Annotated in this window: 47 protein-coding genes and 1 pseudogene (2 of these 48 only partly in view); 15 read left to right on the forward strand and 33 right to left on the reverse strand. The window is 62.0% G+C overall.

Going from position 1 to position 57,671, the window contains the following annotated elements; genetic code table 11:
• The 6 genes from BT199_RS14510 to BT199_RS14535 form a co-directional block, all read right to left on the reverse strand.
• A protein-coding gene (locus BT199_RS14510) for a fimbrial protein (protein WP_057702707.1) crosses the window boundary here: on the reverse strand, window positions 1–368 show its 5' portion. 148 nt of this gene lie to the left of the window's left edge; only the first 368 of its 516 coding nucleotides appear in the window; its start codon is at window positions 366–368; the stop codon falls past the left edge of the window.
• Between the two features lie 18 nt (window positions 369–386).
• Window positions 387–1,343: a fimbrial protein gene (locus BT199_RS14515; RefSeq protein ID WP_072434783.1), complete on the reverse strand. Its 957-nt coding sequence runs from the start codon at window positions 1,341–1,343 to the stop codon at window positions 387–389.
• Window positions 1,343–3,931 carry a fimbria/pilus outer membrane usher protein gene (locus tag BT199_RS14520; protein ID WP_072434785.1) on the reverse strand — a complete coding sequence of 863 codons (2,589 nt, stop codon included), beginning with the start codon at window positions 3,929–3,931 and terminating at the stop codon, window positions 1,343–1,345. Before BT199_RS14520 ends, BT199_RS14515 begins: the two co-directional genes overlap by 1 nt.
• Window positions 3,932–4,076: 145 nt before the next feature.
• On the reverse strand, window positions 4,077–4,835 hold the full coding sequence (locus BT199_RS14525) for a fimbrial biogenesis chaperone (protein ID WP_072434787.1): 759 nt from the start codon (window positions 4,833–4,835) through the stop codon (window positions 4,077–4,079).
• A 5-nt stretch (window positions 4,836–4,840) separates the two neighbouring features.
• On the reverse strand, window positions 4,841–5,614 hold the full coding sequence (locus tag BT199_RS14530) for a fimbrial biogenesis chaperone (protein ID WP_072434789.1): 774 nt from the start codon (window positions 5,612–5,614) through the stop codon (window positions 4,841–4,843).
• A gap of 53 nt (window positions 5,615–5,667) precedes the next feature.
• Window positions 5,668–6,246: a fimbrial protein gene (locus BT199_RS14535; RefSeq protein ID WP_072434791.1), complete on the reverse strand. Its 579-nt coding sequence runs from the start codon at window positions 6,244–6,246 to the stop codon at window positions 5,668–5,670.
• 338 nt (window positions 6,247–6,584) lie between these two features.
• Between BT199_RS14535 and BT199_RS14540 the strand changes: the two genes are divergently transcribed.
• The gene (locus tag BT199_RS14540; RefSeq protein ID WP_256575966.1) at window positions 6,585–7,280 is read left to right on the forward strand and encodes a response regulator transcription factor; all 696 of its coding nucleotides are present in this window, start codon (window positions 6,585–6,587) and stop codon (window positions 7,278–7,280) included.
• A 6-nt stretch (window positions 7,281–7,286) separates the two neighbouring features.
• Here the strand turns inward: BT199_RS14540 and BT199_RS14545 are convergent, their stop codons facing one another.
• From BT199_RS14545 to BT199_RS14590, 10 genes are all read right to left on the reverse strand, one after another.
• A complete protein-coding gene (locus BT199_RS14545; RefSeq protein ID WP_057702491.1) occupies window positions 7,287–7,907 on the reverse strand; it encodes a TetR/AcrR family transcriptional regulator in 621 nt (206 codons plus the stop codon).
• Between the two features lie 27 nt (window positions 7,908–7,934).
• Window positions 7,935–9,617: a class II poly(R)-hydroxyalkanoic acid synthase gene (phaC, locus tag BT199_RS14550; protein WP_019820033.1), complete on the reverse strand. Its 1,683-nt coding sequence runs from the start codon at window positions 9,615–9,617 to the stop codon at window positions 7,935–7,937.
• Between the two features lie 90 nt (window positions 9,618–9,707).
• Window positions 9,708–10,553, reverse strand: coding sequence for a poly(3-hydroxyalkanoate) depolymerase (gene phaZ, locus BT199_RS14555; protein ID WP_019820034.1), 846 nt, complete (start codon window positions 10,551–10,553; stop codon window positions 9,708–9,710).
• Between the two features lie 159 nt (window positions 10,554–10,712).
• Window positions 10,713–12,392 (reverse strand): class II poly(R)-hydroxyalkanoic acid synthase, encoded by a 1,680-nt coding sequence (gene phaC / locus BT199_RS14560; protein WP_072434793.1) that lies wholly within the window; start codon window positions 12,390–12,392, stop codon window positions 10,713–10,715.
• Window positions 12,393–12,641: 249 nt separating this feature from the next.
• Window positions 12,642–13,019, reverse strand: coding sequence for a gamma-butyrobetaine hydroxylase family protein (locus BT199_RS14565; RefSeq protein WP_072434795.1), 378 nt, complete (start codon window positions 13,017–13,019; stop codon window positions 12,642–12,644).
• Window positions 13,020–13,179: 160 nt separating this feature from the next.
• Entirely contained in the window at window positions 13,180–14,517 is a 1,338-nt protein-coding gene (gene hslU, locus BT199_RS14570; protein WP_003171208.1) for an ATP-dependent protease ATPase subunit HslU, read from the reverse strand.
• A 37-nt stretch (window positions 14,518–14,554) separates the two neighbouring features.
• Window positions 14,555–15,085 carry an ATP-dependent protease subunit HslV gene (hslV, locus tag BT199_RS14575; RefSeq protein ID WP_003171209.1) on the reverse strand — a complete coding sequence of 177 codons (531 nt, stop codon included), beginning with the start codon at window positions 15,083–15,085 and terminating at the stop codon, window positions 14,555–14,557.
• A 220-nt stretch (window positions 15,086–15,305) separates the two neighbouring features.
• Window positions 15,306–16,007, reverse strand: coding sequence for an SPOR domain-containing protein (locus BT199_RS14580; RefSeq protein ID WP_003187899.1), 702 nt, complete (start codon window positions 16,005–16,007; stop codon window positions 15,306–15,308).
• Between the two features lies 1 nt (window position 16,008).
• Entirely contained in the window at window positions 16,009–17,745 is a 1,737-nt protein-coding gene (gene argS / locus BT199_RS14585; protein WP_014716573.1) for an arginine--tRNA ligase, read from the reverse strand.
• A 204-nt stretch (window positions 17,746–17,949) separates the two neighbouring features.
• Window positions 17,950–20,169 (reverse strand): primosomal protein N', encoded by a 2,220-nt coding sequence (locus BT199_RS14590; RefSeq protein WP_072434797.1) that lies wholly within the window; start codon window positions 20,167–20,169, stop codon window positions 17,950–17,952.
• 337 nt (window positions 20,170–20,506) lie between these two features.
• Here BT199_RS14590 and rpmE point away from each other — a divergent pair, with 337 nt between their 5' ends.
• The 3 genes from rpmE to BT199_RS14605 all read left to right on the forward strand — a co-directional run bounded on the left by rpmE (window position 20,507) and on the right by BT199_RS14605 (window position 23,009).
• Window positions 20,507–20,737: a 50S ribosomal protein L31 gene (gene rpmE, locus BT199_RS14595; RefSeq protein ID WP_014716575.1), complete on the forward strand. Its 231-nt coding sequence runs from the start codon at window positions 20,507–20,509 to the stop codon at window positions 20,735–20,737.
• Window positions 20,738–20,751: 14 nt separating this feature from the next.
• Window positions 20,752–21,558 carry a thermonuclease family protein gene (locus BT199_RS14600; protein WP_014716576.1) on the forward strand — a complete coding sequence of 269 codons (807 nt, stop codon included), beginning with the start codon at window positions 20,752–20,754 and terminating at the stop codon, window positions 21,556–21,558.
• Window positions 21,559–21,740: 182 nt separating this feature from the next.
• Complete coding sequence (locus tag BT199_RS14605; RefSeq protein WP_014716577.1) at window positions 21,741–23,009, forward strand: malic enzyme-like NAD(P)-binding protein; 1,269 nt, start codon at window positions 21,741–21,743, stop codon at window positions 23,007–23,009.
• Between the two features lie 212 nt (window positions 23,010–23,221).
• Here BT199_RS14605 and BT199_RS14610 read toward each other — a convergent pair whose 3' ends face one another.
• Entirely contained in the window at window positions 23,222–25,684 is a 2,463-nt protein-coding gene (locus BT199_RS14610; RefSeq protein ID WP_371914261.1) for a penicillin-binding protein 1A, read from the reverse strand.
• Window positions 25,685–25,917: 233 nt separating this feature from the next.
• Between BT199_RS14610 and pilM the strand changes: the two genes are divergently transcribed.
• The 10 genes and pseudogenes from pilM (at window position 25,918) to hemE (ending at window position 40,359) form a co-directional block, all read left to right on the forward strand.
• Complete coding sequence (pilM, locus tag BT199_RS14615; RefSeq protein ID WP_032873526.1) at window positions 25,918–26,574, forward strand: type IV pilus assembly protein PilM; 657 nt, start codon at window positions 25,918–25,920, stop codon at window positions 26,572–26,574.
• Window positions 26,571–27,122, forward strand: coding sequence for a PilN domain-containing protein (locus BT199_RS14620; RefSeq protein ID WP_014716579.1), 552 nt, complete (start codon window positions 26,571–26,573; stop codon window positions 27,120–27,122). Before pilM ends, BT199_RS14620 begins: the two co-directional genes overlap by 4 nt.
• Window positions 27,119–28,090 (forward strand): pilus assembly protein PilP, encoded by a 972-nt coding sequence (locus BT199_RS14625; protein ID WP_072434801.1) that lies wholly within the window; start codon window positions 27,119–27,121, stop codon window positions 28,088–28,090. Before BT199_RS14620 ends, BT199_RS14625 begins: the two co-directional genes overlap by 4 nt.
• A 138-nt stretch (window positions 28,091–28,228) precedes the next feature.
• Window positions 28,229–29,485 (forward strand): annotated as a pseudogene (locus BT199_RS14630) (type IV pilus secretin PilQ); the annotation flags it as partial.
• 4 nt (window positions 29,486–29,489) lie between these two features.
• The gene (aroK, locus tag BT199_RS14635) at window positions 29,490–30,008 is read left to right on the forward strand and encodes a shikimate kinase AroK (RefSeq protein WP_003187914.1); all 519 of its coding nucleotides are present in this window, start codon (window positions 29,490–29,492) and stop codon (window positions 30,006–30,008) included.
• 126 nt (window positions 30,009–30,134) lie between these two features.
• Window positions 30,135–31,235, forward strand: coding sequence for a 3-dehydroquinate synthase (aroB, locus tag BT199_RS14640; RefSeq protein ID WP_072434803.1), 1,101 nt, complete (start codon window positions 30,135–30,137; stop codon window positions 31,233–31,235).
• 9 nt (window positions 31,236–31,244) lie between these two features.
• Window positions 31,245–32,819 carry an SPOR domain-containing protein gene (locus tag BT199_RS14645; protein ID WP_014716583.1) on the forward strand — a complete coding sequence of 525 codons (1,575 nt, stop codon included), beginning with the start codon at window positions 31,245–31,247 and terminating at the stop codon, window positions 32,817–32,819.
• A gap of 352 nt (window positions 32,820–33,171) precedes the next feature.
• Window positions 33,172–37,617: a glutamate synthase large subunit gene (gene gltB / locus BT199_RS14655; protein WP_072434805.1), complete on the forward strand. Its 4,446-nt coding sequence runs from the start codon at window positions 33,172–33,174 to the stop codon at window positions 37,615–37,617.
• Window positions 37,618–37,649: 32 nt separating this feature from the next.
• Window positions 37,650–39,068 carry an FAD-dependent oxidoreductase gene (locus BT199_RS14660; protein WP_046070563.1) on the forward strand — a complete coding sequence of 473 codons (1,419 nt, stop codon included), beginning with the start codon at window positions 37,650–37,652 and terminating at the stop codon, window positions 39,066–39,068.
• 223 nt (window positions 39,069–39,291) lie between these two features.
• Complete coding sequence (gene hemE, locus BT199_RS14665) at window positions 39,292–40,359, forward strand: uroporphyrinogen decarboxylase (protein WP_032893941.1); 1,068 nt, start codon at window positions 39,292–39,294, stop codon at window positions 40,357–40,359.
• A gap of 155 nt (window positions 40,360–40,514) precedes the next feature.
• Here hemE and BT199_RS14670 read toward each other — a convergent pair whose 3' ends face one another.
• Window positions 40,515–41,729: an MFS transporter gene (locus BT199_RS14670; protein ID WP_044482889.1), complete on the reverse strand. Its 1,215-nt coding sequence runs from the start codon at window positions 41,727–41,729 to the stop codon at window positions 40,515–40,517.
• Between the two features lie 184 nt (window positions 41,730–41,913).
• On the opposite strand from BT199_RS14670, the gene BT199_RS14675 reads away from it, so the two are divergent.
• Window positions 41,914–42,807 carry a LysR family transcriptional regulator gene (locus BT199_RS14675; protein WP_014716587.1) on the forward strand — a complete coding sequence of 298 codons (894 nt, stop codon included), beginning with the start codon at window positions 41,914–41,916 and terminating at the stop codon, window positions 42,805–42,807.
• 101 nt (window positions 42,808–42,908) lie between these two features.
• Here the strand turns inward: BT199_RS14675 and BT199_RS14680 are convergent, their stop codons facing one another.
• The 15 genes from BT199_RS14680 to BT199_RS14750 all read right to left on the reverse strand — a co-directional run.
• Entirely contained in the window at window positions 42,909–43,328 is a 420-nt protein-coding gene (locus tag BT199_RS14680; protein WP_020301670.1) for a hypothetical protein, read from the reverse strand.
• 26 nt (window positions 43,329–43,354) lie between these two features.
• Window positions 43,355–44,581 carry a beta-ketoacyl-ACP synthase gene (locus BT199_RS14685; protein ID WP_003187928.1) on the reverse strand — a complete coding sequence of 409 codons (1,227 nt, stop codon included), beginning with the start codon at window positions 44,579–44,581 and terminating at the stop codon, window positions 43,355–43,357.
• Window positions 44,581–45,309 (reverse strand): 3-oxoacyl-ACP reductase FabG, encoded by a 729-nt coding sequence (gene fabG / locus BT199_RS14690; protein ID WP_014716589.1) that lies wholly within the window; start codon window positions 45,307–45,309, stop codon window positions 44,581–44,583. Before fabG ends, BT199_RS14685 begins: the two co-directional genes overlap by 1 nt.
• Window positions 45,306–45,767, reverse strand: a complete 462-nt coding sequence (locus BT199_RS14695; RefSeq protein ID WP_072434807.1) for a hotdog family protein — start codon at window positions 45,765–45,767, stop codon at window positions 45,306–45,308. Before BT199_RS14695 ends, fabG begins: the two co-directional genes overlap by 4 nt.
• Window positions 45,764–46,930, reverse strand: a complete 1,167-nt coding sequence (locus tag BT199_RS14700; RefSeq protein ID WP_072434809.1) for a beta-ketoacyl-[acyl-carrier-protein] synthase family protein — start codon at window positions 46,928–46,930, stop codon at window positions 45,764–45,766. The genes BT199_RS14695 and BT199_RS14700 overlap by 4 nt, the downstream gene beginning before the upstream one ends.
• Entirely contained in the window at window positions 46,927–47,409 is a 483-nt protein-coding gene (locus BT199_RS14705) for a hypothetical protein (protein WP_072434811.1), read from the reverse strand. The genes BT199_RS14700 and BT199_RS14705 overlap by 4 nt, the downstream gene beginning before the upstream one ends.
• Window positions 47,406–48,155, reverse strand: coding sequence for a class I SAM-dependent methyltransferase (locus BT199_RS14710; protein ID WP_014716593.1), 750 nt, complete (start codon window positions 48,153–48,155; stop codon window positions 47,406–47,408). The genes BT199_RS14705 and BT199_RS14710 overlap by 4 nt, the downstream gene beginning before the upstream one ends.
• Window positions 48,152–49,399 carry an NAD(P)/FAD-dependent oxidoreductase gene (locus BT199_RS14715; RefSeq protein WP_038448572.1) on the reverse strand — a complete coding sequence of 416 codons (1,248 nt, stop codon included), beginning with the start codon at window positions 49,397–49,399 and terminating at the stop codon, window positions 48,152–48,154. Before BT199_RS14715 ends, BT199_RS14710 begins: the two co-directional genes overlap by 4 nt.
• A gap of 33 nt (window positions 49,400–49,432) precedes the next feature.
• On the reverse strand, window positions 49,433–51,763 hold the full coding sequence (locus BT199_RS14720) for an MMPL family transporter (RefSeq protein ID WP_072434813.1): 2,331 nt from the start codon (window positions 51,761–51,763) through the stop codon (window positions 49,433–49,435).
• Complete coding sequence (locus tag BT199_RS14725) at window positions 51,735–52,418, reverse strand: outer membrane lipoprotein carrier protein LolA (protein ID WP_256575967.1); 684 nt, start codon at window positions 52,416–52,418, stop codon at window positions 51,735–51,737. Before BT199_RS14725 ends, BT199_RS14720 begins: the two co-directional genes overlap by 29 nt.
• Window positions 52,415–52,840, reverse strand: coding sequence for an acyl-CoA thioesterase (locus tag BT199_RS14730; protein ID WP_014716597.1), 426 nt, complete (start codon window positions 52,838–52,840; stop codon window positions 52,415–52,417). Before BT199_RS14730 ends, BT199_RS14725 begins: the two co-directional genes overlap by 4 nt.
• The gene (gene hutH / locus BT199_RS14735; RefSeq protein ID WP_072434815.1) at window positions 52,833–54,374 is read right to left on the reverse strand and encodes an HAL/PAL/TAL family ammonia-lyase; all 1,542 of its coding nucleotides are present in this window, start codon (window positions 54,372–54,374) and stop codon (window positions 52,833–52,835) included. The genes BT199_RS14730 and hutH overlap by 8 nt, the downstream gene beginning before the upstream one ends.
• Complete coding sequence (locus BT199_RS14740) at window positions 54,358–55,293, reverse strand: LpxL/LpxP family acyltransferase (RefSeq protein ID WP_038448578.1); 936 nt, start codon at window positions 55,291–55,293, stop codon at window positions 54,358–54,360. Before BT199_RS14740 ends, hutH begins: the two co-directional genes overlap by 17 nt.
• Window positions 55,290–56,024 (reverse strand): glycosyltransferase family 2 protein, encoded by a 735-nt coding sequence (locus BT199_RS14745; protein WP_072434817.1) that lies wholly within the window; start codon window positions 56,022–56,024, stop codon window positions 55,290–55,292. Before BT199_RS14745 ends, BT199_RS14740 begins: the two co-directional genes overlap by 4 nt.
• Before the next feature lie 149 nt (window positions 56,025–56,173).
• Window positions 56,174–57,671, reverse strand: partial view of an acyl-CoA synthetase family protein gene (locus BT199_RS14750; protein ID WP_072434819.1) — the 3' portion only. It continues 173 nt past the right edge of the window; 1,498 of the gene's 1,671 nt are visible here — the last part of the coding sequence; its start codon lies off the right edge, out of view; it ends in the stop codon at window positions 56,174–56,176.

Raw genomic sequence — 57,671 nt, forward strand, 5'->3', positions numbered from 1 at the left:
TTGGCGGGGATGATGCCGGTGCTGGCCAGCCACAGTGCGGTGCCGCCCGATGTTCCCGTGTTGGCAAAGAGCTCGGCGTTGCCGGCAGAGGGGGTGCCGGCGAACTGGAAGATCACGTTCTTGACGTCCGAGTCGCAGTCGGCGGCAAGTTCAAAGTCGTGCTCTCCCGCAGAGTCGGTAGTGTCGAAGTCCGATACTTTGACCGCAGGCAAGGTAATCGTGCGGTTTACATCGCCGGCGTTAAGGTTGCAGGTGCCAGCATTGACCACGCCTTGAAATGTCAGGGTGCCAGTAGTGGCAGCGAGCGCGGCGGGGATGTCCAGGCTTGCGGTGATTGCCAGTAGCAGGGGCAGTGTAGGTAGACGCATCATGAGTCCTCAGGGGGTTCAGTTGTAGGTGATGTTGACGGTGGCAGTACTGGTCAGCGTGCCTTGGCCGACCGTGCCGCTCTTGTGGTACGCCGCGCCGAGTGGCAATACCGCGCGATTGCCGGTCACAACCAGCGTGCGTTCGTTGTCGCTGCCATTGGCAGGAATGGTTCGGTGAGTGCCGTCGATCCGCGAGTACAGCCACAGCGCCACGCCGTTGGCCGTGCCGGTGTTGGCAAAGAGCAGGTTGTTGTCAGTCGATGGCTGGCCGGAAAAACGAAAGGTGACGTTGGTGGCGTCGCTGCAATTGGCCGTCAGCTCAAAATGGCGCGCGCCGGCGTAGGGGCCGCTGTTGAAAGCACTGACCTGCACGGGGTCGAGCGTGATGGTGCGGTTGACATCACCGGCGGCGAGGTCGCAAGTGGCGACGGGGCTGACGAAAGTAACCGAGTTGTCGAGCTTGAGCTCAAAGCGCCCCAGAATCTGGCCGATGCGGGTCAACATCGTGTAATGGTAGACCCTTCCCGCAGGCACCTCCCCTCTGGTCACCGGCCCGATCTTGTAGAAGATTGCCTCGGCATTGGTGAAGATGGGGTGGCTTCCGCTGGGCAGGTAACCCACGGAATTGTCAAACGCATAGAAATTGCTCGCTGGACGGGCATCGGTAATCCTTATACGGATGCCGATGCCGGGAACCTCGGTTTGATTGATCGTGGTGGCCTGGTGATGCAGGTAATTGCGCGATGCAATTTGTATCAACGTCACGCTGTTGCAATTCATGAAGCGGGCCGCAGCCACACCGCTGAACGGTTGCTCGGTGATCACGCTGCCCACCGGCAGGTCGCGCGGTACGGTGATAGTCGTCGGAAGGGAGAGGCCGTGGGTGGAGTTCATATAGCTGTCGCACTCCGCTTGCGCAGCGATCGGCAGGCCAAGCACCAGCAATGTTGGGATGAGTCTGATCAATGTCTTCATCATGCATTCCGAGCAGTCACGAGGTATTTGTCGACAGGCGCTGCATGTGCGGCAACGGGTGTTTCGCTCCGGCAGATGCCTGCGTTCAGATGGCGTACGCGGTGGGCCGCGTCTGGGTGGGGGCGCGCACTTAGCGCGTAATGCAGCTTGCATGAAGCATTAGCTTGCGGGCCCCATTTGACGGTCAGTCGCCCTTCTGTGCGCGCCACGCGAACAAAGGCTTTACCGCCCTGGCCAACGATGCCGACGCTTGCGCCGTCTTCATCGAATACATCCGCACCGAATGGCAGCGGGTTGCCATCCTCACGCTGCGCCGTGATCAATACGGCTTGCCCACTGACCGTTTCGAACTGCAACTGCACCACCGAGCCGGCCCGAGGGGCGACGTTCTGCGCGGCGGTCTTGAGCTCTACATCGACGGACAGGTCCTTGGGGTCCAGCTCGACCACGTTCTGGCGGTAAGGGGTGAGATGCGGCACCACGGCATAACCGCTCTTACCGATCTGGGCGCTGTGGTTACCGTTGATCCTTGCGCCCAGAGCGTCGGGGGCCTGGACGAGGCCGATGGTGTCGCCCAGCTCCGGTGCAAAGGTCACGCCGCCACGGTGGGCGACGATGCCGCCAGTCATGCCCAGGGAGGTCGATTGGTACGCGTTGCTCTGGCCGTAGCTTGCCGATAGCGCGCCCTGGGACGTCTGGTATTTCAGGTCGGCGCTGGTGGCGTAGCCGCTGCCCTGGGCACGGCTGCTGCTCAGGCCGTAGCTCAACTCACTGCGCTCGCCAAGGGTGCCACCCAGGCCCAGACGCTCACCTGAGCTTTGGCCGCCTCGGTAAGCTGTGGTCGTCAGGGTGGGCGTGCGGGCACCGCTGCCCAGCGGCAGGCTCACGGTAAAATCCAGCTGCTTGTCCACATGCTCAGTCAGCAAGTCACGGGTACGCTGCGCGCTGACTGTGTAGTGCAGCCCGTTCCATGTGCCGCTGTAGCCGGCGGTGAATGTCAGGTTGCCATTGTTACGGTTCCAATAGTTTTGCGAGGAGCCGGTGAGGTACACCGAGCCGTCGCCCACGCGTTGATTGAGGCTGATGTCCATCCGGTCGCGCAGGCGCGACACACGGTCAAGCTTGAGCCCGTCCAGGGCGAGGTCGCGGATGTGCGCCGCATCGCTCACGCTCAAGAAGCCTTCGGTGGAGTAGCGGTAGGCACCCAGGGCGAAGTGAGTACCGGTGTGGGCGAAGTTTTTGCTATAGCGTAGCTGCACGCTTTGCCCATCGCGTGAGCCATGCCCCGGCAGGTGGGCGTTGGACTGGGTCATGTCCAGCGACAGTGCACCGAACGGCGTGTTGAACGCAGCGCCCAGTAACTGCGAGCGGTAGTCCTCGCCTATCACGGCGCCGGTATAACCGGTCAGCAAATTGCTCAGGCCGTGTTGGTAGGTAGCCTGCATCACTCTGGGCGGATGGTGCAGGCCGATTTCATCGAGCAGTCCGGCACTCAACGAGTAACGGCTGTAGCCGGGGCGCAGCAGGTGGGCGTTGGCGGCAAAGGGGACGATGAACTCGCGGGTACGGCCATCGGCTTCGGTCACAGTGACGTTCAGATCGCCGCCATACCCGGTGGGGAACAGGTCCTTGAGCACGAACGGGCCGGGCGCCACGGAGACTTCATCGAGCAGTACGCCACGCTGGCGCACAGTGACCCGTGCGCTGGTTTCGGCGACACCGCGCACCACCGGCGCAAAGCCGGTCAGCGAGTCGGGGAGCATCCGGTCATCGCTGGACAGGCTGGCGCCGCGCAGGCGCACGCTGTCGAACAGCTCGCCGGGGGTATAGATTTCGCCGAGCACCAACTGGGACTTCAAGGCGCCCAACTCCCGCTGTACATACGTGGCGCTGCTTTGATAGCCCGAGGCGGTATGGGTACGGCTGTAATTGCCATTGTGGCGCCAGTGCCAGTCGCCCAGGTTGAGCCCGGTATTCAAGCCCAGGTAGCTGGAGCCCAGGGTGCGCCCGTCGGTGCGCGTGGTGAAGGTGCTGGCGTTGTAACGTACAAACGCGGCATCCACGCCGCCATCCCAATGTTGCGGGTCGACATAGCCGCGTGGCTGACGGGCCAGGTAAATCTGCGGAACCTGCAGGTCCAGGCGACTTTCGCCCGAGTCGAACCGGCTGCTGGCGCCGGGCAGGTAGCTGGCGATGTCGGCACAGTTGGAAAGGGCAGCCGGTTGAACGTTATCGACCGTGACGCCAAACCTGAGCAACGCCTGGCGTTCCAGGCACAGTTGCGCGGTGTCCTGGCCGGTGACGTTGGAGAAGGACAGGGTTTCACGCCCGATCCACTGGCCGTTGAGGTGCACGTCGGCGCGGTAGTTGCCGGGCAGGATGACGTTGCCTTGGTTGAATTTTGCAATATCGACTTGCGCGCCCGCCTTGCCGCCCGGAAAAAAGGCCGGGTTGAATTCGACCTGTTCGGCACTCTGGGCGTAGAGGCTGCAGGCGCCACTGATCAGCAGCAGGCTGTGCACGGTCAGCTTGAATCGATGGCGTGCCGGGGATGGATAGTTAACGCCGGCTGGCGTGTTGAAACTCATGTTCAGCGTTCTCGAAAAGCAGGTGTCAGCCAACGCTTGGCATAGGGATTCCCTACCCCAACCAATGGGCATCGACATAAAGAGATGGAAGCGTGGGAGGCGCCGCTCAGGGCGCGCTACGCGAGAAGGTCAGGTACCTGGGGCGTCATGGCGGGACCTTGGCGCTGTGGGCGATTTTCACGCCATAGTCGTCGAGTGTCTGGAATTGCACGGTGGCCGTGGCACTGGGCGCAGAGTTGAGCGTGGGCAGCTCAAAACGAAGGCGGCCACCGGGCAATACCATGTTTGCGCTGCTGGGCGACGCGGTTTTACGTGCGTGCCGTTGCCCCGAGTCCAGCACCTCGACGGCTCCGAAGGTCACGTGATAGGGCGTTGGGTTGAATACTTCCAGGCCCTGGCCCTGGGCGTTCGATACGCGTCGCCATTGCAGTTTTCCAGGCGCGGCTTGCACCCCGTACGCAAGATTGTGCGGGCGGTAAAACAGCTTGATCCGCGAGCGGAACGCCAGCTGCAGTTGATTACCGGTTTGCGCGCCTGGGGGCTGGGCAGGCACCTCCAACAGGTTGAACCAGAACAGGCTTTCCTGTGTCGTTGGCAAGGGTTCGCCCGTATAGGCCACGCGTACCACCTGTTGCTTGCCTGGCTCCATGCGAAAGATCGGCGGGGTCACCACAAACGGAATGTCGCCCTGCTCCGGCGTCGAGTGCTCGTCGCCCTTGTCCAGCCAGGTCTGGACCAGCACCGGTGCCTGGTTTTTGCTTTCCAGCCTGACGGTAACCTCTTTGTCGCTTTGCGGGTAAACCACACGGGTGCTGTTGATGATCACGCTCGCCTGCAACGTCGTTGCGCCCAGCAGCGTGAAAGTCAGCAAGGTGGTCTGCGCCAGAATCCAACGTACATTCATACGGGTTACCCCCTACACGCGGGCAGTGCTGCCGAATGCCGCACGCGGGCACCGAAGTCGCTGACGCTGGTGAACTCAACCCTGGTCGGCGCTGGCGGGCACTCGCGCAGCAGCGGCAGCGCAAAGCGTTTTACGTCGCCGGCCGGCAGCAGCAGGCTGTCGTTGGCGCTCTGGTTCGGCGCTTTGGCAAAGCGCTGGGCGGAGCTGAGCAATTCGACGGAGGCGAGCGAGACGTGATAAGGCGTCGGGTTAGTGGCTTGCAGAGCGTAGCCGCGCTCGTGGGCGACCAGTTTCCATTGCAACCTGGATGCCGCGCTTGCCACCGGGTAGGGCAACGCTTGCGGGCGCACGAACACGCGCAACCGCGTGCGGAACGCCAATTCGATCTGGTTGTTGTCTTCACCTTTTGCGGCACTTGGCGGCACTTCCAGCACATTCAGCCAGAACAGGCTTTCGCGATCGGCAGGCAGAGGCTCGCCCGAGTAGCGCAGGCGTAGCGCCTGTTGCTGGTGCGGCTCGATACGAAAGATCGGAGGGGACGCACTCAACGGCGCTTTTGCAGTGGCCGCGGTCGAGTACCGGTCGCCGTCGTCCAGCCAGGTCTGTACCAATGCCGGGCGGGTGCCCTTGTTTTCAAGGCGCACGATCACCTCTTGCCGCTCGGCAGGGTAGATCACCCGGGTGCCGTGGATAATGACGCCTGCGTCAGCGGTAAGCGGGCATAGCAGCATCGCAGCAGACACACAGGCGGCAACGGTAAGACGTGTCTTGATATTCATCATCTGGTCTCTTCACCCAGGGAGGAGCCCGCTCGCGCAGGCCCGCTCGCGCTTTATTCGGCGTACTCGATCATGAACCCGACTCGGGTATTGACCTTGCCTTCGGCAGCCGGGCCGCTGGCGTACAGCTGTGCAGCCAGAGGGATGGTTGCCTGGTTATCGGCGATCACCACGCCTTCGGATTTCTCCGTGTACACATTGATTGGCGTGCCGCTACGGCTAGTGACTTCTACCTGTACATTCTTGGCATTGGTGGTGTCGGACGGATCGTCATAGCCATCGATGTTCAAGCGGCCCGTGGCCACGTCGATAGCCGGGCTGGTGGGGTCGAAGGCAACCATGGCGGTACGTCCGTTGGTGCAACTGCCCTCACCCGGCGCGCCGATGCGAATGGAGAAACCAGTCAAATTGGCGCGACTGCCCGCCGTAGCCAAGCGTGCAGCGGAGACGCCACCCAGGTTTACGTCCTTGACCACGGCACCTGTGCCCGGCGTCGCACCTTCGACGGTGCAGGTCACATCGGTCACCAAGCCACTGAAATTGATCACGCCATCGGCGGCGTGCGCCGAGGGCGACACCGCGGCGGTCAAGGCCAGCGCGGTTGCAACGGAAGATAAAACGTTGGCTTTCATTATGTTCCTGATCTTGATTGATTGAAGTTTCCCGTCGCAGGTTGATGCTCAGCGCCTGTGAACCCGTGTCGAATTTTTTCACGGGGCGGGTGTGCATAATTTGTATCTAAAAATGAATGCGCTCTATAGTGAAGCCACGAGTTTTAGTTCGTGATTGTTCGAAAGCGTATTGTTTTGTTTAAGAATTTTTGGCGGGAGCTGAAGTTCGGAAACTTCCTTCAGGTTTTTCTGTAAGAAGTGGCTGTAAGTAAACGTAGTACTGTTATGTCCGCTTATTGAATCCTGCATAAGGCTGGTCTATAGCGTGCAGTACTGCATTGATTTAGGCGGGAGCTGTTATGCCAACTTCATCAGTTACTGTCTGTACCGTCATGCTGCTCGACGACCATGAAATGGTGCGCCAGGGTATCGAGCTGGGATTGAATGCCGAAGCCGACATCCAGGTCATCGGCTCCTACGGCACGGGGCGGCAATTGCTTGAGGCGCTGGCCCAGCAGCCAGCGCATGTGATAGTCATGGACTTTGTCCTGGCGCCCGCCGACATCGATGGCCTCAGCCTGCTTCAGTCACTGGGCAGGCGTTTCAGCCAGTGCCGAGCCGTGATCGTATCTTCGGACTGTTCGCCCGCCACGGTGTCGCTGGCCCTGAAGGCGGGGTGTTGGGGGATTTTGGGCAAGACTCAGAATCTGACCGAACTGATCACGGCTATTCGAACTGTCGCTCAGGGGCGGCTTTATCTACCGCCTTGTATGGTGCCGACATTACAAGGCAGGCAGTCGGCGTTCGATAGCGTCACCCTGAAGTCGACAGTTGATGTTTCCATGCCGCTGTCATTGAACTCGGGACTGACGCCCAAAGAGCGGGAAGTATTGCGTTGTTTTCTCGATGGTATGTCGGTAAGTTCGATTGCAGCAAAGTTCTCCCGCAGTGCAAGTACCATCAGTACGCAAAAACAGTCGGCATATAGAAAGTTGGGCGTGCGTAACGACAGTGAACTGTTCAAGTTTATTCAGCACTTCGGTGGGCCTGAGTGAATACCGTCAATGCGGATCATCCAGATAGCCCAAGGCCCAGCGCTCGGTGGCCTGACGTGCGGGTGACACCAGGTGTGGCGCCACCAGCATCATGACCTGGTACACCACCACCCGGACCTCGCCTTCACGGTCCAGGACGCGTTGGTAATCCAGGGAAAACAGCAGGGTCATGGTGATCTGCTCCACCAATTGCCCCAGTGCCTGGGTGCCACTGACCAGTTGCCCTGCGGCTTTCAACCGAGCCAACAGTGAGGCCAGGGTGCGCTTGAGCGCCGTGAGCAGGTGGCGAACCCCTTTGGCCAGCTTGGGCAAGCGCCCGGCCAGGTTCGACAGGTCCTGGAACAGGAACCGGTAGTGAGCCATGCGCTCCACTATCAGGTGCAGGAACAGCCAGTAATCCTCGGCCTCCAGTTGCGCATCGGCGGGAGGATCGAGCAGTGGCGCCAACTCGCTTTGAAAGCGCTCGAACAGCCCCAGCACCAACGGCTCCTTGCCATGGAAGTGGTAGTAGAGGTTGCCGGGGCTGATCCCCATTTCATTGGCCACCTCCATGGTCGATACGTTCGGCTCGCCCTTGTGGTTGAACAGCAGCAGGGCGCATTCAAGGATACGGTCGCGGGTCTTCATCCAGTCTTCTTAATGTGATCGTTGAGCTCAACGCACGCGCACGTAAGTGCCTGGCGCTGCTTCCATCGGTGGGTAATTCTGGTTGCCCAGAGCGGTGAGGGTTTCGCGTTGTACACCGGAGCGTTTTTGCACCCACTCCAGCCACTGCGGCCACCAACTGCCTTCGACGTGCTGGGCGTCGTAATACCAGGCGCGCGGGTCGCTGCTCAGCTTGAGGTTCTCGACGTAGTTGGCCTTGGGGTTACCCGGTGGGTTGAGGATGCTCTGGATATGCCCGCTGTTGGACAGCACGAAGCGCCGCTCGCCGCCCAGCAGTTGCGTGGAGCGGTACACCGCGTCCCACGGCGTGATGTGATCGTTGATGCCTGCCACGCTGAAGCTGTCCACCGCGACCTTGCGCAAGTCGATGGGCGTGCCGCATACCTCCAGGCCGCCAGGGTGGCTCAGGGGGTTGTGCTTGAAGAAGTCCAGCAGGTCACCGTGCAAGGCCGCAGGCAGGCGCGTGTTGTCGTTGTTCCAGTACAGGATGTCGAACGCCGGCGGTTCCTTGCCCAGCAGGTAATTGTTGATCCAGTAATTCCAGATCAAGTCGTTGGGGCGCATCCAGGCAAACACCTTGGCCATGTCGCGGCCATCCAGCACGCCTTGCTGGTAGGAGCGGCGCTTGGCGGCCTCCAGGGTTTGTTCATCGGCGAATAGGGTTGCGGGGCTATCGATCTGGCTGTCGAGCAGGCTTACCAGGTAACTGGCGCTGGAGATGCGCCGCAACTGGCGCTTGGCTTGCAGGTGGCCTTGCAGGGCGGCGATGGTCAGGCCGCCGGCGCAGGCGCCCATCAGGTTGACCTCGCGGGCGCCAGTGATGGCCCGGCACACGTTGAGCGCTTCTTCCAGCGCCGCCACGTAGGTGGACAGGCCCCATTCGCGATGCCGCACGTCCGGGTTACGCCAGCTGACCATAAAGGTCTGCAGGCCGTTTTTGAGCGCGTATTGCACAAAGCTGTTGGCCGGGCTCAGGTCGAAAATGTAGTACTTGTTGATTTGCGGCGGCACCACCAGCAGTGGCTTGGCGTACTGTTTTTCGCTCATGGGCTTGTATTGGATCAGCTCCAGCAGCTCATTGCGAAACACCACCGAACCGGGGGTGGTCGCCACGGTCTTGCCCACTTCGAAAGCGTGCTTGCTGACCTGGCGCGGCAAACCGTTGTTGTGCAGCAGGTCTTCGAACAAATTACTCACGCCACGCACTACGCTGTTGCCGCCGGAGTTGAGCAACTCCTTGATCGCCAGCGGGTTGAGCAGGGTGTTGGAAGGGGACACGGCATCGTTGAGCAGGGCGAAGGCGAACTGCGCGCGGGCGCGATCATCGTCACTGAGGGCGCTGTCATCGATCCACTGCCGTGTCTGTTTTTGCCAGCTCAGATAGGCTTGCAAGCTGCGGCGGTACAGCGGGTTGAGCTTCCAGGTGGGGTCGCTGAAGCGATGGTCCCTGGGGTTGGGTTCGTGCACGGTCTCACCCAGCAGCACACGGCCCAGCTGGCCGCCCAGGGCCAGGGCGTGGCGAGCGGTGTGCACCGGGTTGCGCAGGCCGTGCGCGGCGACGGTACGCAGGGTCGACAGCAAGTCCCGGCCGCGCAGGCCGGTGATCGCATTTTGCGCGTTGATGAACGCAGCGGGGGTGGGCGCCGGGTTCGTCACGGGTCTTTCTCGCATGAGCCAACACTCCTTCGTCAAGTCATCAAGCAGGCACGCCAATCCAGAACCATAGTCGGTTCCTGGCAAGTTGCGCGGTGGTGTGGTCCTTCACACCGCCGGTCGCGGATGTATCACGGCACGCAGGCGCTCCTCCTCCAGAAACTTCATGATGATCGGCGCCACGGCTTCGGCCCGGGTGATCAGGAACAGGTGGCCGTCGTCGATGATGTGCAACTGCGCATTGGGGATGCGCCAGGCGAGCATGCGCATGTTGACCAGCGGGATCAGCGGGTCATCGTCCCCGGCCAGCACCAGGGTGGGCTGGCGGATCTTGTGCAGCCAGTGAATGCTGGTCCAGCCCAGCCCGGCAAACAGTTGCCAGTAGTAACCCAGCTTGCCGGCCGAGCGCACTTTGCTGGCGTGCTCGGCGGCCAGTTTGGAATCTCGGCGGAACGAACCGCCATAAATCATCGGTGCAATGCGCACCACGTGGGACGGCTGGATATAACGCCTGGGGCTTGCCATCAGCCACAAGACCTTCGGTTTGCCCGGCACCATGAAGGCCCCGGCCGCGGTGGCCGCCAGGATCAATTTCTTGCAGCGCTCGGGGTAGTCATACGCAAATTGCTGGGCCAGCGCTCCGCCCCAGGACACGCCCACGGCATTCACTTGGCCGTAGTCGAGGTAATCGAGCATACGTGCGGTGAGCTTGGCCAGGCCGGGGAAGCGATAGGGTCGGTTCGGCGTCGAGGATCCGCCCACGCCGGGCACGTCGAAGGCGATCACTTCCAAGTCCGGGTCCAGGGCCTGGACGAACGGAAACACCAGCTCAAGGTTGGCGCCGATGCCGTTGAAGATCAGCAGCGGGGTCAAGTGCGGCTTGCCCGGGCGTACCGCCGTGCGGATGGTCTGGCCATCCAGGTCGATGGTACGGAAGATGAACGGTTGCGCCATGCTCAAGCCCTGTGAAGTGTTACAGCCGGAATGCGATCAAAAATGTGGGAGCGGGCTTGCTCGCGAAAGCGGTGTACCAGTATCAGATGTGCCAACTGAAATACCGCATTCGCGAGCAAGCCCGCTCCCACATTGATCTCATTTCAATTACAAAAGTGCCTAGCGTTCATGTACATAGGTACCCGGCGCCGCTTCAGCGGCTGCATAGGTTTTATTGCCTAATGTCGTCGGGGCTTTTTTCAATTTTCCCGCCCGCTGCGCCTGCCACACCTGCCAATGCAGCCACCACGAGTCGGTGTGCTTGGTCGCATCTTCTTGCCACTCCAGCGCACTGCCGGCCAGACCCTCGCTGGTCTGGTAGCGCGCTTTGGGGTTGCCCGGCGGGTTGAGGATGCTCTGGATATGCCCGCTGCTGGACAGTACAAACTCGACCTTGCCGCCGAACAACTGCGCTGACTTGTAGCAGGACTGCCACGGCGTGATGTGGTCGTTGGTGCCGGCCAGGGAATAGATATCGGCAGTGACCTGCTTGAGGTCGATGGGCGTGCCGCACACTTCCAGGGCGTTGGCCCGTACCAGTGGGTTGTTTTTGAACAGTTCGATCAGGTCGCCATGGAACGCGGCCGGCAAGCGTGTGGTGTCGTTGTTCCAGAACAGGATGTCGAACACTGGCGGCTCGTTGCCCAGCAGGTAGTTGTTGACCCAATAGTTCCAGATCAAGTCGTTGGGGCGCATCCAGGCAAAGACCTTGGCCATGTCGCGACCTTCCAGCACGCCGGCCTGATAGGAGTGGCGCTTGGCCGCTTCCAGAGTCTGCTCGTCGACAAACAGCGCCACCTGGGTGTCCAGGGTGGTATCCAGCACGCTCACCAGCAGAGTCAGGGCGTTGACCTTCTTCTGCCCCAGCGCCGCGTAGTGGCCCAGCAGCGCCGTGCAGGTGATGCCGCCTGAGCAGGCACCGAGCATATTCACGTCTTTGCTGCCGGTAATCGCCGTGACCACATCGACCGCTTCCTTCAGCGCCTCGATATAGGTGGATAGCCCCCATTCGCGCTGGGCCTTGGTGGGGTTGCGCCAACTGACGATAAAGGTCTGCTGGCCATTACGCAGGCAGAAGCGCGCCAGGCTTTTATCCGGGCACAGGTCGAAGACGTAGAATTTGTTGATCTGCGGCGGCACCACCAGCAGCGGGCGCTCATGCACCTGCTCGGTAATGGGCTTGTACTGGATCAGCTCCAGCACGTCGTTGCGAAACACCACCGCGCCTTCGCTGGTGCCCAGGGTCTTGCCGACTTCAAAGGCGCCCATGTTGACCTGGCTGGGCATGCCGCCGTTGTGCACCATGTCCTTGGCCAGGTGAGACAAACCGTCGAGCAGGCTTTTGCCGCCAGTTTCAAAGAAGCGTTTGACCGCCGCCGGGTTGGCCGCGCTGTTGGTGGGGGCCATGGCTTCGGTCATCAGGTTGATCACGAAGTGGCCCCGGCTGATGTCTTGTGCCGACAGGTTGCTGTCGTCGATCCAGTCGTGAAGTTCCTTACGCCATGCCAGGTAGGTCTGCAAATAACGTTTGTAGAGCGGGTTCTGGCTCCAGGCTGGGTCGTTGAAGCGGCGGTCGTCGCCCTCGGGCACCAGTGCGGATTTGCCGAACATCACATTCTTCAATTCAACGCCAAAGTGGGCGACGTGCTTGACGCTGTGCAACGGTTGCTTGATGGCTTGGGTCAGCACCATCTTGGCCGAGGCAAGTAAATCCTTTTTGCGTAACGCGATGATCGGGTTCAACCCCAGGGTGTTTTCCGAGGCCTGGCGTTTCAAGTCATCGTTATTCTTGTTACTCATCTACGACGCTCCATTGTCCGAAAGACGAGTACCGGCGATTGCTGCGCACCCAATTTCGATACACGACACCAGCCTGGTACTGCGACTCGGGTGACCGTTGATACCGCATCGTCAAATGCAGGGAACTTGCCAGCTCCATTGGTTACCCGAGTTTATTTTTTTTCGCAAGCGGGCCAATCGTTGGCCACGCGACAGGGCATTCAAGCAGATGAAATTAGAAAATGCGCTCTAAACAGCAAGACCCCTGTGCTAGAGCATCAGCCGCACGACCGACTCACTCGGATCGCGGGTTTTACCAGCGGCTTTGAGCTCGGCCAGGTAGTCGACCCACAAAGCGTCCTGACGTACGGCCAGCTGATAGAGATAGTCCCAGGTGAACAGTCCGCTGTCATGACCGTCGTCGAAGGTCAATTTCAGTGCGTACTGGCCGGCCGGTTCCAGCTTGATCAACCGGACGTTGAGCTTGCCGAATTGCAGGATGGGTTTGCCGTGGCCCTGGACCTCGGCGGAAGGGGAGTGCACCCGCAGGAATTCGGCGGGTAGTTGATAAACCTCGTCGGGCCCGTAGGTAAGGCCGAGGGTGTTGGAGGTTTTATGCAGGTTTACTGCGGTAGGAAATTTCGACATTGGAGATAACCCTGAAGGAACCGGCCCAAAATGTGGGAGGGACCAATGTGGGAGCCGGGCTTGCCCGCGATGCCGGCACCTCGGTGTTTCAGGAACACTGAGGTGATGCTATCGCAGGCAAGCCAGCTCCCACACAAGCCACTCCCACATTGAGTGAGGCTTACAGGATATAACGAGACAGATCTTCGTTCTGCGCCAATTCGCCCAGGTGGCTGTTCACATAATCGGCATCGATCTTGATCGCTTCGCCATTCTGCGCACCGGCCATGTCGCCGGCGCTGAAGGATACTTCCTCAAGCAGGCGCTCAAGCAAGGTATGCAGGCGACGGGCACCGATGTTCTCGGTCTTCTCGTTGACCTGCCAGGCGATCTCCGCCAGGCGCTTGATACCGTCAGCCTGGAATTCGATACCCAGCCCTTCGGTTTTCAGCAGCTCGCGGTACTGCTCGGTGAGCGAGGCATGCGGTTCGCTGAGGATGCGCTCGAAGTCGCCCGGCGTCAGTGCCTTGAGCTCCACCCGAATCGGCAGGCGGCCTTGCAGTTCGGGCACCAGGTCGCTGGGCTTGCTCAGGTGGAAGGCACCGGAGGCGATAAACAGGATGTGGTCAGTCTTGACCATGCCCAGCTTGGTGTTGACCGTGCAGCCTTCGATCAGTGGCAGCAAATCGCGCTGCACGCCTTCGCGGGAGACATCCACGCCGCCGGAGTTACCACGCTTGGCCACCTTGTCGATCTCATCGATAAACACAATGCCATGTTGCTCGACCGCTTCCAGGGCCTTGGCCTTGAGTTCTTCCTCATTGACCAGGCGCCCGGCTTCTTCGTCGCGCACCAGCTTGAGCGCTTCTTTCACCTTGAGCTTGCGGCTTTTCTTCTTGCCCTTGCCCATGTTGGCGAACAGGTTCTGCAACTGGCTGGTCATTTCTTCCATGCCAGGCGGGGCAGAGATATCCACGCCGGACACTTCGGCCACTTCGATCTCGATTTCCTTGTCATCCAACTGGCCTTCACGCAGGCGCTTGCGGAACAGCTGGCGGGTGTTGGAATCCGACGAAGGTGCGGCGTCTTCGTTGAAACCCATGCGTGCCGGTGGCAGCAGGGCGTCGAGGATGCGCTCTTCAGCGGCGTCTTCGGCGCGATGGCTGACCTTGGTCACTTCCTGTTCGCGCAGCATCTTCAGGGCGGCGTCAGCCAGATCACGAATGATCGACTCGACATCGCGGCCCACATAGCCGACTTCGGTGAATTTGGTCGCTTCGACCTTGATGAACGGGGCATTGGCCAGTTTGGCCAGCCGCCGAGCGATCTCGGTTTTGCCGACGCCGGTAGGGCCGATCATCAGGATGTTCTTGGGCGTTACTTCAACGCGCAGTTCTTCTGGCAGTTGCATCCGGCGCCAGCGGTTACGCAGCGCAATGGCAACGGCGCGCTTGGCATCGTCCTGGCCGATGATATGGCGGTTGAGTTCATGGACGATTTCGCGGGGAGTCATGGACATAGTGTTTGGCGGCCTCAAGCCTGAATAAGCCTAGGGCTTATTCGGCGAGGTCCTGCTCCTCAATGGTCTGATTGTGGTTGGTGAACACGCAGATATCGCCAGCGATACCCAGGGCGGTCTCGACGATTTCACGGGCCGACAGGTCGGTTTTCTTCAGCAGCGCGCTGGCCGCAGCCTGGGCGTAGCCGCCACCTGAACCCATGGCGATCAAGCCATGCTCGGGTTCAACCACGTCGCCGTTGCCGGTGATGATCAGGGAAGCGTCTTTGTTCGCAACCGCCAGCATAGCCTCCAGGCGGCTGAGGGAGCGGTCGGTGCGCCATTCTTTGGCAAGCTCTACAGCGGCGCGCACCAGGTGGCCCTGGTGTTTCTCAAGCTGGCCTTCGAAGCGTTCGAACAGGGTAAAGGCATCGGCGGTTGCGCCTGCGAAGCCGGCAAGCACCTGGCCGTGGTACAGGCGGCGCACTTTCTTGGCGTTGCCTTTCATCACGGTGTTGCCCAGGGAAACCTGGCCGTCGCCGCCCATGACAACTTTGCCGTGGCGACGTACTGAAACGATGGTGGTCAAGGGGAGAGTCTCCACGCAGCGGGGCGAAAATGCCCTGATGGAAACTCATATGGGGGTGGCGAGGGGGATTTCAACCGTAGGGAGGCAGTGCGGACGAGTGGTGATCGTTCCCACGCTCCGCGTGGTAATGCCGCCTTGGGCGCTCTGCGCCTGCTCTGTGACGCAAAGCGTCAAGGGGCACGTTCCCACGCGGAGCGTGGGAACGATCAGTGGGTATGCGTCAGCGGCTCTGGCGTTGTTGTAACAACAGGTTGCTAAACCCGGCGCCGGCCAATTGCTTTTGCGCCACGGTCAGCTGTTCACGGTTGCTGAACGGCCCCACCAATACGCGATACCAAGTCGCATCCTTCACCGTGCCGGACTCAACCGATACCGATTGGCCCAACAGAATGATCTGTGCGCGTACACGGTCCGCATCCGCCTGTTTCGGGAACGAGCCCGCTTGCAGGAAGAACTTGGTCACCGGCGCAGCCTTGGTTGCAGCCACCGGCGGTGCTGGCGGCGGCGTGATACCGGCCAGCGCGGCCTGGGCGCGCGCCGTGTCGATTTTCGCCGCTTCCGCTGGGGTTACCGGCGTGGTCGGCACTTGTGGCGTCGGCAGGGTTTTTTCCGGCACGGCGTCAGGCGGCACGATCACTTCCGATTCCGGCAGCAGCGTGTAGAAGTCGTACTTGGGCTTTACCGGTGCGGTCGGGCTCGGCGCGGTCTTGTTGGCTTCGGCGATTTTCGTGGCCTTTTGCTGCTCCTGTTTGACGCGCTTGACGTCATCGCCCTGGCCGGGCTCCAGCTTCATCAGAAACACGATAAATGCGCCGACCGTCAGGCCGATGGCCATCCACAACCAACCCGGAATCGGTTGCTTCGCCGGGGCCTGGTAGCGGCTGGCGCCGCGCTTGGGTGCAGGTTTTTTCTTGGCAGCCAACTTACATACGCTCCAGAGTTTCCAGGCCCAAGAGTTCCAGGCCTTGCTTGAGGGTGCGTCCAGCCAATGCGGCAAGGCGCAGGCGACTTTGTTTCTGGGCTTCGTCGTCGGCGGTCAGGATCGGGCAGTTCTCGTAGAAGCTGGAGAACAGGCCGGCCACTTCGTACAAATAGGTGCACAGGATGTGCGGCGTGCCTTTTTCGCCAACGCTGTTGAGCACTTCGCCAAATTGCGCGAGCTTGGCCGCCAGTTCCTGTTCGTGGGCGGCGTCCAGCGCGATCTGGCCCTCGACTTCGCTGAAGTCCTTGCCCAGCTTGCGAAATACCCCGGCCACGCGGGTGTAGGCGTACAGCAGGTACGGCGCGGTGTTGCCTTCGAAGTTGAGCATCAGGTCGAAGTTGAAGCTGTAGTCGCTGGTGCGGTGCTTGGACAGGTCGGCGTATTTCACCGCGCCAATGCCCACCACGCGGGCAATATTACGCAGGTCGGCCTCGGCCAGCTCCGGGTTCTTTTCCTTCACCAGGTTGTAGGCACGTTCCTGGGCTTCGGTCAGCAGGTCGATCAGCTTCACGGTGCCGCCGTCGCGGGTCTTGAAGGGGCGGCCATCGGCGCCGTTCATGGTGCCAAAGCCCATGTGCTCCATATGCATCGGGTGGGTGACGAAACCGGCGCGACGGGCCACTTCGAACACCTGCTGGAAGTGCAGGGCCTGGCGCTGATCGACGAAGTACAGCGCACGGTCAGCCTTGAGCACGCCACTGCGGTAACGCACGGCGGCCAGGTCAGTGGTGGCGTAGAGGTAGCCGCCATCGGCCTTGACGATGATCACCGGCAGCGGCTCGCCGTCGGCGGTCTTGAATTCTTCGAGGAACACGCACTGGGCGCCGTTGCTTTCGACCAGCAGGCCTTTGGCCTTGAGGTCGTTGACCACGTTGATCAGGTCGTCGTTATAGGCGCTTTCGCCCATCACGTCGGCCATGGTCAGTTTCACGTTGAGCAGCTCGTAGATTTCCTGGCAATGGGACAGGGAAATTTCACGGAAGCGGTTCCACAGCGCCAGGCACTCTTCGTCGCCGGCTTGCAGCTTGACCACCAGGCCCCGTGCGCGGTCGGCGAACTCTTCAGACTCGTCAAACCGCTTTTTGGCGGCGCGGTAGAAGTTTTCCAGGTCGGCCAGCTCGTTGCTGGTGATCGGGTTTTCCTGCAGGTAGGCCATCAGCATGCCGAACTGGGTACCCCAGTCGCCCACGTGATTCTGGCGGATCACGGTGTCGCCGAGGAATTCCAGCACCCGTGCCACGCCGTCGCCAATGATGGTGGAGCGCAGGTGGCCCACGTGCATTTCCTTGGCCAGGTTCGGCGCCGACAGGTCGATGACCACGCGCTGGCTGTCGCCGGCCTTGCGTGCACCGATGCGCGCATCGGCCAGGGCGGCATCCAGGCGCGACGCCAGGGCCTGGGTGTTCTGGAAGAAGTTGATAAAGCCTGGGCCGGCAATTTCGGCCTTGGTGACACTGGCGTCAGCCGGCAGGGCTGCGATGATTTTTTCTGCCAGGTCGCGCGGTTTCATGCCGGCCGGCTTGGACAGCATCATCGCGATGTTGCTGGCGAAGTCGCCATGGGTCTTGTCGCGGGTGTTCTCCACCTGGATCGCCGGCGACAGGCCTTCAGGCAACACACCTTCGTGGACGAGTTGGGTGAGGGCTTGTTGGATCAGCTGGCGAATGGTGTCTTTCATGGTGTTCTCTTTCGACCGCAAGCGGCGGCGCGCGATGCGCAGGTGGAAAAACTGGGCATTATCCGTGGCGAGGGCGGGCTTGCCAACCGTTCAGACTATATGGCGGACCTGCGGGCCTCTTCGCGGGCAAGCCCGCTCCCACATTTAAGGGTATTCACATTTCATAATGTGGGAGCTGGCTTGCCTGCGGTGACGTAATTACCCTCAATACAAATCTACCGGGTCTACATCCAACGACCATCGCACTTGCCGACCGCTGGGCAGTTGCTCCAGCTCAAGCATCCAGCGACTTAATAGTCGATGCAGCGGCGCGCGGGAGGTTGCCTGCAAGAGTAGCTGAGCGCGATAACGTCCGGCGCGCCGCTCCATGGGCGCTGGCACCGGGCCGAGTAGTTCGATGCCACTGAGGGCCAGTTCGCCCAATAAACGCTCAGCGGCGCTGCAGGCCTCATCAAGAAAGCCTTCGGCCTGCCCGGGTTTGTGAGCTTCGGCACGCAGCAGCGCCAGGTGCGCAAAGGGCGGGAGGCCGGCGGCGCGGCGTTCGCTCAAGGCCTGTTCGGCGAAGGCAAAGTAGCCTTGTTCCGTCAGTTGAATCAGCAGCGGGTGGTCGGCCAGGTGCGTCTGGATAATCACCTTGCCTGGCTCTTCGGCCCGCCCGGCGCGCCCTGCCACCTGCACGATCAACTGCGCCATGCGTTCGCTGGCGCGAAAATCCCCGGAGAACAGCCCGCCATCGGCATCCAGGATCGACACCAGGGTCACCCGTGGGAAATGATGCCCTTTGGCAAGCATCTGCGTGCCCACCAGAATGCACGGTTGGCCCTTGTGGATGGTGGTGAACAGTTGGTTCATAGCGTCTTTGCGCGACGTGCTGTCGCGGTCGACACGCAGCACCGGGTAATCCGGGAACAGAATGCCCAGGCGTTCTTCGGCGCGCTCGGTGCCGGCGCCCACGGGCCGCAGGTCCACCTTGCCGCACTGCGGGCAATGGCGCGGTACCCGTTCCACATGGCCGCAGTGATGGCAGCGTAACTCGCCGTGGCGCTGGTGCACGGTCATGCGCGCATCGCAGCGCTCGCACCCGGACATCCAGCCGCAGTCATGGCACAGCAGCGTCGGGGCAAAGCCGCGGCGGTTGAGAAATACCAATACTTGCTGGCCGGCGGCCAGGGTCTGGCCAATGGCCTGTTGCATCGGGCCGGAAATCCCGCTGTCCAGCGGGCGGCTTTTCACGTCCAGGCGCAGGAAGCGCGGTTGTTTGGCGCCGCCGGCGCGCTCGTTCAGGCGCAGCAGCCCGTAACGGCCGGTGTAGGCGTTGTGCAGACTTTCCAGGGACGGCGTGGCCGAGCCCAGCACAATCGGGATGTCTTCCTGGCGGGCGCGCACCAGCGCGAGGTCGCGGGCGTGGTAGCGCAAACCTTCCTGCTGTTTATAGGAGCCATCGTGCTCCTCGTCGACGATGATCAGCCCGGGGTTTTTCATCGGCGTGAACAGTGCTGAGCGCGTGCCGATAATAATGTCGGCCTCGCCGTCCCGCGCCGCTAGCCACGACTCCAGGCGTTCACGGTCATTGACCGCTGAGTGCACCAGGGCGATTCGGGCATTGAAGCGTTGCTCGAAACGCGCCACGGTCTGCGGGCCCAGGTTGATCTCGGGGATCAGCACCAGTGCCTGCTTGCCCGCCTGCAGGGTTTCGCGGATCAGTTGCAAATAGACTTCGGTCTTGCCGCTGCCGGTGACGCCGGCTAGCAGGAACGCGTGGAAACTGTCGAAACCGGCGCGAATCGCCTCATACGCGGCGCGTTGCTCGGGGTTCAGCGGCAACTCCGGCTGGGCCAGCCAGTGTTCGTGGCGCGGGTCCGGGGCGTGCTTGCGGATTTCCACCTGCACCAGGCCCTTGGCCAGCAGCAGGTCGAGGCTGTCTTTGCTCAGCATCAGCTTGCTTAATAGCTGATGGGCCACGCCGTGTGGATGCTGCGCCAAGGTGGCCAGGGCCTCACGCTGGCGCGGGGCGCGGGCGATGCGCGGGTCTTCGAGGCGTGCGCCGGACGCCATCGACCAGAAACGCTCCTGACGCGCTTCGGCCAGTTCGCCCTGGCGCAGCAGCACCGGCAGCGCCCAGCTCAAGGTATCGCCCAGGCTGTGTTGGTAATACTGCGCGGTCCACAGGCACAGCTTGAACAGCGCGGGCGGCAGCGGCGGTGTGGCGTCGAGCAGGGCAATAGCCGGCTTGAGCTTTTCGGCAGGCACTTCGCTGTGGTCGGTAACTTCCACCAGAATGCCGATCATTTCCCTGCGCCCGAACGGCACGCGCACGCGCATGCCTGGCTGCAACTGCGCACGCGACACGCCGGGCGGGGCCCGGTAATCGAACAGGCGGCGCAGGGGCGAGGGCAGGGCTAGGCGCAAAATGGCGTCGGGCACGCGAGGAGTCTCATCTATTAAGGCAGCGGTGGCGCAGGGGCGGGAGCCTAGCAGACCGGGGTTGTCACGTCTCCAGTACTGGAACCGGATCTTGTGGGAGCTGGCTTGCCTGCGAAAGCGCTAGTGCAGTAACAGATGCAGTGACTGACACACCGCCTTCGCGGGCAAGCCCGGCTCCCACATTGTCGGCGGTGTGTCAGGAATATCTGATGAAAGGGAGCTTTCGGCCATTACCGCCGCTTGCGCGATTAAAAAGGTCTGGTAGAATCCGCGGCCTAATTACGTGCGGTATTCGACAATAGTGTCGAGTGGCGGCACGCTAGCCTGAGGAAGTGCCATGAAAGCCGATATCCATCCAGCGTACGAAACCATCCAAGTCACCTGCAGCTGCGGCAACAAGTTCGAAACTCGTTCGAACCTGTGCAAGCCACTGGGTACTGACGTATGCAACGAGTGCCACCCGTTCTACACCGGTAAGCAGAAAACTCTGGACACCGGCGGCCGCGTACAGCGCTTCGCAGATCGCTTTGGTGCTTTCGGCAAGAAGCCTGCTACTCCAGCAGAGTAAGGTTCAAGAGCCTTATGGGCTTTTACCCGCTGTTGAAAAAGGCGTCCCTTGTGGGCGCCTTTTTTGTGCCTGGAATTTGGCTGGTGACCGCTGAGGCCGATGCATTCTGCCCCGCCCCGGCAGCTATCGCCCGCGTTGAGGTGCAGCGTGTTGTGGATGGCGACACAGTACGCCTCAAGGATGGTCGCAGCGTACGTATGATCGGCCTCAATGCGCCGGAAACCGGCAAGAAGGGCCGTCCAGACGAGCCATTTGCCGTCGCCGCACGCCAGCGCCTGCAGGCGTTGGTCAAGGCCAGTGATGGGCGTGTCGGCCTGGTGCCGGGGCGCGAAGGCAAAGATCATTACGGGCGCACCCTGGCTTACCTCTACGGCGCCAATGGCGAGAACCTGGAGGCGCAACTGCTGGCCGAGGGCCTGGGGTACCAGGTGGGCGTGGCGCCGAACGTGGACCTGGTGGCCTGCCAGCAGGCGGCCGAAAACAGCGCCCGCCAGTCACGGCTCGGCCTGTGGCGCCAATCGCCGGTGCAAAACGTGGCCAATCTCAAGCGCTCCGGGTTTGCCCTGGTGGCTGGTCGGGTCAGCAAGATCGAGCGCAATCGCGGCGGAATCTGGATTGAACTGCAGGGTTCACTGGTATTACGCATTGCGCCCGAGCTGATCAGCCAGTTCGATACGGCCATGCTCAATGGTCTGCAAGGCCGCACCCTTGAGGCGCGTGGCTGGGTGCAGGATCGTTCCCGCCGTGGCGGCCTGAAAAAAGGCCAAGCACGCTGGCTGTTGCCAATAACCGACTCTCGCATGCTGAAATCCACGCTTTGAATAAAAAATTGTAGACATTTTTTATTTCGATTGTGAACAGTTGAGCCCTTGTATCCCGTGGCTCTTGGCCAAAAGTCGTAGCCCAGGGCCCTTGACACCTGTGACTGCCCAGTCTTGTAGGGACTTTACGACACGCGTATCCTCGGCGGTCCGTCGACCAACAGTAAAAGCGGAATGCCGATATGTCTGATTTGAAAACTGCCGCTCTCGAATACCATGCCAATCCTCGTCCAGGAAAGCTGAGTGTAGAGCTCACCAAAGCCACTGCCACTGCCCGCGACCTGTCGCTGGCCTACAGCCCTGGTGTTGCCGAACCCGTACGTGAAATCGCCCGTGACCCAGAGCTGGCGTACAAGTACACCGGCAAAGGCAACCTGGTTGCAGTGATTTCCGATGGCACCGCGATTCTGGGCCTGGGTAACCTCGGCCCATTGGCTTCCAAGCCAGTCATGGAAGGCAAGGGCGTGCTGTTCAAGCGCTTTGCCGGCATCGACGTTTTCGACATCGAAGTCGATTCCGAAAGCCCGCAGGCGTTCATCGACACCGTCAAGCGCATTTCCATCACATTCGGTGGCATCAACCTGGAAGACATCAAGGCGCCTGAGTGCTTCGAGATCGAAAAGGCCCTGATCGAGCAGTGCGACATTCCGGTATTCCACGATGACCAGCACGGCACCGCGATCGTTACCGCAGCCGGCATGATCAACGCCCTGGAAATCGCTGGCAAAACCCTGGGCGAGGCGAAAATCGTCTGCCTGGGCGCCGGTGCCGCGGCCATTTCCTGCATGAAGCTGATCATCAGCATGGGCGCCAAGCTGGAAAACATCTATATGGTCGACAGCAAGGGCGTGATCCAGTCCGAGCGTACCGACCTGAACCAGTACAAGGCGATGTTTGCCCATCCGTCCTCCAAGCGCACCCTGGCTGACGCCCTCGACGGTGCCGACGTGTTCGTTGGCCTGTCCGGCCCGAACTTGCTGAGCGCTGAAGGCCTGAAATCCATGGCGCCGAACCCTATCGTGTTCGCCTGCTCCAACCCGGATCCGGAAATTTCTCCTGAGCTGGCCCACGCCACTCGCAGCGACGTGATCATGGCCACCGGCCGTTCGGACTACCCGAACCAGGTCAACAACGTATTGGGCTTCCCGTTCATCTTCCGTGGTGCCCTGGACGTTCGCGCCAAGCGTATCAACGAAGAAATGAAAGTGGCCGCTGCCAACGCCCTGCGTGAACTGGCCAAGCTGCCGGTACCTCAGGACGTGTGCGACGCCTACGGTGGCGCCAAGCTGGAATTCGGTCGTGAGTACATCATTCCAAAACCAATGGATAAGCGCCTGATCACCCTGATCTCCGATGCCGTGGCCAAGGCCGCGATCGAGACTGGTGTGGCTACCCTGCCGTATCCAAAGAACTACCCGCTGCAGAGCGTGGATGATGTGTTCAACGGCTAAGCCGTTATAGCGCACCAACAAAAAGCCCCGGCTGAGTGATCAGTCGGGGCTTTTTTGTGGCTGACGATTCACCCGAGTCTTGTGCGGATCCAAGTGTGGGAGCGGGCTTGCTCGCGAATGCGGAGTACCAGTCACCAAATAGGTTGGCTGACCCACCGCATTCGCGAGCAAGCCCGCTCCCACATAAGGTCTGCGTCAGGCCGCAGATCCCGTCAGAACAAATCGATCGGCGCGCCTTCATCCGCCGGCAGTGGGCTGCCCGGCACTGCGCCGTTGCCCAGTTCGTTGACCGACGGCGGTGTGTCTTCGCTCTTGAACAGCTCGAAGTACGCATTCGGCGTGCTCGGTGAAGCTGCGCGGCCACTGATCGGGTCGATGCGCAGGCTGAGGATGCCTTCCGGCTCTGGCTGGGTATGCAGCGGCTTGTCCTTGAGCGCTGCGCCCATGTAGCTCATCCAGATCGGCAGGGCGACGGTGCCACCAAACTCGCGGCGGCCCAGGCTTTCCGGCTGGTCATAGCCGGTCCACACGGTGGTCACGTAGTCGCCATTGTAGCCGGAGAACCAGGCGTCCTTGGATTCGTTGGTGGTACCGGTCTTGCCAGCGATATCCGCGCGGCCCAGGGCCAGTGCGCGGCGGCCGGTGCCCTTCTTGATCACGTCTTGCAGGATGCTGTTGAGGATGTAGGTAGTACGGCCATCCACGATGCGCTCGGCAACCGCTGGCGCTTGCGGTTCGGCCGGTGCGCTGGCGTTTGCGGCCGACGGCGTGCCTGGCGTCGGCTCGATGGTGATACCGCCGTTGCTCGGTGCCGCAAGGCCGTCGGTTGCCGCCACGCCATTGACCACATCACCCGGTACCCGTGGCGGATTGGCAGTAAACAGGGTGTCGCCATTGCGGCTTTCGATCTTGTCGATCAGGTAAGGCGCGATCTTGTAGCCACCGTTGGCAAAGGTGCTCCAGCCGGTGGCGATTTCCATCGGCGTGAGGGTTGCGGTACCCAGGGCCAGGGACAGGTTCGGCGGCAGGTCCGACTTGGCGAAGCCAAAGCGCGTCATGTAGTCGATGGTCTTGCCTACGCCCATCGCCTGCAACAGGCGAATCGACACCAGGTTGCGCGACTTGTACAGCGCCTCGCGGATACGGATCGGGCCGAGGAACGTGTTGGTGTCATTCTTCGGGCGCCAGACCTTGTCCAGGTATTCGTCGACAAACACGATTGGCGCGTCGTTGACCAGGCTGGCGGCGGTGTAGCCGTTGTCCAGTGCCGCACTGTAGACGAACGGCTTGAAGCTGGAGCCTGGCTGGCGCTTGGCCTGGGTAGCGCGGTTGTAGTTGCTCTGCTCAAAGGCAAAACCGCCGACCAGCGCACGGATCGCACCGTTCTGCGGGTCCAGGGACACCAGGGCACCCTGGGCGAGCGGCACCTGGCTGAATTTGAGGCTGTCATCCTTCTGGCGTTGCACGCGGATCAGATCACCCACCTGGGCCACGTCGGAGGGCTGCTTGGGCATCGCGCCCATGCTGTTGGTGTTCAGGAACGGGCGCGCCCACTTCATGCTGTCCCAGGCTACATGGGCTTCGCCAGAACGGGTCAGCACTTGGACGCCGTCTTTCGATACCTGGGTAACGATGGCCGGGTCCAGGCCGCTGATCGAACGCTGTTTGCTCAATTCGGTGGTCCAGGCACTCAGGGTCTTGCCCGGCAGGCGCGACTCGGGACCGCGGTAGCCGTGACGCTGGTCATAAGTAATCAGGCCTTCATGTACCGAATGGTTGGCGATTTCCTGCAAGTTGCTCGGCACCGTCGTGGTGACGCGGAAACCTTCGGTGTAGGCCTCGCTGCCATAACGGCCAACCATCTCGGCGCGGGCCATTTCAGCGATATAGGGTGCATTCACTTCGGGCGTCGGCACGTGATAGCTGGCATTCAGCGGCTCGGCCACGGCGCTTTCATAAGCGGCCTGGTCGATCTTGCCCAGCTTGTACATGCGGCCCAGGATCCAGTCGCGGCGTTCTTTGCTGCGCGCCGGGTTGGCCAGCGGGTTGAAGCGCGAAGGTGCCTTGGGCAGGCCAGCAATCATGGCCATCTGCGCCAGGCTGGCGTCACGAATCGACTTGCCGTAATAGACCTGGGACGCGGCCTCGATGCCGTAGGCGCGGTTGCCCAAGTAGATTTTGTTGACGTACAGCTCGAGGATTTCATCCTTGGTCAGCTGGCGTTCGATCTGCAGCGCCAACAGGATTTCGGTGGCCTTGCGGGAAAAGCTGCGCTCGCTGGTGAGGAAGAAGTTCTTCGCCACCTGCATGGTGATGGTGCTGCCGCCCGATTGAATGTGTCCGCTTTTTACCAGTTGTGTGGCTGCACGCACCAGGCTGCTGGGGTCTACGCCGTAGTGGTTGGCGAAATTATCGTCTTCGGCGGACAGCAATGCGCTGATGAAATTGGGTGGAATATCGGCGAAACGGATCGGTGTGCGGCGCATTTCGCCGAACTCCGCGATCAACTTGTCATCGCTGCTGTAGACCCGCAAAGGAATCTGCAACTGGATACTTCTGAGGGCCTCTACGGAGGGCAAACCCGGACTAAGGTAGAGGTAGGCCCCGCTGAACACGAGCAGCAGCCCGCAGACGATGGCGACAATGGAGTACCCGAAAAACTTCAGCAGACGAATCAAGGCTTTTGGATTTCCAGAGAAAAGAAAGAGTTACGCGTCGGGGCATGCATGGCAAACGATGGATCGACCCGGGCAGCAGATAAAAAGCGGGAAAAAACGCTGGGCATTAAAGCATTTTTCGGCTTGGGGCGTCATTCGCGAGCCTTGAACAAGCCGACCGAATGCAAGGTGCCTGGCAGCAATCAGGCGAGATGACAGCCGGTATGACAGGGAAAGTTTTGGGGAGTTTTATGGGAAAGGGATTTTTCAGGCGAAAAGTCGACACGGTGTTGGGGGTCGATATCAATGACAGTGGCATCAAGCTGATCGAACTGGGCCGTTCATCCGGCGGTTTCAGCGTCCAGGGCTACGCCACGCAAGTGCTGGCGCCCCACGCGGTGGTCGACGGCACCCTGCTGGACCTTGAGGGTGTGGGCCGGGGGCTGCAACAGGCGCTGTCGCGCCTGGGTACCTCGGCCCGGTACGCCGCCGTGGCGGTTGCGGGCCCGTCGGTAATTACCCGGCTGATTGACATGGACGCAGGCCTCAGCGACGAGGAAATGGCCTGGAAGATCCAGATGGAAGCCGACCAGTTCATCCCTTATCCATTGGATGAAGTGGCCATCGACTTTCAGGTTCAAGGGCCATCGGCTCAAGGCCCACAGTGGGTGGAGGTGATGCTGGCGGCGTGCCTGCGCGAGCAGGTCGAAGCGCGCGAGGCGGTTTTGGCCCTGGCGGGGCTGGTGCCGCGGGTGGTTGATGTAGAAGGGTTTGCATTGCAGCGCGCTTGCCTTCAGGATTTTGCCAGCTTCACGCCGGGTCACAGAGTCGATGGTGCACAATGGGCCTTGGATGCCCAAGGGATGGGAGTGGCTTGCGGGCTGGCCCTGAGGAGTTTCGCTGGATGACACGAATCAATCTTTTGCCTTGGCGCCAGGCTCTGGCGGAGCGCAGGCGCAAATACCTGTTGGTGCTATTGCTGGCGTTTGCCTGCATGGCGCTCGCGGCATTGTGGTTGGCTGATCAAGTGATCGACCAGGCGATAGACCGGCAGGTAAGCCGCAACAGCCGCCTGGAAGAGCACATCGCCACCCAGGACTCGCGCATCAAGACCATCGACGATCTTCAGGAGCGAAGCCAGCAACTGGCCGAACGCATGAAGGTGGTTCAGGACCTGCACGATGCCCGCTCTTCCGGGGCTCGATTGTTCGAGCAATTGGCGCGTGCGGTGCCTGAAGGTGTCCATCTGCATGAGGTGGTCGCAAACGGCGACACCATCAGCATTCGCGGCACGGCTGAAAGCAACCAGGATATCGCCCGTTTGATGCAGCAGCTCAAGCCAACCCAGGGTTCCAGTTCGACCCGTCTGCAGCGCGTGCAGGCCGAAGGTGCGCGCGGCGAAAGCGAATTTCAGCTGATGGTGCGCCAGGGAGAATCCAGCGAGGCGCAACCATGAGCCTGCCCAGGCTCGATTTTTCCACGCTCTCTTACAACGCTGCTAAATGGTCCCTGCCGGGCAAGGTGCTGCTTGGCTGTGCGCTGGCCGGCCTGGTGCTGGTGCTGGGCGAGGTTTCGCATGGGGGGCCACAGCGGGAGCGATTGCACGGGCTTGAGGCGCGGGAGCAGGCGCTGCAGCAGCAACTCACAGAAAAGTCCGACCTGGCCGCGAGCCTTGAGCTGCGCACCCAACAGGTCTTGAGCATGGAAGGCCAGGTTGCCAGCCTTCTAGGGCATTTACCCGGCGAGTCCGAGGTGCCTGCCGTGCTGGAAGACATTGCCCGGCTGGCGGCTGCCCATGGGGTGTGGGTCGACGGCATCACCGTGCTGGATGAAGCGCCTCGGCAGCTTTATATCGAACAACCCATGCAGGTAAGCGCCTCCGGGGCTTACCACGACCTGGCGACGTTTGTCAGTGCCTTGGGTGGGCTGCCGCGGGTAGTCACCGTGCAGGACGTTACGCTTGGGCATCAGGGCGCCTTGTTACGGCTGAACATGCTCGCCAAGACCTATCGCAGCACCCTGCAAAACGGCAAGGCCCGCCAGGTGCTCGACCCAGGGCCGCAATTTGTCTACGAGCCCTCGTCCTTGCGCGACCCGTTCACGCCGCCCGCTTTGCAGGCACCCCACGTTCCGGGCCGGCCGGCCCTTGCCCCGGATTTCACCCGGCCACGGGGACTGTTGGAGGGTATCCGCCTCGATCAGTTCGAAATGGTCGGCACGTTGTCCCGTGGTGCGCAGGCCTTTGCCTTGTTGCGGGCTGGGGCCAGGGTGTATCGGCTGGCGGTGGGTGATTACCTGGGGCTGGACCATGGCCAGGTCACGGCCATTCAAGACGCTGCTGTCGAGCTGGTGGAGCTGTTTCCCGATGGACAGGACGCCTGGCTGGAACGCCCGCGAACCCTTGTGCTGAACGTCAACTCATAACGGAATCAAACAATGAAATGGACCTTCTCGTCCTTCGGTGTGGCGCTATGGATAGCGTTCACGGCACCGATGGCTGCTGCTGTGCCCAATCGCCTGGACCTTATCCAACTGCCGCCGCCCGACAGCGCCCCGCCGGTCAGCTATACAGGCGCCAAACTGACCCTGAATTTTCAGGACATCGACTTGCGTGCGGTATTGCAGCAAATCGCCGATGTCGCCGGGCTCAACCTGGTGACCAGCGATGAGGTGCAGGGCTCGATCACCCTGCGGCTCAAGGATGTGCCCTGGGACCAGGCTCTGGACCTGGTACTGCAAACCAAGGGCTTGGACAAGCGAGTCAAGGCGGGCGTGCTGCTGGTGGCGCCCGCCGATGAATTGGCTGCCCGAGAGCTGTTGATGCTGGAGTCGCGCAAGCAGATGGCCGAGCTGGCGCCCTTGCGTCGGGAGCTGCTGCAGGTCAATTACGCCAAGGCCGCCGACCTGGCCAAGCTGTTTCAGTCGGTGACCGGCTTTGAGGGCGCCACCGATGAGCGCGGTTCGGTGGCGGTGGATGACCGCACCAACAACATCATCGCCTACCAGACTGGCGAGCGGCTCCAAGAGCTGCGGCGCATCGTGGCGCAGCTGGATATCCCGGTACGCCAGGTCATGATCGAGGCGCGGATTGTGGAGGCCAATGTCGACTACGACAAAAGCCTGGGTGTGCGCTGGGGTGGGCGGCTCACCCGCGGCAACGGCGGCGTTGGCGGTATTGCCAAGCCGCAGGCGGAGGGTGCCGAGCCGCCGCAAAACCCACCCAGTTCACCCTTTGTCGACTTGGGGTCGCTGGCCGGAACCTCGGGCCTGGGGATCGCCTATATCACCGACAACCTGTTGCTGGACCTTGAGCTGACCGCCATGGAAAAAACCGGCAACGGTGAGATCGTCTCGCAGCCCAAGGTCGTCACCTCCGACAAAGAGACTGCACGCATCCTCAAGGGCACCGAGATTCCTTACCAGGAATCCACCTCCCAGGGCGCCACCTCGGTGTCGTTCAAAGAGGCTTCGCTGTCGCTTGAAGTCACGCCGCAAATCACCCCCGACGACCATGTGATCATGGCGGTCAAGGTCACCAAGGATGAGCCTGACTACCTGAATCGCCTCAATGACGTGCCGCCGATCAAGAAAAACGAGGTCAACGCCAAGGTTCTGGTCAGGGATGGCGAGACCATCGTCATTGGCGGGGTTTTCTCCAACACCCAGAGCAAAGTGGTAGATAAAGTGCCATTTTTGGGCGATGTGCCGTATCTTGGCCGCCTTTTCCGGCGCGATGTGCTGGCGGAGAAAAAATCCGAGCTGCTGGTATTCCTGACTCCGCGTATCATGAATAACCAGGCGATTGCTGTGAGTCGTTGATTCTGTGCGAAATTTGATTCTTGTAGGGCCGATGGGGGCTGGAAAAAGCACCATCGGCCGTTTGCTGGCCAAAGAGCTGCGCCTGCCGTTCAAAGATTCCGACAAGGAAATTGAATTGCGCACGGGTGCCAATATCCCATGGATCTTCGATAAAGAAGGCGAGCTGGGCTTTCGTGACCGCGAGCAGGCGATGATTGCCGAGCTGTGCGGCTGCGATGGCGTGGTATTGGCGACCGGTGGTGGCGCTGTCATGCGCGATGAAAACCGTCGGGCGCTGCATGCCGGTGGTCGAGTGGTGTATTTGCACGCGTCGGTCGAGCAGCAGGTGGGCCGTACCGCCCGTGATCGCAATCGCCCGTTGTTGCGCACTGCCGACCCGGCCAAAACCCTGCGTGACCTGCTGGCGCTGCGCGATCCGCTGTACCGGGAAATCGCCGATCTGGTGGTGGAAACCGATGAGCGGCCACCTCGGATGGTCGTGCTCGACATCCTCGAGCGCCTGCAACGGTTGCCACCCCGTTAAAGCCTGGCCCGAAATGCGCTATTCTCGGCGGCGCGCCATCACCCTGTAAGGTATGGCGTAGAGCCACTAGGCGGTGTCGAGATATCGACAGTGCCGGTCGTCAATACATCTTCAACGCGGGGACACATGCAGACACTTAAGGTCGATCTAGGCGAGCGCAGCTACCCGATCCACATTGGCGCAGGTCTGTTGGACCAGCCCGAACTGCTTGCGCCGCATATTGCCGGCCGACAGGTGGCGATCATCTCCAACGAAACGGTCGCGCCGCTGTATCTTGAGCGTTTGAGCCGCAGCCTGGCGGCGTACTCGGTGATCTCCGTGGTGTTGCCTGACGGCGAGGCCCACAAAAACTGGGAAACCCTGCAGCTGATCTTTGATGGCCTGCTGACCGCACGCCATGACCGTCGAACCACTGTGGTCGCCCTGGGCGGCGGTGTGATTGGCGACATGGCCGGTTTTGCCGCGGCCTGCTACCAGCGCGGCGTGGATTTTATCCAGGTGCCGACCACCTTGCTGTCCCAGGTCGATTCGTCGGTGGGCGGCAAGACCGGTATCAACCACCCGCTGGGCAAGAACATGGTCGGCGCGTTCTATCAGCCCCAAGCTGTGCTGATCGACACTGCTACCCTCAACACCCTGCCACCGCGTGAGCTGTCGGCCGGCCTGGCGGAAGTCATCAAGTACGGGCTGATCTGCGATGAGCCGTTCCTGACCTGGCTGGAAGAGCACATGGACGCCTTGCGCGGCCTCGACCAGGTGGCGCTTACCGAGGCGATTTCCCGCTCATGCGCGGCCAAGGCGCTGGTAGTCAATGCCGACGAGCGCGAGTCCGGTGTGCGGGCCACACTGAACCTGGGCCACACCTTCGGCCATGCGATCGAAACGCACATGGGCTATGGTGTGTGGTTGCATGGGGAAGCCGTAGCGGCTGGCACGGTGATGGCATTGGACATGTCGCAGCGCCTGGGCTGGATCAGCGCCCAAGAGCGTGATCGCGGTATCCGCCTGTTCCAGCGCGCCGGTTTGCCGGTTATTCCGCCCACGGAGATGACCGAGGCGGATTTCCTTGAACATATGGCGATAGACAAGAAAGTGATCGACGGTCGACTTCGACTGGTACTGCTGCGCCACATCGGCGAAGCCGTGGTGACCGACGATTATCCAAAAGAGATTCTACAGGCCACGCTGGGAGCGGATTACCGCGCCCTGGCCCAGCTCAAAGGTTAATAAGACCCGATGACTAGTTTGCATGCCGACGAGGCGTTCCTCGGCCATTACCACTTGAGCCACGACCCCTTTGCTCCACGGGTGCCGGGTTTCAAATTCTTCCCCGCCCAGCGCAAGCCGGTACTGGGGCAGTTGCATCACCTCGCGCGCTACAGCCAGTTGCTGCTGGTGGTCACCGGCCCTCTGGGCAGCGGCAAGACCTTGCTGCGCCAGGCGCTGGTGGCCAGCACCAACAAGCAATCGGTGCAGAGCGTGGTGGTATCGGCCCGCGGTGCCGGTGATGCGGCCGGCGTATTGCGCCAGGTAGCGCAGGCGTTGGACGTCTCCAATGCCGAGCCGAACGCGATTCTCAAGCAAGTGGTGCAGTTGGGCCTGACCGGCCAGGAAGTCTACCTGCTGGTAGATGACGCCGAGCAGCTCGACGAATCCGCCCTCGAAGCGCTGCTGGCGCTCGCGGCGGGCACGCCGGAAGGTCGCCCGCATGTGTTCCTGTTCGGTGAGTCGTCGCTGATCGCCGATCTGGAGCAGATCAGTGGTGAGCAGGAGCTGTTCCACGTCATCGAGTTGCAGCCGTACGAAGAGGAAGAAACCCGCGAATACCTGGCACAACGCCTTGAAGGCGCCGGGGCGGGTATCGAACTTTTCACCGCTGCGCAGATCTCTGATATTCACGAAAGCTCCGATGGCTGGCCTGGAAACATCAACCAGGTTGCCCGCGATGCGATGATCGAAGCCATGATTGCCAGCCGCTCTGCGGTCAAGCGTCCAAAGATGGGGTTCACTATGCCTAAGAAGCACGTATTGGCTATTTCCGCCGTTGTCGTGGTCGCTGTAGCCGCCGCCTGGTTGATCCCGGGTCGCAACAAGGCACCGACAACCACCGGCGCGCCAACTGAGCAGGCGCAGTTGCCATTGGGCAAGCCCACGCCAAACGTCGAATTTGCCAACTCCGGCCAACCGACCAACCTGCCGATGGTCGGCCAACCGGTGATGCGCGGCCCGCTGGCAGAAGAAGCCGGTGGCATCTCCGAAGGCGACGACGGAGTGCCGGTGGAAGGCTCCAGCGCCACGCCGCCGACTGTGACCACCACCGCGCCACCTGCGGGCGTACCGGCTGGCACGCCAGCCACTCCGGTAGCGCCAGTCACACCGGTAGCGCCAGCGGCCAAGCCAACGCCTGCGCCGACCGTTGCCACCGCCAAGCCGGCACCGGTAGCAAAACCAGCGCCGGCTCCAGCGCCAGCCGCCAAGCCTGCTGAAAAACCAGCCGCCACCGTGGCCAAGGCCGGTGCCGCCGGCAGCAGCTGGTACAGCAGCCAGCCTACCGGCAACTTTGTGGTACAGATCCTCGGCACCAGCTCCGAAGCTAACGCCCAGGCGTTCGTCAAAGAGCAGGGCGGCCAGTACCGTTATTTCAAGAAAGTGCTCAACGGCAAGCCTCTCTACGTGATCACCTACGGCAGCTTCCCAAGCCGCGCCGCAGCCGATTCTGCTATCAAAGCCTTGCCAGCGAAGGTTCAGGCTGGTAAACCTTGGCCTCGCACTGTTGCCAGCGTTCAACAAGAACTGGCAGCAACTCGCTGAAGATCCGGCGGCCTTACCCAGGCCGCCCTCCCGGCACCTCAAAAAAATCCGCAAGTGCGTGCAGTCTCCCGAGACCGCGCGCTTTGTGGTGTCTGCGTCACAGTGGCTTTTGAGTCGTAGCGGTCAGAATTAAAAAAGTTTTGACTAGCACAGCATATCGCTTTAAACCTTTCATAAATGCGACATAGATTTGCGACATTTCGTCGCTAAATTTGTGAGCGTCTGTGTCGGTGTGTACAATGACCTCCCTTTTGCCCCCGCTAAGCCGGCGTACGTTCGGCGTGGAAGGTAACCGGTTGAATTGAAAAGAAATTTGCCTCGGTAAAAGAGGCAGCCTGGTGAGAAAGTGTCTATGAAAGCAGGTCTGTACCAACCCGATGAATTCAAGGATAACTGCGGTTTCGGCCTGATAGCCCACATGCAGGGCGAACCCAGTCATACCCTTTTGCAAACGGCCATCGAGGCCCTGACCTGCATGACCCACCGCGGTGGGATCAACGCCGACGGCAAGACCGGTGACGGCTGTGGCTTGCTGATTCAAAAGCCCGACCAGTTCCTGCGCGCTGTCGCCAAAGAGCAATTCGCGGTCGAACTGCCCAAGCAGTACGCCGTGGGCATGGTGTTTTTCAACCAGGACCCGATAAAAGCCGAGGCCGCTCGCGAGAACATGAACCGCGAGATCGTTGCCGCCGGCCTGCAGATCGTCGGCTGGCGCAAAGTGCCCATCGACACCAGCGTACTCGGCCGCCTGGCCCTGGAGCGCCTGCCGCAGATCGAACAAGTGTTCATCGCCGGCGATGGCCTGAGCGACCAGGACATGGCGATCAAGCTGTTCACGTCCCGTCGTCGTTCGTCGGTGCTCAACGCCGCCGACACCGACCATTACATCTGCAGCTTTTCCCACAAGACCATCATTTATAAAGGCCTGATGATGCCGGCGGACCTCACCGCCTTCTATCCAGACCTGAGCGATGAGCGCCTGCAAACCGCAATCTGCGTGTTCCACCAGCGCTTCTCCACCAATACCCTGCCGAAATGGCCGCTGGCCCAGCCATTCCGCTTCCTCGCCCACAACGGCGAGATCAATACCATCACTGGCAACCGCAACTGGGCCCAGGCCCGTCGCACCAAGTTCGCCAACGATTTGATGGACCTCGAAGAGCTCGGCCCGCTGGTCAATCGCGTGGGTTCCGACTCCTCCAGCATGGACAACATGCTCGAACTGATGGTCACCGGCGGCATCGACCTGTTCCGTGGCGTGCGCATGATCATTCCGCCAGCGTGGCAGAACGTCGAGACCATGGACCCGGACCTGCGTGCGTTCTACGAGTACAACTCGATGCACATGGAACCGTGGGACGGCCCGGCCGGCGTGGTCATGACCGACGGCCGCTATGCGGTGTGCCTGCTCGACCGTAACGGCCTGCGCCCGGCGCGTTGGGTGACCACCACCAACGGTTTCATCACCCTCGCCTCGGAAATCGGCGTGTGGGACTACAAGCCTGAAGACGTGATCGCCAAAGGCCGTGTGGGCCCTGGCCAGATCCTGGCCGTGGACACCGAGACCGGGCAGATCCTCGACACCGACGCCATCGACAACCGTTTGAAGTCGCGTCACCCGTACAAGCAATGGCTGCGCAAGAACGCCCTGCGCATCCAGGCGACCATGGAAGACAACGACCACGGTTCGGCTTTCTACGACATCGACCAGCTCAAGCAGTACATGAAGATGTATCAGGTCACGTTCGAAGAGCGCGACCAGGTGCTGCGCCCACTCGGTGAGCAAGGCTACGAAGCCGTAGGCTCCATGGGTGACGACACGCCAATGGCCGTGCTGTCCCAGCGCGTGCGCACGCCGTACGACTATTTCCGCCAGCAGTTCGCCCAGGTGACCAACCCACCGATCGACCCGCTGCGCGAAGCCATCGTGATGTCCCTGGAAGTGTGCCTCGGTGCCGAGCGCAACATCTTCCAGGAATCGCCTGAGCATGCGTCCCGCGTGATCCTCAGCTCGCCGGTCATTTCTCCGGCCAAATGGCGCTCGCTGATGACCCTGGAGCGTCCAGGCTTCGACCGCCAGATCATCGACCTGAACTACGACGAGAGCCTGGGCCTTGAAGCGGCTGTACGTAACGTTGCTGACCAGGCTGAAGAAGCCGTGCGCGCCGGCCGTACCCAGATCGTACTGACCGACCGCCACATCGCGCCGGGCAAGTTGCCGATCCACGCGTCCCTGGCGACCGGCGCGGTGCACCATCGCCTGACCGAAAAAGGCCTGCGCTGCGACTCCAATATCCTCGTGGAAACCGCCACCGCCCGCGACCCGCACCACTTTGCGGTGCTGATCGGTTTCGGCGCCTCGGCGGTGTACCCGTTCCTCGCGTACGAAGTGCTGGGTGACCTGATCCGTACCGGTGAAGTGCTGGGCGACCTCTATGAGGTGTTCAAGAACTACCGCAAGGGCATCACCAAGGGCCTGCTGAAGATCCTGTCGAAGATGGGTATCTCTACGGTCACCTCGTACCGTGGCGCTCAGTTGTTCGAAGCCATCGGTCTGTCCGAAGAAGTCTGCGAGCTGAGTTTCCGTGGCGTACCGAGCCGCATCAAAGGTGCGCGTTTCGTCGACATCGAAGCCGAGCAAAAAGCCCTGGCCTTGGAGGCCTGGAGCGCGCGCAAGCCGATCCAGCAAGGTGGCCTGCTCAAGTTCGTGCACGGTGGCGAATACCATGCCTACAACCCCGACGTGGTCAACACTCTGCAAGCCGCTGTACAGCAGGGTGACTACGCCAAGTTCAAGGAATACACGAGCCTGGTGGATAACCGCCCGGTGTCGATGATCCGCGACTTGTTCAAGGTGAAGACCCTGGACACGCCGATGGACATCAGCCAAGTCGAGCCGCTGGAATCGATCCTCAAGCGCTTCGACTCCGCCGGTATTTCCCTGGGCGCCTTGTCGCCGGAAGCTCACGAAGCCCTGGCCGAAGCCATGAACCGCCTGGGTGCGCGTTCCAACTCCGGCGAAGGCGGTGAAGACCCGGCGCGCTACGGCACGCTCAAAAGCTCGAAAATCAAGCAGGTGGCCACCGGCCGTTTCGGTGTGACCCCGGAGTACCTGGTCAATGCCGAGGTGCTGCAGATCAAGGTGGCCCAAGGCGCCAAGCCGGGTGAGGGCGGGCAATTGCCCGGCGGTAAGGTCAACGGCCTGATCGCCAAGCTGCGCTATGCGGTGCCGGGTGTGACGTTGATCTCGCCACCGCCGCACCATGACATCTACTCGATTGAAGACTTGTCGCAGCTGATTTTCGACCTCAAACAAGTCAACCCTCAGGCCCTGGTCTCGGTGAAGCTGGTCGCAGAAGCCGGCGTCGGCACCATTGCCGCCGGTGTGGCCAAGGCCTATGCCGACCTGATCACCATCTCCGGCTACGATGGCGGCACCGGCGCTTCGCCGCTGACCTCGATCAAGTACGCCGGTGCGCCGTGGGAACTCGGCCTGGCCGAAACCCACCAGACCCTGCGCGGCAACGATCTGCGCGGCAAGGTGCGAGTACAGACCGACGGCGGCCTGAAAACCGGCCTCGACGTGATCAAGGCCGCGATCCTCGGCGCCGAAAGCTTCGGCTTCGGCACCGCGCCAATGATCGCCCTGGGCTGCAAATACCTGCGCATCTGCCACCTGAACAACTGCGCTACCGGCGTAGCGACTCAGAACGAAAAACTGCGCAAGGATCACTACATCGGCACCGTCGACATGGTGGTGAATTTCTTCACCTACGTCGCCGAAGAAACCCGTGAGTGGCTGGCCAAGCTGGGCGTACGTTCGCTGGAAGAGCTGATCGGTCGCACCGACCTGTTGGATATCCTCGAAGGCCAGACCGCCAAGCAACAACATCTGGACCTCACCCCGCTGTTGGGCAGCGATCACATCCCGGCAGACAAGCCACAATTCTGCCAGGTGGACCGCAACCCACCGTTCGACAAAGGCTTGCTGGCCGAGAAAATGGTCGAAATGGCCGGCTCCTCGATCAACGACGCCAGCGGTGGCGAATTCGCGCTGGATATCTGCAACTGCGACCGTTCCATCGGTGCTCGCATTTCCGGTGAAATCGCGCGCAAGCACGGCAACCAGGGCATGGCGAAAGCGCCGATCACCTTCCGCTTCAAGGGCACTGCGGGCCAAAGCTTCGGCGTGTGGAACGCCGGCGGCCTGCACATGTACCTGGAAGGCGACGCCAACGACTACGTGGGCAAGGGCATGACCGGCGGCAAGCTGGTCATCGTCCCGCCGGCTGGCAGCGTGTACAAGACCCAGGACAGTGCCATCATCGGCAACACCTGCTTGTACGGCGCCACCGGTGGCAAGCTGTTTGCCGCAGGTACCGCCGGTGAGCGTTTCGCCGTGCGTAACTCCGGTGCCCACACCGTGGTGGAAGGCACTGGCGATCACTGCTGCGAGTACATGACCGGAGGCTTTGTCGCGGTACTGGGCAAGACCGGTTACAACTTCGGTTCGGGCATGACCGGCGGTTTCGCCTACGTGCTCGACCAGGACAACACCTTCGTCGACAAGGTCAACCACGAGTTGGTCGAGATCCAGCGCATCAGCGGCGAAGCCATGGAGTCCTACCGGAACCACTTGCAGCACGTGCTGGACGAGTATGTCGAAGAGACCGGCAGCGAATGGGGTCGTAACCTCGCCGAAAACCTCGATGATTACCTGCGTCGTTTCTGGCTGGTCAAGCCCAAGGCTGCCAACCTGAAATCGTTGCTTTCCAGCATCCGTGCCAACCCGCAGTGATATGCGCCTGAACAGTTTGATGAGGTTTTAACATGGCTGAACGTCTGAATAACGACTTCCAGTTCATCGATGTCGGGCGCAAAGATCCGAAGAAGAAACTGTTGCGTCAACGCAAGAAAGAGTTCGTGGAAATCTACGAACCCTTCAAACCCCAGCACTCGGCCGACCAGGCCCATCGCTGCCTGGGTTGCGGTAACCCGTATTGCGAATGGAAGTGCCCGGTGCACAACTTCATTCCCAACTGGCTCAAGCTGGTGGCCGAGGGCAACATCCTCGCCGCTGCCGAGCTGTCTCACCAGACCAATACCCTGCCGGAAGTCTGCGGCCGGGTGTGTCCGCAAGACCGGCTGTGTGAAGGGGCCTGCACCCTCAACGACGGCTTCGGCGCGGTGACCATCGGTTCGGTGGAGAAATACATCACCGACACCGCGTTCGCCATGGGCTGGCGCCCGGACATGTCCAAGGTCAAGCCAACCGGCAAGCGCGTCGCGATCATCGGTGCGGGCCCTGCTGGCCTAGGGTGTGCCGACGTGTTGGTGCGTGGCGGCGTGACTCCGGTGGTGTTCGACAAGAATCCGGAAATCGGTGGCTTGCTGACCTTCGGCATTCCCGAGTTCAAGCTGGAAAAAACCGTACTGAGCCACCGTCGTGAAGTGTTCACCGGCATGGGTATCGAGTTCCGTCTCAATACCGAAATCGGCAAAGACATCACCATGGAGCAACTGCTCGCCGAATACGATGCGGTGTTCATGGGCATGGGCACCTACACCTACATGAAGGGCGGCTTTGCCGGTGAGGACTTGCCAGGCGTGTATGACGCGCTCGACTTCCTGATCGCCAACGTCAACCGCAACCTGGGCTTTGAAAAGTCGCCGGAAGATTTCGTCGATATGAAGGGCAAGAAGGTCGTGGTGCTGGGCGGTGGCGACACCGCGATGGACTGCAACCGCACCTCGATCCGCCAGGGCGCCAAGTCGGTGACCTGCGCGTATCGCCGTGACGAAGCCAACATGCCCGGCTCGCGCAAAGAGGTGAAGAACGCCAAGGAAGAAGGCGTGAAATTCCTCTACAACCGCCAGCCGATCGCCATCGTCGGTGAAGACCGCGTCGAAGGTGTGAAGGTGGTCGAGACCCGTCTCGGCGAGCCGGATGCCCGTGGCCGTCGCAGCCCCGAGCCGATCCCGGGTTCCGAAGAGATCATCCCGGCCGACGCCGTGGTCATCGCCTTCGGTTTCCGTCCAAGCCCGGCGTCGTGGTTCGAGCAGTTCGAAATCCAGACCGACAGCCAGGGCCGCGTCGTAGCCCCGGAGCAAGGCCAGTACAAGCACCAGACCAGCAACCCGAAGATCTTCGCCGGTGGCGACATGGTGCGCGGGTCGGACCTGGTGGTCACCGCGATCTTCGAAGGCCGTAACGCCGCCGAAGGCATCCTGGACTACCTGCAAGTCTGATGATCGTTCCCACGCTCTGCGTGGGAATGCCGCCAGGGACGCTCCGCGTCCCGAACAGCATGACGCGGAGCGTCACAGGAGGCGTTACCACGCGGAGCGTGGGAACGATCCTGCGGCGGCATTGCCGCGACAAATTGACCCGATAGACAAAAGGCACGGTGCATTCCGTGCCTTTTGCGTCGCGCTCTGAGAAAATGCCCGCACTTTTTTTGCGGATGCCGACATGACTGCCCTCAAGAACGACCGTTTCCTTCGTGCCCTGCTCAAGCAACCCGTAGACGTCACCCCGGTGTGGATGATGCGTCAAGCCGGTCGCTATCTGCCGGAATACCGCGCCAGTCGCGCCAATGCGGGCGATTTCATGAGCCTGTGCATGAACCCGGAGTTCGCCTGCGAAGTCACGATGCAGCCGCTGGACCGCTATCCACAACTGGACGCGGCCATCCTCTTCTCCGATATCCTCACCATCCCTGATGCCATGGGCCAGGGCCTGTACTTCGAGACCGGCGAAGGCCCGCGCTTCAAGAAAGTCGTGAGCACCCTGGCCGATATCGAAGCCTTGCCGATCCCTGATCCACACAAAGACCTGGGCTACGTGATGGACGCTGTCAGCACCATCCGCCGCGAGCTCAACGGCCGCGTGCCGCTGATCGGCTTCTCCGGCAGCCCATGGACCCTGGCCACCTACATGGTCGAAGGCGGCTCGTCGAAAGACTTCCGCAAGACCAAGGCCATGCTCTACGACAACCCGCAAGCCATGCACCTGTTGCTGGACAAGCTGGCGCAGTCGGTGACCTCCTACCTCAACGGCCAGATCATGGCCGGTGCGCAAGCGGTGCAGATCTTCGATACCTGGGGCGGCAACCTGTCGGCGGCGGCGTACCAGGAGTTTTCCCTGGCCTACATGCGCAAGATCGTCAGCGGCCTGATCCGCGAACACGAAGGCCGTAAAGTGCCGGTGATCATGTTCACCAAGGGCGGCGGCCTGTGGCTGGAAAGCATCGCCGACGCGGGCGCCGATGCACTGGGCCTGGACTGGACCTGTGACCTCGGCGAAGCGCGCCGTCGCGTCGGCAACCAGGTGGCCCTGCAAGGCAACATGGACCCGACCGTGCTGTACGCCAAGCCAGAAGCGATCCGTACCGAAGTAGGTCGCATCCTGGCCAGCTACGGCAAAGGCACCGGCCATGTGTTCAACCTCGGCCATGGCATCACCCCGGAAGTGAACCCGGAGCATGCGGGTGCGTTCTTGCGCGCAGTGCACGAACTGTCGGCGCAGTATCACGAATGACGAAAAAGCCCGGCTTGAAGCCGGGCTTTTTCATGGGTAAACACAAAACAAATGTGGAAGCGGGCTTGCTCGCGAATGCGCAGTGTCAGTCGACAAATTCGTCACTAGACCACCGCATTCGCGAGCAAGCCCGCTCCCACATAAAGCCAATCGCGTCAGGTCTGCATATTTCCCAGTGGCGGCAACTTCGCCAGCTTCAACGCCACCAGCAACGCGCCAATCAGCAGCGCGACGATAAACCCGCCAATCCCATTCCACCCGGCAAAGTGCCAGAAAAACCCTCCCGCCGTCCCGGCAATACTCGATCCCACGTAATAGCAGAACAGATACAGCGACGACGCTTGCCCCTTGGCTTTCACCGCACGGCGCCCGATCCAGCTGCTGGCGACCGAGTGGGCGCCGAAAAAGCCGAAGGTGAAGATCAGCATGCCCGGCACCACCAACCACAGCGGGGTGAACAGTGTCAGCGCCATGCCGGCGAGCATCAGCACGATGGTGGCCCACAGCACTCGGCGGCGGCCGAGGCGGTCGGCCAGGGAGCCGATCTTGGCCGAGCTGTAGATGCCCGACAGGTACACCACTGACAACAGGCCAACCACCGCCTGGCTCAGCTCATAGGGTGAGGCCAGCAGGCGATAGCCGATGTAGTTGAACATCGTCACGAAGGCGCCCATCAGCAGGAAGGCTTCAAGGAACAGCCACGGCAGGCCGGCGTCCTTGAAGTGCATGACGAAGCCGTCCACCAGGTTGCGCGGCTTGAGGCTGCTGGCGCGGAAGTTGCGCGACTCGGGGAGGATCCTCCAGAACACTGTGGCGGCGATCAATGCCAGGGCACCGATGATCAGCATTGCGGTGTGCCAGCTGACGAAGTCGATCAACACGCCGATGATCAGGCGCCCGCTCATGCCGCCAATCGCGTTGCCACCGATGTACAAACCCATGGCCAGGCCAATGTGTTGTGGGTGGATCTCTTCGCTCAGGTAGGTCATGGCCACGGCGGCCAGGCCGCTCAAGGACAGGCCCACCAGTGCGCGCATCAACAGGATGCCCTCCCAGCTCGGCATCAGGCCGCTGGCGATGGTGGCCAGCGCCGCACAGAACAACGCGGCAACCATCACCGGCTTGCGCCCCAGCCTGTCGGATATCGGCCCGGTGATCAGCAGGCCGCAGGCGAGCATCGCGGTGGCGACGGATAGAATCAGGCTGCTCTGCGCGGCATTGATGGAAAACTCGTGGGACAGCGCCGGCATCATCGGCTGCACGCAATACAACAGCGCAAAGGTGGCGAACCCGCCGGAGAACAGCGCCAGCACGGTGCGCATGAACATCGGCGTGCCTTTTTCGATGTACGCGTCGTTGAGCTGCGCCACTACGTCATCAAGGGCTGAGGGCGAGGTGTGTTGGGCAAGTGGGGCAACAGCAGGATTCACGGGGGACCTCGGGGAGGAAAGTCTGCCAGGACTGACAATACGAAAAAGAATATAGCTGGCTAATGATTCTTTCCAATATATTGTTCGACCTGTTTGATAGCTTTTACGACCTAATGAGGCTTGCATGGAATTTCGCCATTTGCGCTACTTCATCGCCGTTGCCGAAGAGCTGCACTTCGGCCGCGCCGCGCAGGTGCTGGGCATCTCGCAGCCGCCCCTGAGCCAGCAGATACAGGCGCTGGAACACGAGCTGGGCGCACGCTTGTTCGAGCGTACCAATCGTCGGGTCGAGCTGAGCGAGGCCGGGCGCTTGTTCTTGCAAGAGGCACGGCTGGTGCTGGCCCAGGTCGACAAGGCGGCAGATGTGGCGCGGCGTGCGCAGTTGGGGGAACTGGGTGAATTGAAGATCGGCTTTACCTCGTCTGCGCCGTTCAACGCCAGCATTCCCCAGGCGATCTTTGCCTTCCGCCAGGCATTCCCGGCGGTGCATCTGAACCTGCAAGAAATGAGCAGCACCCAAGTGGCCGAGTCGCTGGTGGACGAGTCGATTCAGGTTGGGCTGATGCGGCCTTTGCCCTTGCCCGACTCACTGAACGTGATCGAGTTGATGCGCGAGCCATTAGTCGCGGTACTGAGCGCCGGTCACCCATTGGCCCACGGCAGCGAGCGCGGCTTGCATCTGGAGCAATTGGCCGAGGAGCCTTTTGTGTTCTTCCCGCGCAGTTACGGCAGCGGCTTGTACGCGCAGTTGCTCAACCTGGCCCGCGACGCCGGGTTCAGCCCGCACTTTGCCCAAGAAGCAGGGGAAGCAATGACCATCATCGGCCTGGTGGCGGCGGGGTTGGGGGTGTCGGTGTTGCCGGCGTCTTACCAGCGCATCCGCATTGACGGCGTGGTCTATCGCACCTTGCTCGATCCGCAGGCGGTGACGGCGGTGTGGCTGGTGCAGCGCAAGGGCGCGCAAACGCCAATGGCGAAAGGGTTTGTGGAGTTGTTGACGCGTAAGGCCGCTCAATAACCTGTGGCGAGGGAGCTTGCTCCCACTGGGTCGCGTAGCGGCCCTAAAAAATGGGCCTGCTGCGCAGTCCAGCGGGAGCAAGCTCCCTCGCCACAAGGGGGTCAGTTTTGGGGCGAAGTATTTGCTTCATTCACGCTGTAAGTACGCAACCCCGCCAGAATATCCCGATCCAGCATGCTCACCCAGCGGTTGTAGTTGCGATGGATCTTACCGTCCTTGTAGCCCAGGTCGCGGCTGTCGCGGTAGGTGATGGCGTAGCTGTTGCGGGTGTAGCGGATGTCGATGGCGGCGTAGAACTGGCCGCGCACGGTGATCTCGGCCTGCACCAGTTGTGGGCTCAGGCGTTGTACCGTCCACTCGCGTTTTTGCAGGGCGGCGACGATCACTTGCTTCATTTTTTCTTCGCTGACCTGGCTTGTGGCCGGTAACTCATGCTGGGTGTTGAGCACGGGTTTGCTGGTGCAGCCAGCCGTGGTCAGCAGGGCCAGGGTGATCAGGGCAGCGCGTAGCAGGGAAGACATTCCGTTTTCTCCAATCGATTAAAAAGTCAGGCCCAGCGGCGGAAGATCAACGAGGTGTTGACCCCGCCGAAGGCAAAGTTGTTGTTCATCACGTAGTCGTTGTGCATCTGGCGAAAGCCACCTTGCAGGTAGTCCAGCTCGCCGCATTGCGGGTCGACCGCGTCCAGGTTGAAGGTGTGCACGTACTGGTCGCGGTTCATCATCTCGATGCTGAACCACGATTCCAACGCCCCGCACGCGCCCAAGGTGTGCCCCAGGAAACTTTTCTGCGAACTGATCGGCATACGGCTGCCAAACAGGCTGCTGGTGGCCAGGGTTTCGGCGATGTCGCCCTGATCGGTAGCCGTGCCATGGCCGTTCACGTAGCCGATGGCGGACGGTTCAAGACCTGCGTCTTCCAGGGCCAGCTCCATGGCGCGGCGCATGGTTTTCTGTTCCGGGCGGGTGGTGTGCTGGCCGTCGGCGTTGCTGCCGAAGCCGACCAGCTCCGCATGAATATGCGCGCCTCGCGCGAGTGCGTGTTCCAACTCTTCGAGCACCAACATGCCGCCACCTTCACCGATCACTAGGCCGTCGCGGCCGCTGTCGTAGGGACGAGGGCTGGTTTGCGGCGCATCGTTTTTCAGGCTGGTGGCGTACAGCGCATCGAACACCATGGCTTCGGTGGGGCACAGTTCTTCTGCGCCGCCCGCAAGCATCAACGGCAGGCGCCCGAACTTGATTGCCTCATAGGCGTAGCCGATGCCCTGGCTGCCGCTGGTGCAGGCGCTGGAGGTAGGAATCAGCCGGCCCGTGAGGCCAAAGAAGATGCTGATATTTGCCGCCGTGGTGTGCGGCATCATGCGCACATAGGAGTTGGCATTGAGCCCCTCGGCCACCGAGTTGAGCAGCATATTGCCGAACGCCTTGATCTCATCGGTGCTGCCGGTGGACGAGCCACAGGCCACGCCCATGCGCCCGTCCTTGATCGACTCGTCACCCAGCAAGCCGGCGTCCTGCAACGCCTGCTCCGCCGCCCACACCGCCAGGCGCGAGACGCGGCCCATGCTGCGCAGTTGTTTGCGCGTCCAGTGAGCGGGCACGACGAAATCGTCGATAGGGCCGGCCAGGCGGGTGTTCAGTTCGGTGAAACGGTCCCACTCATCCATGCGCCGAATGCCGCTGCGGTTGGCGCGAAAGTTCGCGGCGATGGTGTCCCAGTCGCTGCCCAGGGAGGTCACGCCGGCCATGCCGGTGACGACAACGCGCTTCATCAGCACAGGCCCCCGTTCACGGCCAGCACCTGGCGCGTGATGTAGCCGGCTTCGGCCGACATCAGGAAGTTCACGGCGCCAGCGACTTCTTCCGGCGTGCCCATGCGTTGGGCCGGGATCATTTTCATCAGTTCTTCTACCGGCACGTTTTCATCCAGCATCGCGGTGTCGATCAGGCCCGGCGCCACGCAGTTGACGGTGATCTTGCGCTTGCCCAATTCAATGGCCAGCGCCTTGGCCGCACCGATCAAGCCGGCTTTGGAGGCGCTGTAGTTGACCTGGCCGCGGTTGCCGATCAGCCCGGACACCGAGGTGATACACACGATACGCCCGGCGGCGCGGCGCCGAATCATCGGCATCATCACCGGGTGCAGCACGTTGTAGAAACCATCCAGGTTGGTGCGCATCACCACATCCCAATCGTCTTCCGACAGCGCAGGAAAGGCGCCGTCGCGGGTCAGGCCGGCATTGAGCACCACGCCGTAATAGGCGCCATGCTGCTCCACATCGGCCTCAAGGATCTCTTTGCACGCAGCGCGATCCGCCACGTCGAACTGCAGCACGCGTGCCTCGCGCCCCAGGGCTTGGACCTCGAGCTGTACCGCGTCGGCTTCGGCACGGCCGCTGCGGCAATGCAGCACGATGTCATGGCCGGCCTGGGCCAGGCGCAGGGCAATGGCGCGGCCGATACCACGGCTGGAGCCGGTGACCAGTACGGATTCAGTCATGGCGTTTCGTCCTTCGATTCATCTAAATAGTTGGCCGCCTGGGGCGGTCGAAATACGTTCAAGCGCGCGCTGGCCTGGATACCGTCGCCGGTGAGGTGGCATTCGAACACGCCCATGCCGTTGTCGTCTTCCAGGGAGCGCAGGCCGTGGATATTCAGCTCGAGGCCGGCCGGAAAGTGCTCCACGTTGCACTCGAACTTACGTGTGCCCAACAGGAAACCGAGTTCCACGGCCTTGCCTTGCTGGCGTGCATGGCAACCGGCATAGGCGGCGACGCTTTGCGCCATCAGCTCGATGCCGACCCAGGCGGGCAGGCTACCGTCAGCACGGTTGAACAGGCCGCCGGGCTTGACGGTGACGCGGGTGCGGATCTGCTCTTCATCGAACGACAGCACCTGGTCGATCAGGATCATGTCGCCCGCATGGGGCAGCAGTTCGGCAAGTGGCCAATCGATCATGGGGCCTCTGCGATTATCAGGCTGACATTGTTACCGCCGAAGGCAAACGAGTTGCTCATCAGGCAGGGTTTTTTCAAGCTGTCGCCGCTGCGCGCCCATTGCAACGCGGGCAGCGCCGGGTCGGGGTGGCCGTCCCATACGTGGGGTGGCAGCAGGCGATGGGTCAGGCTCAGCCAGCAGAACGCGGCTTCCAGGGCCCCGGCAGCGCCGAGGGTGTGGCCGGTCATGGGCTTGGTCGATGAGCAGGCGACGCCGCCTGGAAACAGGCTGGCGACCGCCAGGCTTTCCATGGCGTCGTTGTGTTGGGTTGCGGTGCCGTGCAGGTTCAGGTAGCCGATCTGCTCGGGCGAAAGCTTTGCACTGGCCAGGGCCTTGCGCATGGCCAGCAACGCGCCCTTGCCGCTGGGCTCGGGCGCAGAGATATGGTGCGCGTCGCAACTGGCGCCGCTGCCCAGCAAGGCGATAGGGGCCGGCTCGCGGCTCATCAGGAACAGCACCGCCGCTTCACCGATATTGATGCCGTTGCGGTTCACCGAGAACGGATTACAGCGCTCCGCAGACACTGCTTCCAGCGCGGTAAACCCGTTCAGCGTCAGCTTGCACAGGCTGTCCACGCCGCCGCAGATCACCGCATCGCACACCCCCAGGTCCAACAGGCGCTGGGCGCTCATCAATGCTCGGGCGCTGGAGGTGCAGGCGGTGGAAATCACATAGGCCGGGCCGCTCACGTTCAACCAGTCGGCGAGGAAGTTGGCCGGGGCGCTGAGTTCCTGTTGCTGGTAATCGTAGTCGGCGGGGAACTGCGTGTTCTGCAGGTAATGGGCAATGCCACGGCTGGCTTCGTCAATGCCCGAGGTGCTGGTGCCGAGCACAACCCCGACCCGGGCAGGGCCGTAGATTTGGATGGCCTGACGAATCTGATCTTCAATTTGCAGCGCCGCTTCCAACAGCAACTGGTTATTGCGACTGCTTTGCTTGGCCAGTTCCGGGGGCAGGCTCGCCAGTTCGCCGTGTACGGCGGCCACCGGCACTACGCGTTCCGGCACCCAGCCGCTTTCGGCACGCATGCCCGAACAGTCGCCGGCAAACAGCTTGCGGCTGACTTGCGCCTGGCCACGGCCAAGGGCGCAGATCACGCCAAGGGCATTGAGGTAGGCGGTCATCGGCTCATACCCAGCGGGGTGATGCGGTAACTCAATGGCGGGTCGGCCATGTTCACGCTGAACACCTCCGAAGACTGGTAGACGATCTGCCAGTGGCCCGGCAGCGTGCGCGTCAGGTCCATGGCCTGCGCAGTGGGATACAACGCCGGTACGTCACCGGGCGCGGTCAGGGCAAACAGCAGCGCGGCAAATAGCGTGCGCGCCTGGGGGTTGGGCGGCAGCAAGCCGTCTGCCTGCCACTGCCCATCAAGCAGTTTTTGCCGGGCCAGGGGAATGCCCAGCGGGTCCATCATCGACCAGCGAATCGCGCGGCCTTCGCGCTGGATCACCAGCAGCCAGTCCTGACTCTGGCCGTCTGCCAGGCGCTGCACATGCAATTGCATCGGCAAGGCCAGGGCCGGGCTCTTCTCCGGCAGCGGCGCCTGGCTGGCGCAGGCACCGAGCAGCAGCAGGCAACTTATCAACAGCAGGCGCATCATGGGGCCGCGTTCTCCACAGGTTTACGGGCCACGCAGTTGACCAGGGTTTCCTCGCGCTGGCCCACGGGCGGTGCCTTGCGCAGGCCCCAGCGTTCCAGCAGGCCGAAGTCACTGGAACGGCTCCACCACAAGTAAGGGTACGAAATGTTCTGTGCAGCGAACTCAAAGCCCTGCTCGCGCAGCATCTCCAGGTATTCTTCGGCGCTCTTTTGCACATGCATCGGGTGGCGGAACAGCCAGCGAATCACCCAGGTGTCGATGTAAGCTTCGGTGGATTCGGCAAACAGCAGATAGCCGCCCGGCTTGAGCACCCGATAGAACTCCTTGAGTGCGCGATGTTGTTCCACCAGATGATGGAAGGTCTGGTGGCAGAACAGGATATCGACGCTGGCATCCGCTAGGTTGAGGGTCGCGCAGTCGCTGCCGATCAACTCCACGTCCAGGCCCAGCCGCGCGGCTTCTTCGCGGCTTAGTGCCAGGCTGTGAGGGTCCGCATCCAGGCCGATCAGGCGCGAAGGCGCAAATACCTGATGCAGCAACTGGAAGGATTTGCCTTGGCCGCAACCGGCATCCAGCAACACCGGCGCCACCGGCAGCGGCTCGCTGAACAGGCTGCGCAGGTCATTGATCGCCACGCGCAACACGTGATGCTGCCAGGTATGGCTGCGCAGGAACCAGAAACCGAACTTGGTTTCTTCGACGTAGTTTTGACTCAGGTAGTTTTTTTCGACGCCCGGGCTGCTCATACCGCTTCACTCGCACAAATATCCGACAACATCCGCAAGCGCCGTTTCGGCTCGCTGACAAACGGGTTGCGTTCATCCCAGGCGTAACCGGCCAGGATAGAGCTGATCATGCGGCGAATCTCCGGTGAACTGCCAGGATGGAAAATCACGTCCTGGAACGTGCCCGCATACCAACCCTCGACGTAGCAACGGAAGGTATCGACACCGCGCTTGAGCGGTTCGGCGAACTCGGTTTGCCAGTCCACCGTTTCGCCGCTCAATTGGCGGTGCAGCACCCCTGCGGCCATGCTCGCCGAACGCATGGCAATGGTCACGCCGGAAGAGAACACCGGGTCGAGGAATTCGGCCGCATTGCCCAGTAGCGCAAAGCCTGGGCCGTGCAGGGTTTTGACGTTGGCCGAGTAGCCGCCGATGGTGCGCGCCGGGGTGTCCCAGACGGCATTTTGCAGCACGCCGGACAGGCTTGGGGTTTGCTCGATAAAGTCGCGCAGGCAGGCGTCGAGGTCGCTGTCGGCACCCTCGAAATGCTCCTTGGCCGCAACCACGCCCACCGAACAACGGCCATTACTGAACGGGATGGTCCAGAACCAGATGTCGCGCTGGGTCGGGTGAGTGGTCACCAGGATTTTGCTGCGGTCAAAGCCTGGGTGTTCGATACGGTCTTCGACGTGGGTGAATACGGCCTGGCGCAGCGGGAAATTCGACGGTGCTTCCAGGTCCAGCAGGCGTGGCAACACGCGGCCATAGCCGCTGGCATCGAGCACGAACCTGGCCTTGAGGTGGTACTCGCTGCCATTCTGGCGGCGCACATGCAAATACCGGCTCTCGGCAGAAAAATCCACGCCGACAATGGTTTGGCCATAGCGGATTTCCACGCCTTGCAGTGCCGCCTGGTCGGCCAGCAATTTGTCGAACTCGCCGCGCTGCACCTGGAAGGTGGTGGGCTTGCCGTTGCTGAAGGTGTCGCTGAAATCAAAGGCACTGTAGCGCTCGCCCCAGGCGAAGGCCGCGCCGGTTTTTACCTGGAAGCCTGCAGCTTGCACAGCGTCGAGCATGCCGGCTTCTTCGATAAAGTCGATGCAGTGCGACAGCAGGCTTTCGCCAATCGAGAAACGCGGGAAATGCTCGCGCTCGATGATTAATACATCATGCCCTTTGCGCTTTAACAGCGCGGCCGCGATGGCACCGGAAGGCCCGGCACCGATCACCACCACCTGGCGACGTTCCATTTCAACTGTGGGCACGAGGGCTCCTTGCCGCATAGGCGCTAATCACATTCATAAGGCGTGTTTCTGCCGGCCGGCCCAGGGCGCCAGCATAAAGCTGAACGCCAGGCCCAGGCTGACCGACAAGCCGAAATTACTCACGGCCGGTGTACTGGAGACCGCCAGCAGGCCGAACGACAACCAAGTCGTCAGCGCTGCCAGCAGTGTTCCCAAGAGGCTGACGGCAGGGCCGCCGATCTGCTCGCGCATCAAAATCGCATAGTCGACGCTGATGGCCGTGACCAGCAGCAGGCCAAACAGGCTGAACAAAGTCAGCGGCTGGCCCAGCCAACCGAGGCTGGCCAGGCTGCACAACGCGGCCAGCAGCGGCAGGGCGACGATACGCAAGGCGCCGCCAACGCCGAAGGGCGCAATCAGCAATAGCACGATCAGCACGCAAGACAGCAACTTCAATTCGGCAGCGCTGATCTGCGTGTCGGCAAATACGCGGTTCAAGTCGCCCAGGCGGTCGACCAGTTGCACGCCGGGCAAGTCCAGCGCCTGCACCCGCAGCAGCGCCGGGTTGTTCAAGCCTTGCAGGCTGACCATGGCCGCCACGCCACCGTCCACCGGGCCGAGCCACAGCGTGCGCCACGGCTCGGCCAGCGGGCCTTGCAGTGCGGCGTCGATGTCTGCGGTAGGCAGCGCCTGCAATTGCGCCACTTCGGCTTGCAGGGCACTGAGGGGCACGCCGAGGTCCAGTAGCGGTTGCCAGTGTGGCGCCAGGTTGTTCAGCGCCTCGCGCAACTGTTGTTGTTCTGCGGGGAGGTTGACCAGTTGATTGAGCGCCAGGTAGCCCTGAAGCTTGTCCATCTGCACCAACTGGTCCAAGCGTTTGCCCAGGGCGGCCTGGCGTTCCAGCAACTGCTGCTGATTGTCCGCCCGCACCAGGAAAAACTGGCTGGTGGGCTGGAACCCGGTGATGCGCGCCACGGCCTGGGCTTCCTGCAGCAACTGCGGCGGCGCACCGATCCATTGGCGGATATCGTTTTTAGTGTTCAGTTGCCACAGGCCCGCCGCGCAGAACAGCAGCACCCACACCAGCAGTACCGAACTGGGCATGCGTTTGAGCAAGGCCGTGCGCAGCTGCCATAGGCTTTGGGCGACACGCAGCGGCCATTGCGCCGGGCGCAGTTCCACGCCCTTGAGCAGCGCGGGCAACAGGCACACGGCACACAAATAGGCACCGACCAAACCGGCAGCCGAAAACACCGCAATCTGGGTCAGCGCCGGGAACGGCGTCCAGGCCAGCGCCAGGTAGCCGATAGCGCTGGTGGCCAGGCTCAGGCTCAGCCCTGGCAGGGTCAGGCGCAACGCCGGCCAACTGCGCCACGGCTGCAGGCTCCAGCTTTTGGACAGGTAGTGCAGTGGGTAATCCACCGCCACGCCGATCAGGCTGGAACCCAGCACCAGGGTCATCACATGCATATGCCCAAACAGCGCCACACATGCCACCGCGCCAAACAGCATGCCCACCAGTACCGGCACGAACGCCAGCAGCACCCGCCAGCGTCGGAACGCCAGCAGCAGCAATAACAGGATGCCCAGGGTGGCGCCGCCGCCGACCCAGGTCATTTCCCGCGTGGCCTGCTGCTGCCCGTTGGCCGCATAGAGCAAACCGCTGGCGGCGAGCAGTTGCGCGCCGTGTGCGCTGGCTTGCTCGCGGCTGGCCTTCAGCAAGTCCGCCACTTGCAGCGGCAGCTTCATGTCGAAGGCGTTGCCGGTAGTGCGGGCTCGCAGTAGCACCCAACTCTTGCCGTCGGCATCGGCGATCAAGGCGCCGCTGCCGATGTCCATTTGCACCGCACCGTGTTGCGGCTGGCTGTTCTGGATGCGCCCGGTGAGGCCGAGCCAATCGTCCTGGCTTGGCACCAGGCTGAAACCGGTGAAGGGGTCGAACAGCGATTGCACGCGTTGCTGGATGAACGCCTCAGGCTGCTGGATCAGTTGTTCGCGGTCCTTGGACGAGAGCATCGACAAACGCCCACGCAGCAGTTGTTCGCGCAACGCTGGCAAGTCGGCTTGCAGGTTCCACTGCACCTTTTCAAACAGGCCGCTGGCCTGCCAACGCTCACCCAGTTGCTGCGCCACGGCCACCGCTTGCTGGCGGTCGGCATGCCCCACCAGTACCAGCATTTCGCGGTTGAGCGGCTCTTGCATGCGCTGTTCGGCTTGCAGTTCCAAGGCGTCCGGCGTGCTGCCGGGCACCAGTTCCATCAGGTTGGCCGACAACGGCGCGCCATCACGCCACTGCCAGCCTGCCAGGGCCAGCACGGCCACCAGCAAGGTCAGGAACAGGCGCGGCAGCAGGCGCTCACTGGGCAAAGTCGTGTTGCTCCGCATTGCTCAACGGCTGGTCGGCGGTACTGTCCTGCATGCGCAACAGCGTGCTGTCGCCTTGGGTTTCCAGCAGTTCAATGGTGCGCACCAGTGCGCCGCCGTCGATATTGATCTGGGTGAAGACTTGCTTGAGCAGCAGTGAGCGTGGGGTCAGCGTGAGCTTCCATTGTTGGGCCTCGCCTTGCAGTTGCAGGTCGAAGTCGCGCTGCAGGCCACTGCTGTCGCCCTGCAGTACTGCCAGGAACAAACGATTCTGTTCGGCGCCGGCACTCTTGTTTGGCAGTAGTTGCCAGCCATTGGCGTCACGGCGGGCAATGCCCTGGGCTGTAATGCGGTAGTCCTGTTGCAGCGGGGTTTTCAACAGCCACAGCAGGCCGTGATCCTTGGCGAGCACGAAGGTGCCTTTGCTCACCAGTGGCTGGGGCAGGGCACGCAGGTGTTTTTCCTGGATGAAGTTGCCGTGGATCACGGAGGGTTTGGCAAGCTGATCGCTCAACTGCTGGAGGTCGAAGGCGTGGGCGCTGAAGCTCAGCAACAACGCGATCAATGTGGGAGCGGGCTTGCCCGCGAAGAACCTGAGGGCGCTGCGCAGCGTCAGGCGACCTGCTTTATCGTTAACGTCCATCGCGGGCAAGCCCGCTCCCACAGGGGATCTCATTTCAAGGCTCTCTCTACGGCATCGGTGAAGACTTTGGGCGAGGCCAGTTGCATCTCGCGGCTGGCGATTTCCACCGCTACTTGCACGGTGCTGGCGCGGGTCAAGCGCTCGCCGCTGGCCAGGTCGGTAATCAGGTAGTTCACCTTCAACCGGTTCTCCCATTCCACCAGGCTGGCGCGCACATTGATGGTCTGGCCGAAGGTCGCGCCGCGTACATAGCGTAGCTGCATGTCGATCACTGGCCAGGCGTAGCCGGCTTCGAGCATCGCCGCGTAGTTATGGCCGATCTTGTCCAGCAACGCACAGCGCGCCACTTCAAGGTACTTCACGTAGTGCCCGTGCCACACCACGTTCATGGTGTCGATGTCGAAAAACGGCACGAGGATTTCAGTGTCGCTGTGCAACACGCCGGGGCTACGCATGCAGCCTCCAGTGTTGCGCGGCGATGCGTTGCAGGCACAGGCGCAGTTCGCCTTCCAGGGCGCGGTCTTCGATGACCGGCGCAAAATCCTGGGCCAGTTCCGCGTGCATCGCGGCCAGTGCCGGTGGCAGTGGGCGGGCACCCTCGGCCTGGGCGCGCAGCCACACGCCCTGGTTGGCGGCGAGCAGGGTCGCGGCGGCCACCTGTTCGGTCAACTCCAGCACGCGGATCGCATCGCGGGCTGCGATGGTGCCCATGCTCACCTTGTCCTGGTTGTGGCACTCGGTAGAGCGTGAGAACACGCTGGCCGGCATGGTGTTTTTCAGCGCTTCGGCGGTCCAGGCGCTGGTGCCGATCTGCACGGCCTTGAAGCCATGGTTGATCATTGCACGATCAGCCGGGGCGCCCGACAGGTTGCTCGGCAGGCCATGGTTGTAGCGCACATCCACCAACAGTGCGAGCTGGCGGTCGAGCAGGTCGGCAACGTTGGCGACCAAGGTCTTGAGGCTGTCCATGGCGAAGGCGATATGCCCACCGTAGAAGTGCCCGCCATGCAGCACGCGTTCTTCTTCGGCATCGATGATCGGGTTGTCGTTGGCGCTGTTCAGTTCGATCTCGATGAACGCGCGCAGCCAGTTCAGGCTGTCCGCCAATACGCCGAGCACGTGGGGCGCGCAGCGCAACGAATAACGGTCTTGCAGGCGATGCAGGGGGGCGGTGGGCGCGTCGATGGCCAGGTCCTTGCGCAGCCACGCGGCCACTTGCATCTGCCCAGGGTGTGGCTTGGCGGCGAACAGGCGCTCGTCGAAGTGTTCCGGGTTGCCTTGCAGGGCCACCACATTGAGCGCGGTGATGCGCGTGGCCAGTTGCAACAGATAGTCGGCGCGGGCAAAGGCCAGGCAGGCCAGGCCGGTCATCACCGCGGTGCCGTTCATCAGTGCCAGGGCTTCCTTGGGGCGCAGGACCAACGGCTCCCAGCCCAGCTCACGGTGCACGTCGGCCGCCAGACGGCGTTCGCCACGGAATAGCACCTCGCGCTCGCCGGACAAGGTCGCGGCCACGTAGGACAGCGGCGTCAGATCACCACTGGCACCCACCGAGCCTTCTTCCGGGATCAGTGGCAGCACATCGTGTTCGAGGAAGGCGTGCAAGCGCTCCAGCAGCTCCACGCGTACGCCCGATACGCCATGGCACAGCGACTGCAAACGCGCCGCCAGCACGGCACGGGTGGCTTGGGCGTCGAGCAACTTGCCCAGGCCGCAACCGTGAAAGGTGTACAGATGACGCGGCAAGGCTTCGACGTGCTCCAGCGGCACCGCCACTACGCAGGAGTCGCCGTAGCCGGTGGTCACGCCGTAGATCACGCCTTCCTTGTCCAGCAGCGAGTCGAGGAACTGCGCGCCCTTGGCGATGCGTTGGCGGTACGCGGCATCGTCCTGCAGGCGAGTGGGTACCTGGCGGTTGGCCAGGGCCAGCACGTCTTCGATGCGCAGGGGGCGTTCACCAAAGGTGATGGGCTCAAGAGGCGTCGTCATCGGTCTTCCAGAAAGGGTAAAAGTTGAACCATTGTTGGGGCGCTTGCAGGCAGAACTGGCCCAAGCGTGCGGCGTAGCGGGCGGTCCACAGGGCGATGACCTGCTCGCGGGTACTGCGCTTCCACTCGATCAAATCGGCAAAGGGCTCGATAGTCAGGCGATAGCGGCCCTGGTGCTTAAGACACATCAGCAGATTGACCGGGCATTTGAGCAAGCCCGCCAGCAGCCATGGGCCTTGGGGAAATGCCGCCGTATGGCCGAGGAAGTCCACGCGCACCGTACGCCCGCCGTGCAGCGGGATGCGGTCGCCGGCAATCGCCAGCCACTCGCCATCGTCCAGGCGCTGGCTGAGCAGCAGCATGGTGGCCGGGTCCAGTTCGCTCACCTGAATCAGGCGCAAATGGGTCGCGCCGGCCTCGCCCAGCAGGCGGTTGAAACGCTCGGCGTGCTTGGTGTGCACCAGCACGTTCATGGTGACCTGTTCACCCATTTCCGCCAGGGCGCGGCACACTTCCAGGTTACCCAGGTGCGCACCCACCAGCATCTGCCCGCGCTCGCCACGCAGTTGGCTGCGCAACTGCGCCGGGTCGTTGATCTCGATTTGCTCCAGGCGCAGCTTGCCGTTCCACACGTCCAGCTTGTCCAGCAGCGAATCGGCGAAGGCCATGAACTGGGCAAAGACGGTGCGGTGGCTCGGCAGCAAGTCATCGCGCCCGCTCCATTGCGCCAGCCGCTGCTGGTATTGCCACGCGCTGTGGCGTGCGGTGCGGCCGAACAGGAAGAAGTAAAAGACGATGCTGTAGAGCAACGGGCTCAATAGGCGACGGCCGAGGACTTTGACCGCGACCGCGGTGAATTTCATCAGCCAGAAGCTGCCGCGTTCCTCGCGGTCGGCCCAATGTTTGGTGCTGTCGTTCATGCTTGCCACCGTCGCCACAGGATCATCGGCGCGCGCACGAGCATGCCGAAGAACAACCGCGTGTGCATGGCGCTGATGCGCAGGTTGTCACGCAACAAGCGAAAGTGCGACAGGCCGTCGGCGGGGTAGTGCACCTGGGTGGGCAGCCAGCGCATAGGCTGGTTGCGCCAGGCCAGGCGTACCAGGATGTCCGAGTCGAAATCCATGTGCGTGCCGATGTAGGCCGAGTCCATCAGCGCCAGGGTCGGCGCCAGCGGGTACACGCGAAAGCCGCACATCGAGTCGCGAATCTCAAGCGACAGGGTGTTGATCCACACCCAACCGTGGGTCAGGTAACGTGCGTACAGGCGACCCTTGGGCACGCTGTCGTCGTATTCGGGGTAGCCGCAGATGACGGCGTCGGGGTGCTGGCGTGAGGTGTGGATAAAGGTCTCGACTTCGCGCAGGTCGTGCTGACCATCGGCGTCCACTTGCAGGGCGTGGGTGTAGCCCAGGCGCGCTGCCTCGCGAAAACCGGCCATCACGGCGCCGCCCTTGCCCTGGTTGCTGGGCAGGGTCAGCAGGGTGACGTTGTCCAGCGTCGCCAGGTGCGCCAGCACGGCTGCGCAGGCGGCGCTGCTGCCATCGTCCACCAAGAGGCAGGGCAGGCCGCTTTTCAGCACACTGTGGACCACGGCCGGCACGGCGGCTTCGTGGTTGTACACCGGGATTAAAGCGCAGGGGTTATGCATGATGGGGGGCAACCGATACACCGCGCCGCCTGCATCGCAGGCAAGCCAGCTCCCACATTGGATTTGCTGTGCACACAAGATTGTTGGCCGACACTGATCCAGTGTGGGAGCGGGCTTGCCCGCGATTGAGCACGAAGTGCTCACCCGGCTTATGCATGCGCGGCCTCCAGCACGATCCGCCCGCTTGAGCACGCCGCAACCCCATTGCGATAGGCGAAGTACAGTTTGCTACGCTCCCGATCAAAGCGCAGGTGCAGTTCGATGTGATCGCCCGGGCGCACCAGTTGCTGGAACTTGAGCACTTCCATGCCGGCGAACCGGGCTGGCAGGTCGAGCAATTGCTGGCCCAGGTTGAACGCCCATTCCACCTGCACCACCCCCGGCAATACTGGGGTGACCGGGAAGTGCCCGCTGAAATAGGCCAGGTCCGGTGGGATGCTCAGTTGCAAGGTCCATTCACCTTCGGTTTCGACTTGCGCCAACACCTCGGGCCCCTTGGGGCGAGGCGCCAGCAACAAGGCTTCGACACCGGCCTGAGGCAGCTTGCCCTGGCTGTTCAGCGGCAGTTGGCGCAGCAAGCGCCAGCGGCGCGGCAAGGCCAGGGCCTCGCAATGTTGGCTCAAGTGCTGGCGCAAGGTTTGGGTGAGCGTGCGGCGGCCCTGGTTGCGCAGGGCATGCAAGCCATCGCTGCTGAGCACCACCAGCGCGCCGAGGGAGGCGCGGTTTTCCTGCACCACGCCCAAGCGGGTTTCGGCGACCCACGGGTGGGTCATCAACGCCTGTTCGAGCATCGGCAGGGAGATGCGTTTCTCTTCCAGCTTGACGATACGGTCCAGGCGGCCCAGCAACTCAAAACGGCCATCGGCATGGATGCGTGCAGCGTCGGCAGTCTGTTCGATGTGCCCTTCGGGCAGGTATTTTGATGCGATACGCAGAGCGCCGTCGGCATCCTGGCTCAGTTGCACATCGGCAAACGGCTGCCAGGGTTGCGCGCCCTGGCGCCAGGCGATGCCGCCGGTTTCCGAGCTGCCGAGGATTTCTATGGGCCATTGCTGTAAACGGTCGTAGAGGCTGCCGGCAGCTTCAACCGGCAACGCACCGCCGGAGGAAAATACTCGCGCAACCTGGCTCAGTGCCGGCCAGTCGAGGTTGTCGCCCATGCGCTTGAGCAGCGCCGGGCTGGCCACCCAGGCAAATTGCCGGTGCTCACGGCTGGCGCGCTGCATGTCTTCGGGGAACGCCAGTTGCTTGCGCACAAAGGTGCGGCCAGCACACAGCGGCCACAACACGCGAAACAGCAAGCCGTAGATATGCTGGGTGGCGACACTGCCGATGATGCAGGCGCCCTTGAGGTCTTTGCCCCACAGGGCCTCCAGCGCCTCTACTTCATTGGCCAACTGGCGCAGGGACTTGTCGATGCGCTTGGGCTCGCCGCTGGAGCCGGAGGTGCACAGGCTCAGTTGGCAAGTGTCCAGGTCGAGGGCGGCGGCGCTCAAGGGCACTTGATACAGCGCGTCCAGGTCGCTGGCTTCGACCAGCCAGGCATCCACGGCGTCGGTCCAGCGTTGGCGCGTCTGGGGTTGCAGGTCGGCGGGCAGCAGCACGCTCGCACCGGCGCGCCAGGCGCCCAGCAGCGCAATCGCCAGC

The organism is Pseudomonas sp. NFR02, assembly GCF_900119375.1.
GTDB lineage: Bacteria > Pseudomonadota > Gammaproteobacteria > Pseudomonadales > Pseudomonadaceae > Aquipseudomonas > Aquipseudomonas paracarnis.

Excerpts from the sequence above, each read along its gene's own strand:
- BT199_RS14515 (WP_072434783.1), bottom strand. The coding sequence starts at position 1,343 with ATGAAGACATTGATCAGACTCATCCCAACATTGCTGGTGCTTGGCCTG.
- BT199_RS14520 (WP_072434785.1), bottom strand. The coding sequence starts at position 3,931 with ATGAGTTTCAACACGCCAGCCGGCGTTAACTATCCATCCCCGGCACGC.
- BT199_RS14525 (WP_072434787.1), bottom strand. The coding sequence starts at position 4,835 with ATGAATGTACGTTGGATTCTGGCGCAGACCACCTTGCTGACTTTCACG.
- BT199_RS14530 (WP_072434789.1), bottom strand. The coding sequence starts at position 5,614 with ATGAATATCAAGACACGTCTTACCGTTGCCGCCTGTGTGTCTGCTGCG.
- BT199_RS14535 (WP_072434791.1), bottom strand. The coding sequence starts at position 6,246 with ATGAAAGCCAACGTTTTATCTTCCGTTGCAACCGCGCTGGCCTTGACC.
- BT199_RS14540 (WP_256575966.1), top strand. The coding sequence starts at position 6,585 with ATGCCAACTTCATCAGTTACTGTCTGTACCGTCATGCTGCTCGACGAC.
- BT199_RS14545 (WP_057702491.1), bottom strand. The coding sequence starts at position 7,907 with ATGAAGACCCGCGACCGTATCCTTGAATGCGCCCTGCTGCTGTTCAAC.
- phaC (WP_019820033.1), bottom strand. The coding sequence starts at position 9,617 with ATGCGAGAAAGACCCGTGACGAACCCGGCGCCCACCCCCGCTGCGTTC.
- phaZ (WP_019820034.1), bottom strand. The coding sequence starts at position 10,553 with ATGGCGCAACCGTTCATCTTCCGTACCATCGACCTGGATGGCCAGACC.
- phaC (WP_072434793.1), bottom strand. The coding sequence starts at position 12,392 with ATGAGTAACAAGAATAACGATGACTTGAAACGCCAGGCCTCGGAAAAC.
- BT199_RS14565 (WP_072434795.1), bottom strand. The coding sequence starts at position 13,019 with ATGTCGAAATTTCCTACCGCAGTAAACCTGCATAAAACCTCCAACACC.
- hslU (WP_003171208.1), bottom strand. The coding sequence starts at position 14,517 with ATGTCCATGACTCCCCGCGAAATCGTCCATGAACTCAACCGCCATATC.
- argS (WP_014716573.1), bottom strand. The coding sequence starts at position 17,745 with ATGAAAGACACCATTCGCCAGCTGATCCAACAAGCCCTCACCCAACTC.
- rpmE (WP_014716575.1), top strand. The coding sequence starts at position 20,507 with ATGAAAGCCGATATCCATCCAGCGTACGAAACCATCCAAGTCACCTGC.
- BT199_RS14600 (WP_014716576.1), top strand. The coding sequence starts at position 20,752 with ATGGGCTTTTACCCGCTGTTGAAAAAGGCGTCCCTTGTGGGCGCCTTT.
- BT199_RS14605 (WP_014716577.1), top strand. The coding sequence starts at position 21,741 with ATGTCTGATTTGAAAACTGCCGCTCTCGAATACCATGCCAATCCTCGT.
- pilM (WP_032873526.1), top strand. The coding sequence starts at position 25,918 with ATGGGAAAGGGATTTTTCAGGCGAAAAGTCGACACGGTGTTGGGGGTC.
- BT199_RS14620 (WP_014716579.1), top strand. The coding sequence starts at position 26,571 with ATGACACGAATCAATCTTTTGCCTTGGCGCCAGGCTCTGGCGGAGCGC.
- BT199_RS14625 (WP_072434801.1), top strand. The coding sequence starts at position 27,119 with ATGAGCCTGCCCAGGCTCGATTTTTCCACGCTCTCTTACAACGCTGCT.
- aroB (WP_072434803.1), top strand. The coding sequence starts at position 30,135 with ATGCAGACACTTAAGGTCGATCTAGGCGAGCGCAGCTACCCGATCCAC.
- BT199_RS14645 (WP_014716583.1), top strand. The coding sequence starts at position 31,245 with ATGACTAGTTTGCATGCCGACGAGGCGTTCCTCGGCCATTACCACTTG.
- gltB (WP_072434805.1), top strand. The coding sequence starts at position 33,172 with ATGAAAGCAGGTCTGTACCAACCCGATGAATTCAAGGATAACTGCGGT.
- BT199_RS14660 (WP_046070563.1), top strand. The coding sequence starts at position 37,650 with ATGGCTGAACGTCTGAATAACGACTTCCAGTTCATCGATGTCGGGCGC.
- hemE (WP_032893941.1), top strand. The coding sequence starts at position 39,292 with ATGACTGCCCTCAAGAACGACCGTTTCCTTCGTGCCCTGCTCAAGCAA.
- BT199_RS14675 (WP_014716587.1), top strand. The coding sequence starts at position 41,914 with ATGGAATTTCGCCATTTGCGCTACTTCATCGCCGTTGCCGAAGAGCTG.
- BT199_RS14680 (WP_020301670.1), bottom strand. The coding sequence starts at position 43,328 with ATGTCTTCCCTGCTACGCGCTGCCCTGATCACCCTGGCCCTGCTGACC.
- BT199_RS14685 (WP_003187928.1), bottom strand. The coding sequence starts at position 44,581 with ATGAAGCGCGTTGTCGTCACCGGCATGGCCGGCGTGACCTCCCTGGGC.
- fabG (WP_014716589.1), bottom strand. The coding sequence starts at position 45,309 with ATGACTGAATCCGTACTGGTCACCGGCTCCAGCCGTGGTATCGGCCGC.
- BT199_RS14695 (WP_072434807.1), bottom strand. The coding sequence starts at position 45,767 with ATGATCGATTGGCCACTTGCCGAACTGCTGCCCCATGCGGGCGACATG.
- BT199_RS14700 (WP_072434809.1), bottom strand. The coding sequence starts at position 46,930 with ATGACCGCCTACCTCAATGCCCTTGGCGTGATCTGCGCCCTTGGCCGT.
- BT199_RS14705 (WP_072434811.1), bottom strand. The coding sequence starts at position 47,409 with ATGATGCGCCTGCTGTTGATAAGTTGCCTGCTGCTGCTCGGTGCCTGC.
- BT199_RS14710 (WP_014716593.1), bottom strand. The coding sequence starts at position 48,155 with ATGAGCAGCCCGGGCGTCGAAAAAAACTACCTGAGTCAAAACTACGTC.
- BT199_RS14720 (WP_072434813.1), bottom strand. The coding sequence starts at position 51,763 with ATGCGGAGCAACACGACTTTGCCCAGTGAGCGCCTGCTGCCGCGCCTG.
- BT199_RS14725 (WP_256575967.1), bottom strand. The coding sequence starts at position 52,418 with ATGAGATCCCCTGTGGGAGCGGGCTTGCCCGCGATGGACGTTAACGAT.
- BT199_RS14730 (WP_014716597.1), bottom strand. The coding sequence starts at position 52,840 with ATGCGTAGCCCCGGCGTGTTGCACAGCGACACTGAAATCCTCGTGCCG.
- hutH (WP_072434815.1), bottom strand. The coding sequence starts at position 54,374 with ATGACGACGCCTCTTGAGCCCATCACCTTTGGTGAACGCCCCCTGCGC.
- BT199_RS14740 (WP_038448578.1), bottom strand. The coding sequence starts at position 55,293 with ATGAACGACAGCACCAAACATTGGGCCGACCGCGAGGAACGCGGCAGC.
- BT199_RS14745 (WP_072434817.1), bottom strand. The coding sequence starts at position 56,024 with ATGCATAACCCCTGCGCTTTAATCCCGGTGTACAACCACGAAGCCGCC.